The 57671-nt window shown below is 70.0% G+C and carries 53 protein-coding genes, 1 pseudogene and 1 other annotated feature (2 of these 55 running past the window's edge); of the genes and pseudogenes, 13 read left to right on the top strand and 41 right to left on the bottom strand.

The genetic code is table 11. The features are described 5' to 3' along the window. The 11 genes from ACZBH1_RS06770 to ACZBH1_RS06720 all read right to left on the bottom strand — a co-directional run. Positions 1–206, bottom strand: the start of a protein-coding gene (locus ACZBH1_RS06770) for a hypothetical protein (RefSeq protein WP_463645899.1). Its footprint begins 1237 nt before the window's first position; only the first 206 of its 1443 coding nucleotides appear in the window; the start codon lies at positions 204–206; the stop codon falls past the left edge of the window. After that, positions 196–1086, bottom strand: a complete 891-nt coding sequence (locus ACZBH1_RS06765; protein WP_463645898.1) for a TIGR03943 family putative permease subunit — start codon at positions 1084–1086, stop codon at positions 196–198. The genes ACZBH1_RS06770 and ACZBH1_RS06765 overlap by 11 nt, the downstream gene beginning before the upstream one ends. Further along, positions 1079–2110: a permease gene (locus ACZBH1_RS06760; RefSeq protein ID WP_463645897.1), complete on the bottom strand. Its 1032-nt coding sequence runs from the start codon at positions 2108–2110 to the stop codon at positions 1079–1081. Before ACZBH1_RS06760 ends, ACZBH1_RS06765 begins: the two co-directional genes overlap by 8 nt. Before the next feature lie 34 nt (positions 2111–2144). Beyond that, positions 2145–2558, bottom strand: a complete 414-nt coding sequence (locus ACZBH1_RS06755; protein WP_336394097.1) for a Fur family transcriptional regulator — start codon at positions 2556–2558, stop codon at positions 2145–2147. Between the two features lie 45 nt (positions 2559–2603). Continuing rightward, positions 2604–3482 carry a metal ABC transporter permease gene (locus tag ACZBH1_RS06750; protein WP_463645896.1) on the bottom strand — a complete coding sequence of 293 codons (879 nt, stop codon included), beginning with the start codon at positions 3480–3482 and terminating at the stop codon, positions 2604–2606. Then, entirely contained in the window at positions 3479–4309 is an 831-nt protein-coding gene (locus ACZBH1_RS06745) for a metal ABC transporter ATP-binding protein (RefSeq protein WP_463645895.1), read from the bottom strand. Before ACZBH1_RS06745 ends, ACZBH1_RS06750 begins: the two co-directional genes overlap by 4 nt. Next, positions 4306–5322 (bottom strand): metal ABC transporter solute-binding protein, Zn/Mn family, encoded by a 1017-nt coding sequence (locus ACZBH1_RS06740; RefSeq protein ID WP_463645893.1) that lies wholly within the window; start codon positions 5320–5322, stop codon positions 4306–4308. Before ACZBH1_RS06740 ends, ACZBH1_RS06745 begins: the two co-directional genes overlap by 4 nt. A gap of 61 nt (positions 5323–5383) precedes the next feature. Beyond that, positions 5384–6778, bottom strand: a complete 1395-nt coding sequence (locus tag ACZBH1_RS06735; RefSeq protein ID WP_463645892.1) for a dihydrolipoamide acetyltransferase family protein — start codon at positions 6776–6778, stop codon at positions 5384–5386. A 76-nt stretch (positions 6779–6854) separates the two neighbouring features. Beyond that, positions 6855–7820 (bottom strand): alpha-ketoacid dehydrogenase subunit beta, encoded by a 966-nt coding sequence (locus ACZBH1_RS06730; protein ID WP_336395027.1) that lies wholly within the window; start codon positions 7818–7820, stop codon positions 6855–6857. Between the two features lie 62 nt (positions 7821–7882). Then, positions 7883–9049, bottom strand: a complete 1167-nt coding sequence (locus ACZBH1_RS06725) for a thiamine pyrophosphate-dependent enzyme (protein WP_378879146.1) — start codon at positions 9047–9049, stop codon at positions 7883–7885. Further along, the gene (locus tag ACZBH1_RS06720; RefSeq protein ID WP_463645891.1) at positions 9046–10167 is read right to left on the bottom strand and encodes a histidinol-phosphate transaminase; all 1122 of its coding nucleotides are present in this window, start codon (positions 10165–10167) and stop codon (positions 9046–9048) included. Before ACZBH1_RS06720 ends, ACZBH1_RS06725 begins: the two co-directional genes overlap by 4 nt. 100 nt (positions 10168–10267) lie before the next feature. Here ACZBH1_RS06720 and ACZBH1_RS06715 point away from each other — a divergent pair, with 100 nt between their 5' ends. Beyond that, positions 10268–10657 (top strand): phage holin family protein, encoded by a 390-nt coding sequence (locus ACZBH1_RS06715; RefSeq protein ID WP_336394090.1) that lies wholly within the window; start codon positions 10268–10270, stop codon positions 10655–10657. On the opposite strand, the gene ACZBH1_RS06710 is transcribed toward ACZBH1_RS06715, so the two are convergent. From ACZBH1_RS06710 to ACZBH1_RS06700, 3 genes are all read right to left on the bottom strand, one after another. Beyond that, positions 10632–12263, bottom strand: a complete 1632-nt coding sequence (locus ACZBH1_RS06710; RefSeq protein ID WP_463645890.1) for a serine/threonine-protein kinase — start codon at positions 12261–12263, stop codon at positions 10632–10634. The two genes, ACZBH1_RS06715 and ACZBH1_RS06710, sit on opposite strands and share 26 nt — an antisense overlap. Further along, positions 12260–12562, bottom strand: a complete 303-nt coding sequence (locus ACZBH1_RS06705) for a hypothetical protein (RefSeq protein ID WP_378879153.1) — start codon at positions 12560–12562, stop codon at positions 12260–12262. Before ACZBH1_RS06705 ends, ACZBH1_RS06710 begins: the two co-directional genes overlap by 4 nt. A gap of 154 nt (positions 12563–12716) precedes the next feature. After that, entirely contained in the window at positions 12717–15962 is a 3246-nt protein-coding gene (locus tag ACZBH1_RS06700; RefSeq protein ID WP_463645889.1) for an ExeM/NucH family extracellular endonuclease, read from the bottom strand. A gap of 166 nt (positions 15963–16128) precedes the next feature. Here ACZBH1_RS06700 and ACZBH1_RS06695 point away from each other — a divergent pair, with 166 nt between their 5' ends. Next, positions 16129–16635 (top strand): low molecular weight protein-tyrosine-phosphatase, encoded by a 507-nt coding sequence (locus ACZBH1_RS06695; RefSeq protein WP_336394086.1) that lies wholly within the window; start codon positions 16129–16131, stop codon positions 16633–16635. A 44-nt stretch (positions 16636–16679) separates the two neighbouring features. Continuing rightward, positions 16680–18062: an adenylosuccinate lyase gene (gene purB / locus ACZBH1_RS06690; RefSeq protein WP_336394085.1), complete on the top strand. Its 1383-nt coding sequence runs from the start codon at positions 16680–16682 to the stop codon at positions 18060–18062. A 24-nt stretch (positions 18063–18086) separates the two neighbouring features. Here purB and ACZBH1_RS06685 read toward each other — a convergent pair whose 3' ends face one another. The 3 genes from ACZBH1_RS06685 to ACZBH1_RS06675 form a co-directional block, all read right to left on the bottom strand. Then, a complete protein-coding gene (locus tag ACZBH1_RS06685; protein ID WP_336394084.1) occupies positions 18087–18431 on the bottom strand; it encodes an amino acid transporter in 345 nt (114 codons plus the stop codon). After that, the gene (locus tag ACZBH1_RS06680; RefSeq protein WP_463645888.1) at positions 18428–19141 is read right to left on the bottom strand and encodes an acyl-CoA synthetase; all 714 of its coding nucleotides are present in this window, start codon (positions 19139–19141) and stop codon (positions 18428–18430) included. Before ACZBH1_RS06680 ends, ACZBH1_RS06685 begins: the two co-directional genes overlap by 4 nt. 103 nt (positions 19142–19244) lie before the next feature. Further along, positions 19245–20621, bottom strand: a complete 1377-nt coding sequence (locus tag ACZBH1_RS06675) for a pyridoxal phosphate-dependent decarboxylase family protein (RefSeq protein ID WP_463645887.1) — start codon at positions 20619–20621, stop codon at positions 19245–19247. Between the two features lie 165 nt (positions 20622–20786). Here ACZBH1_RS06675 and ACZBH1_RS06670 point away from each other — a divergent pair, with 165 nt between their 5' ends. Further along, entirely contained in the window at positions 20787–21227 is a 441-nt protein-coding gene (locus tag ACZBH1_RS06670) for a hypothetical protein (protein ID WP_336394081.1), read from the top strand. A 25-nt stretch (positions 21228–21252) separates the two neighbouring features. Here the strand turns inward: ACZBH1_RS06670 and ACZBH1_RS06665 are convergent, their stop codons facing one another. Then, entirely contained in the window at positions 21253–22050 is a 798-nt protein-coding gene (locus tag ACZBH1_RS06665) for an alpha/beta fold hydrolase (protein WP_463645886.1), read from the bottom strand. Between the two features lie 127 nt (positions 22051–22177). On the opposite strand from ACZBH1_RS06665, the gene ACZBH1_RS06660 reads away from it, so the two are divergent. After that, positions 22178–22963 (top strand): hypothetical protein, encoded by a 786-nt coding sequence (locus ACZBH1_RS06660; RefSeq protein WP_463645885.1) that lies wholly within the window; start codon positions 22178–22180, stop codon positions 22961–22963. 63 nt (positions 22964–23026) lie between these two features. Further along, on the top strand, positions 23027–23206 hold the full coding sequence (locus ACZBH1_RS06655) for a CsbD family protein (protein ID WP_336394078.1): 180 nt from the start codon (positions 23027–23029) through the stop codon (positions 23204–23206). 99 nt (positions 23207–23305) lie between these two features. Here ACZBH1_RS06655 and ACZBH1_RS06650 read toward each other — a convergent pair whose 3' ends face one another. Beyond that, entirely contained in the window at positions 23306–24241 is a 936-nt protein-coding gene (locus ACZBH1_RS06650; protein WP_336394077.1) for an aldo/keto reductase, read from the bottom strand. A 127-nt stretch (positions 24242–24368) separates the two neighbouring features. On the opposite strand from ACZBH1_RS06650, the gene ACZBH1_RS06645 reads away from it, so the two are divergent. Then, a complete protein-coding gene (locus tag ACZBH1_RS06645; RefSeq protein WP_463645884.1) occupies positions 24369–26651 on the top strand; it encodes an esterase-like activity of phytase family protein in 2283 nt (760 codons plus the stop codon). Between the two features lie 53 nt (positions 26652–26704). Here ACZBH1_RS06645 and ACZBH1_RS06640 read toward each other — a convergent pair whose 3' ends face one another. The 10 genes from ACZBH1_RS06640 to ACZBH1_RS06595 all read right to left on the bottom strand — a co-directional run bounded on the left by ACZBH1_RS06640 (position 26705) and on the right by ACZBH1_RS06595 (position 36306). After that, entirely contained in the window at positions 26705–27955 is a 1251-nt protein-coding gene (locus ACZBH1_RS06640) for an alpha/beta fold hydrolase (RefSeq protein ID WP_463645883.1), read from the bottom strand. Between the two features lie 33 nt (positions 27956–27988). Next, entirely contained in the window at positions 27989–29506 is a 1518-nt protein-coding gene (locus ACZBH1_RS06635; protein ID WP_336394074.1) for an MATE family efflux transporter, read from the bottom strand. Between the two features lie 138 nt (positions 29507–29644). After that, on the bottom strand, positions 29645–30892 hold the full coding sequence (locus ACZBH1_RS06630; protein ID WP_463645882.1) for an MFS transporter: 1248 nt from the start codon (positions 30890–30892) through the stop codon (positions 29645–29647). A gap of 16 nt (positions 30893–30908) precedes the next feature. Further along, on the bottom strand, positions 30909–32147 hold the full coding sequence (locus ACZBH1_RS06625) for an amidohydrolase (RefSeq protein ID WP_336394072.1): 1239 nt from the start codon (positions 32145–32147) through the stop codon (positions 30909–30911). Between the two features lie 76 nt (positions 32148–32223). Then, positions 32224–32976 (bottom strand): SDR family NAD(P)-dependent oxidoreductase, encoded by a 753-nt coding sequence (locus tag ACZBH1_RS06620; protein WP_463645881.1) that lies wholly within the window; start codon positions 32974–32976, stop codon positions 32224–32226. A gap of 126 nt (positions 32977–33102) precedes the next feature. Continuing rightward, entirely contained in the window at positions 33103–33420 is a 318-nt protein-coding gene (locus tag ACZBH1_RS06615) for a hypothetical protein (protein ID WP_463645880.1), read from the bottom strand. Positions 33421–33480: 60 nt separating this feature from the next. After that, positions 33481–33963, bottom strand: coding sequence for a DNA alkylation repair protein (locus tag ACZBH1_RS06610; RefSeq protein ID WP_463645879.1), 483 nt, complete (start codon positions 33961–33963; stop codon positions 33481–33483). Positions 33964–34087: 124 nt separating this feature from the next. Further along, positions 34088–34759 (bottom strand): phosphatase PAP2 family protein, encoded by a 672-nt coding sequence (locus ACZBH1_RS06605; RefSeq protein ID WP_463645878.1) that lies wholly within the window; start codon positions 34757–34759, stop codon positions 34088–34090. A gap of 132 nt (positions 34760–34891) precedes the next feature. Then, positions 34892–35209, bottom strand: a complete 318-nt coding sequence (locus tag ACZBH1_RS06600) for a hypothetical protein (protein WP_463645877.1) — start codon at positions 35207–35209, stop codon at positions 34892–34894. Between the two features lie 332 nt (positions 35210–35541). Beyond that, positions 35542–36306 (bottom strand): hypothetical protein, encoded by a 765-nt coding sequence (locus ACZBH1_RS06595; RefSeq protein WP_463645876.1) that lies wholly within the window; start codon positions 36304–36306, stop codon positions 35542–35544. A gap of 240 nt (positions 36307–36546) precedes the next feature. Here ACZBH1_RS06595 and ACZBH1_RS06590 point away from each other — a divergent pair, with 240 nt between their 5' ends. After that, the gene (locus ACZBH1_RS06590) at positions 36547–36819 is read left to right on the top strand and encodes a DUF1905 domain-containing protein (protein ID WP_463645875.1); all 273 of its coding nucleotides are present in this window, start codon (positions 36547–36549) and stop codon (positions 36817–36819) included. A gap of 51 nt (positions 36820–36870) precedes the next feature. On the opposite strand, the gene ACZBH1_RS06585 is transcribed toward ACZBH1_RS06590, so the two are convergent. Together ACZBH1_RS06585 and ACZBH1_RS06580 are read right to left on the bottom strand one after the other, a co-directional pair. Next, on the bottom strand, positions 36871–37473 hold the full coding sequence (locus ACZBH1_RS06585) for a hypothetical protein (protein ID WP_463645874.1): 603 nt from the start codon (positions 37471–37473) through the stop codon (positions 36871–36873). Between the two features lie 125 nt (positions 37474–37598). Further along, a complete protein-coding gene (locus ACZBH1_RS06580) occupies positions 37599–37907 on the bottom strand; it encodes an immunity protein CdiI family protein (protein WP_463645873.1) in 309 nt (102 codons plus the stop codon). Between the two features lie 1092 nt (positions 37908–38999). Between ACZBH1_RS06580 and istA the strand changes: the two are divergent. Both istA and istB read left to right on the top strand, forming a co-directional pair. Continuing rightward, positions 39000–40662, top strand: a pseudogene (gene istA, locus ACZBH1_RS06575) (IS21 family transposase). Continuing rightward, a complete protein-coding gene (gene istB / locus ACZBH1_RS06570; RefSeq protein WP_463645872.1) occupies positions 40659–41468 on the top strand; it encodes an IS21-like element helper ATPase IstB in 810 nt (269 codons plus the stop codon). Before istA ends, istB begins: the two are co-directional and overlap by 4 nt. Before the next feature lie 162 nt (positions 41469–41630). Here the strand turns inward: istB and ACZBH1_RS06565 are convergent, their stop codons facing one another. After that, positions 41631–42110 (bottom strand): hypothetical protein, encoded by a 480-nt coding sequence (locus ACZBH1_RS06565; protein WP_463645871.1) that lies wholly within the window; start codon positions 42108–42110, stop codon positions 41631–41633. A 783-nt stretch (positions 42111–42893) separates the two neighbouring features. Here ACZBH1_RS06565 and ACZBH1_RS06560 point away from each other — a divergent pair. Then, positions 42894–44173, top strand: a protein-coding gene (locus tag ACZBH1_RS06560) for an IS3 family transposase (protein WP_463646663.1) whose coding sequence is annotated in 2 segments (ribosomal slippage) — positions 42894–43164 and positions 43164–44173 — 1281 coding nt in all. Because the reading frame shifts where the segments join, the coding sequence is not laid out codon by codon here. Beyond that, positions 43151–43303, top strand: a sequence feature (AL1L pseudoknot). Its footprint overlaps the gene before it by 153 nt. Before the next feature lie 49 nt (positions 44174–44222). Here the strand turns inward: ACZBH1_RS06560 and ACZBH1_RS06555 are convergent. After that, on the bottom strand, positions 44223–45191 hold the full coding sequence (locus ACZBH1_RS06555; RefSeq protein WP_463645870.1) for a helix-turn-helix transcriptional regulator: 969 nt from the start codon (positions 45189–45191) through the stop codon (positions 44223–44225). A 63-nt stretch (positions 45192–45254) separates the two neighbouring features. On the opposite strand from ACZBH1_RS06555, the gene ACZBH1_RS06550 reads away from it, so the two are divergent. Continuing rightward, positions 45255–46391 (top strand): epoxide hydrolase family protein, encoded by a 1137-nt coding sequence (locus tag ACZBH1_RS06550; protein WP_463645869.1) that lies wholly within the window; start codon positions 45255–45257, stop codon positions 46389–46391. Positions 46392–46541: 150 nt separating this feature from the next. Here the strand turns inward: ACZBH1_RS06550 and ACZBH1_RS06545 are convergent, their stop codons facing one another. The 4 genes from ACZBH1_RS06545 to ACZBH1_RS06530 all read right to left on the bottom strand — a co-directional run bounded on the left by ACZBH1_RS06545 (position 46542) and on the right by ACZBH1_RS06530 (position 50000). Continuing rightward, positions 46542–47075 (bottom strand): DedA family protein, encoded by a 534-nt coding sequence (locus ACZBH1_RS06545; RefSeq protein WP_463645868.1) that lies wholly within the window; start codon positions 47073–47075, stop codon positions 46542–46544. Positions 47076–47144: 69 nt separating this feature from the next. After that, a complete protein-coding gene (locus ACZBH1_RS06540) occupies positions 47145–47987 on the bottom strand; it encodes a MerR family transcriptional regulator (protein WP_463645867.1) in 843 nt (280 codons plus the stop codon). Between the two features lie 195 nt (positions 47988–48182). After that, on the bottom strand, positions 48183–49457 hold the full coding sequence (locus ACZBH1_RS06535) for an endo-1,4-beta-xylanase (protein ID WP_463645866.1): 1275 nt from the start codon (positions 49455–49457) through the stop codon (positions 48183–48185). Between the two features lie 249 nt (positions 49458–49706). Further along, complete coding sequence (locus ACZBH1_RS06530; protein WP_378879209.1) at positions 49707–50000, bottom strand: hypothetical protein; 294 nt, start codon at positions 49998–50000, stop codon at positions 49707–49709. A gap of 130 nt (positions 50001–50130) precedes the next feature. Between ACZBH1_RS06530 and ACZBH1_RS06525 the strand changes: the two genes are divergently transcribed. Then, positions 50131–50589 (top strand): MmcQ/YjbR family DNA-binding protein, encoded by a 459-nt coding sequence (locus ACZBH1_RS06525; protein WP_463645865.1) that lies wholly within the window; start codon positions 50131–50133, stop codon positions 50587–50589. 317 nt (positions 50590–50906) lie between these two features. On the opposite strand, the gene ACZBH1_RS06520 is transcribed toward ACZBH1_RS06525, so the two are convergent. The 4 genes from ACZBH1_RS06520 to ACZBH1_RS06505 all read right to left on the bottom strand — a co-directional run. Further along, complete coding sequence (locus ACZBH1_RS06520; protein WP_463645864.1) at positions 50907–53420, bottom strand: family 78 glycoside hydrolase catalytic domain; 2514 nt, start codon at positions 53418–53420, stop codon at positions 50907–50909. Between the two features lie 140 nt (positions 53421–53560). Beyond that, complete coding sequence (locus ACZBH1_RS06515) at positions 53561–54445, bottom strand: alpha/beta fold hydrolase (RefSeq protein WP_336394054.1); 885 nt, start codon at positions 54443–54445, stop codon at positions 53561–53563. Positions 54446–54487: 42 nt separating this feature from the next. Further along, complete coding sequence (locus ACZBH1_RS06510; RefSeq protein ID WP_463645863.1) at positions 54488–55321, bottom strand: SDR family NAD(P)-dependent oxidoreductase; 834 nt, start codon at positions 55319–55321, stop codon at positions 54488–54490. A 69-nt stretch (positions 55322–55390) separates the two neighbouring features. Continuing rightward, positions 55391–57671 carry the final stretch of a family 78 glycoside hydrolase catalytic domain gene (locus tag ACZBH1_RS06505; protein ID WP_463645862.1) on the bottom strand. 2762 nt of this gene lie beyond the right edge of the window, so 2281 of the gene's 5043 nt are visible here — the last part of the coding sequence; its start codon lies beyond the right edge, outside the window — the gene reads right to left on this strand; its stop codon occupies positions 55391–55393.

The following is a 57671-nucleotide window of genomic DNA, read 5'->3' as shown; positions in this document are numbered from 1 at the left end:
AGCCGGGATCCGGATGCCGCGGCCGCCGCCTCCGGATCCACCGACACCTGCGTCACGCGGGGACCCTGGGCGACGCTGGCGGCAGCGCCGGCGAGCCCGACGACCGCCAGCGCCGCGACGACGACGGCGAACATCCCGGCGAACGCGCGGCTGCGGCGGTGCCGGGACTGCGAGCGCCGGGTGCGGGGGCCGGGCTCAGTACTCATACGGATCCTCGGGCTCGGGGATCTCCTCGACGGCGGCGGCGTCGACCACGAGCCGGCCGTCGGACGAGGAGCGCACCGTCCCGGTGATCGTGACCCACTGCCCGGTGTCGGGCGAGGATTCGCCGACGACCACCGGGAGGCTGGCCGGCTGGGCGTCGATGACGCAGTGCGTGATGACCAGGCGAGTGAGGTCGAAGGCCCCGTCCTCACCCGGCGTCACGAAGCCGGTGAGCTCGACGGGCTCGCCGTCGAACGTCTCGGGGTTGGTCGCGGTGGCGAACACCGTCGCCCACTCGCCGACGCCGAACGACGCCGTGTCGCCGGTCGACGCCAGCTGCACCGTGTCCGCCCCGCCGAACAGCGGAGTGGCGCCGACGTCGCGCGACATCGCGAGCTCGGCGCTCAACGAGGCCGGGGGCAGCACGAGGGTCAGCACGACGACGCCGGACGCCGCGATACCGCCCACCGCGGTCGCCGCCAACGCCAGCGGATGGCTGCGGTGGACGTGGTCGTCGTGCCCGTGCGCGCCGTGGCGGTCGCCGCGAGTCGTTTCCGGATCGGGCTGGTCGTCCCGATGGCGGAGGATGAGCGTCGAGATCTCCGACTCCGTCGCGGCCGCTCGCTCGCCGGCGGGCGCAGGGCCGGCGTCCGCGGGCGCGTGCTCGTGCCCGTGGTCGGCCTCCGCGCCGAGCGGCAGCGTGAACGACGCGATCGTGCCGACGAGCACGACCACCGCCATCGACACCGCGAACCACGTCGAGTCGGGGTTGATGTACAGCCCGAGGCGTCCGGTGACCGCCAGCGAGATCGTGACCACGGCCAGCACCGCGGCCAGGCCCACACCGAGCCACCGCGTGGCGACCCACTCCGCCTTACGCAAGGAGGTTCACCGCCGTCCCGATCGCGAAGGCGGACAGCACCACCACGACGACGATCCCGCCGAGCGTGCGCCACGTGAAGGTCGTGCGCAGCAGCGCGAGCATCTTCACGTCGACGAGTGGCCCGACCAGCAGGAACGCGACGATCGACCCGGGCGTGAAGGTCGAGGCGAACGACAGCGCGAAGAACGCGTCGACGTTGGAGCAGATCGACACCACCATGGCCAGGGCCATCATCGCCACGATCGACAGCGCGGGGTTGGCCCCGATCGCGAGCAGCGCCTCGCGCGGGATGAGCACCTGCACGGCTCCGGCGAGCGCCGAGCCGATGACGAGCGCCGGCATGACCGCACGCAGCTCGATGACCAACTGCGCCAGGGTGCGCCGCCACTTGCCGCCCGGCTCGTGGAGCACGAGCTCGCACGTGTCGCGGAAGCGGTCGGTGAGCAGAGCGTCGGGAGACGGATGCCGCGAGTACAGCCAGCCGATGAGGTTCGCGATCGCGTACCCGCCCAGCAGGCGCGCCACGAGGATGCCGTCGCTGAAGCCGAACGCCTGATGCGTCGTGATGATCACGATGGGGTTCACGATCGGCGCCGCGATCAGGAACGTGAGGGTCTCCGAGACGGAGAAGCCGCGCATCAGCAGACCGCGGGCGAACGGCACGTTGCCGCATTCGCACACCGGCACGATCATGCCGAGCAGCGACAGCACGGCCCGGCGGGCCCACCCGCGTCGCGGCATCCATCGCTCGATCACACCCGGCGGCACCCACACCTGCACGACGATCGACAGCACCACGCCGAGCGCCACGAACGGCAGCGACTCGATGAGCACGCTGATGGCGAGCGTCAGCCCGTCCTGCGCCCGTGTGGGGAGGGGTGCGGGGAACAGCGCCGGGGCGAGCCAGTCGATGAGGAACAGCCCGGCCACCACGGCGACGCCCACGCCGATCCACAGCAGGGCGCGCGCCTGCGGCGTCGGCTCGAGACGGGCGGTCACCGGAGTGCGCCGCGGGTCCGGCATGCCGGGGGACCGCTGCGCCTGCCGGGACTGAGGCTCAGTCCGCGTCACGCTCTGCGTCCCGGGTCGCGGCGCACGACCCGCAGAGCCCGAAGATGTCGACGACGTGCTCGGCGTCGCGGAATCCGTGGCGCTCGGCGGTGCGCTTGGCCCACTGCTCGACGTCCGTCGCCTCGATCTCGACGGTCAGCCCGCAGGAGCGGCAGATCAGATGATGGTGGTGGCCCGTGCTCGTGCAGGCGCGGTAGAGCGATTCGCCCTCGGGGCTCTGCAGCGAATCGGCCTCGCCCTGGGCGGCGAGGCCGGCCAGCGCGCGGTACACGGTCGCGAGACCGATGCCGGTGTTCTCGCCGCGGAGGGTCGCGTGCAGCGACTGCGCGCTGACGAAGCCTCTGGCGTCGGAGAGGGCTTCGCGCACGCGTTCGCGCTGCCACGTGTTGCGCTGGGCCATGGGGGCGAGTCTACCGGCGGGTCCTGAGCGCGAGCCGGACGCGGGTCACCGGGACCCGGCGCCGACGGCCGCCCGCGTGACGCGGTCGCGGCGGGCGCCGACCACGCGGCACACCACGTAGATGGCGAACGAGATCGTCGTGATGTAGGGGCTGACCGGAAGCGTGCCCATGATCGCGAGGAGGATCCCGCCCACCGCCGACACGAACCCGAACAGCGCCGACAGCAGCGGGACCGACAGCGGTCCGGACGCGACGCGCATGGCCGCGGCCGCCGGGGTCACCAGCAGCGCCATCACCAGCAGCGCGCCGATGATGTGCACGGCGACGGCGACGATGAGGCCGAGCAGCAGCATGAAGGCCAGCGACACGGCCGTGGTGGGCACGCCCCGCGCGGCGGCGGACTGCGGGTCGAGCGAGTCGAACCGCAGGGGGCGCCAGATGAGCAGCAGGCCGAGCAGCACGACGGCGCCGATGCCGATCAGCCAGCCGAGCTGGCCGGTCTGCACCGACACGATCTGGCCGGTGAGCAGGCTGAAGCGGTTGGCGCTGCGGCCGTCGTAGAGCGACAGGAACAGGATGCCGAGGCCCAGCCCGAACGGCATCAGCACGCCGATGATCGAGTTGCGGTCGCGGGCCTTCGCCCCCAGCACGCCGATGAGGGCGGCGGCGACGAGCGACCCGACGATCGACCCCGTCACGACGTCCCACCCGATGAGGAGGGCGGCGGCGGCGCCCGCGAATGACAGCTCGCTGATGCCGTGCACCGCGAACGCCATGTCGCGCTGCATGACGAAGGCGCCGATGAGCCCGCCGACGAGCCCGAGCACGGCGCCCGCCCACACCGAGTTCGCCACCAGCGCGAGGATCTCGCCGTAGAACGGCAGACCCCCGAACATCGCGTCGGCGATGTCGTCCCAGTTCATGCGTGCGCCTCGTGGTGGTGGTGGGATGCCTCGGCGTCCGGTGCGCCCACGACGACGAGCCGGTCGCCCGCGCGCAGCACGAACACGTGCGCGCCGTAGAGCGCGGTCAGCACGTCCGAGCGCAGCACCTCCTGCGGCGTTCCGAGGGTGAATCGGCCGTTGGCGATGTACAGGATGCGGTCGACCTTGCCCAGCAGCGGGTTGATGTCGTGCGTCACCAGCAGGACCGCGGCATCCTTCTCCCGGCGATGCCGGTCGATGAGACCGATCACCGCCTGCTGGTTCGCGAGGTCGAGGCTCGTGAGGGGCTCGTCGCACAGCAGCAGGCGCGGGTCGTCGGCGAGCGCCTGCCCGGCGCGCAGCCGCTGCTGCTCGCCGCCGGAGAGCAGCCCGACGGGCCGGTCGGCGAACCCGCGGGCGCCGACCGCGTCGATCAGGGCGTCGACGCGGGCGCGGTCGCCGCGGCGCGGAAGGGGCAGGCCGAACCGGTGGCCGTCGACGCCGAGCGTGACGAGGTCGCGGCCGAGCAGCGACGTGTCGGGCGGCAGCGGGCGCGCCTGGGGGATGTAGCCGATGCGACGGTTGCCCCGGCGGGTCACCGGCGCGCCCTCGACCGCGATCTCGCCCGACGAGAGGGATTCGAGGCCGAGGATGGCCCGCAGCAGCGTCGTCTTGCCCGAGCCGCTGGGGCCGAGCACCGCGACCAGCTCGCCGGCGTGGACGTCGAGGTCGAGCCCCGACCACAGCTCGCGGTCGCCGCGCTGCAGGGCGGCGTCGCGGATGCTGAGGACGACCGGACGCCCGGCGGCCGGCGAGCCGGGGGTCACGCGTCCAGCGCCGCGCTGAGCGCCTCGCTGTTCGCCTGCATCCACGAGATGTAAGTCTCCCCCTCCGGGAGCGTTTCCGAAAACGCGATCACCGGGATCCCGAGCGTCTCGGCCTCGTCGACCATCTGCTGCGTCTCGGCGCCGCCCGTCTGCGTATTGGTGATGACGACGCGCACGCCGCCGTCGCGCAGGAGCCCGAGGGACTCCAGCAGCGTCGCGGGGGCGACATCCTGCCCCTCCTCGACGGCCTCGCTGAAGGCGTCCGGCGTGGCGTTCTCCAGGCCGGCCGCCTGCACGAGGTACACGGGCACCGGCTCGGTGACGAACACCCGCTCTCCGGCGTGGGCGGCGCCGATGTCCGAGAGCGAGGCCTCGAGCTGCTCGACCTCGGCCCCGAAGGCCTCCGCGTTCGCGGCGAAGGTCTCGGCGTCGTCGGGACTCAGCGCGGCGAGCTCCGCGGCGATCGCCGCCGCGACGTGCGCGACGGTGTGCGGGTCGTACCAGACGTGCTCGTTGAAGCCCTCGACGTGGTCGTGCTCGTGACCGTGGTCGTCGGCCTCGGCGTCGTCGGCGCCCTCGGTCTCCGCGTCGGCGCCCTCGGCCTCGTGGCCCTCGTTCTCGGGCCAGTCGTGCGAGTGCTCGACCGCCGTGACGACCGGCGCCTCACTGCCGCTGGAGTCGATGAGCGCGTCGATGAACGCGTCGTAGCCGCCACCGTTCTCGACGATGAGGTCGGCCTTCGACACGGTGAGCTGGTCGCGGGCGCTGGGCTCGAAGGAGTGGGGGTCCTGCGACGCGTTCGTCACGATCGACGTCACCTCGACCAGGTCGCCGCCGACCTGCGACGCGATCTCGCCGTACACGTCGGTCGACGCGACGACCGAGAGCCGGCCATCCGCGGCCTCGCCTCCCTCGCCGCCGTCCGCGGGCTGCCCGCTCGCGCATCCGGCGAGCACGAGAGCGGATGCCGCCGCCAGGCCGAGCACGGGCAGGGAACGTCGAAGGGAGGTCATGCCCTCCAGCGTAAGGGTAATGAGAATCGTTCTCAAATCGCTCGGGCGAGCGGCGTCATCGTCAGTCGAGCAGCAGCGCGGGCTCCTCGAGGATGGAGGCGACGTCCGCGATGAACCGCGACATCCCGTCGCCGTCGACCACGCGGTGATCGAACGAGCCGGCCACGGTCGTGACCCACCGCGGGCGGACCTCGCCGTCGACGACCCACGGCTTCTGGCGGATGGTGCCGAGGGCGACGATGCCGGCCTCGCCGGGGTTGATGATCGGGGTGCCGGCATCCATGCCGAAGACGCCGATGTTCGTGATCGTGATGGTGCCGCCCTGCTGGTCGGCCGGGGTGGTCTTGCCGTCGCGCGCCGTGAGGGTGAGCTTCTCGAGCGCCCGGGCCAGATCGCGCATCGAAAGGTCCTGCGCGTCCTTGATGTTGGGGACGAGAAGGCCACGCGGCGTGGCGGCGGCGATCCCGAGGTTCACGTACCGGCGCACCCGGATCTCGGCGCCGCCCTCGGCGTCGACCCACGCGGCGTTGACCATCGGCGTGCGGCGGGCCGCCCAGATCACGGCGCGGGCCATGATCAGCAGCGGCGACACCTTGACGTCGGCGAAGTCGGGCGACGCCTTGAGCCGCTTGACGAGCTCCATCGTGCGGGTGGCGTCGACGTCGGTCCACACCGACACGTGCGGCGCCGAGTAGGCCGACTGCACCATCGCCGACGACGTGGCCTTGCGCACGCCCTTGACGGCGATGGTCTCCTCGCGGCTGTCGCCCGAGTCCTGAGCCGGCCGAGCCGCCGGCGCCGGGGCCTGGGGCGCGGCCGGCGCCGTGGCCGCCGCGGGAGCCGGGATCGGGATGGTCTCCTCGCGCACGTCGCCCCACTCGGGCGTCTCGATGTTGCGGAAGACGCTCGCCTGCGACGCGTGCCGCACGACGTCGTCGCGCGTCACCTCGCCGGCCGGGCCGCTGGGCGTGACGGCGCCGAGCTCGACGCCGAGGTCGCGGGCGAGCTTGCGGATCGGGGGCTTCGCGATCACGCCGACGGATGCCGCGACCCGCTGCTCCGCCGGCACCGCGCGCTTCGCGCGCCGCGACTGGACGTGTCCGCCGGTGCCGTAGCCGACCAGCACCGCACCCTCGCCGGCATCGGGCGCCGGCGCGGCGGGGCCGCCGTGCTCGGACTGCCCGACGGTCGCCGGGCCGGAGGCATCCGTCCCCGCGCCGGGGGCGATGGTGATGATGGCGGCGCCGACCTCGACCGTCTCGCCCTCGGCCGCGAGCAGCTCACCCACGGTTCCCGCGAAGGGCGACGGCAGCTCGACGAGGGACTTGGCGGTCTCGATCTCGACGAGGACGTCGTTGACCGCGACCGCGTCGCCGGGGGCGACGCGCCACTGGACGATCTCGGCCTCGGTCAGCCCTTCACCGACATCGGGGAGGACGAACGTCTGGGTGCTCATGCGGTGTCCTTTCGCGGCATCCCGTCACTTCACTCGCAGGGGAGGCCGGCCATCGGGAAGGAGGCGAGGGTGGGGGTCAGTAGGCGAGGGACCGGTCGACGGCCTCGAGGATGCGGTCGGCGTCGGGCAGGTAGGAGCCCTCGAGCTTGGCAGGGGGGAACGGGGCATCGAACCCCGACACGCGCAGCACCGGAGCCTCGAGCGCATAGAACGCGCGCTCCATCACGGTCGCCGCCACCTCTGAGCCGAGCGACGTGAAGCCCGGCGCCTCCTGCGCGTAGATCATGCGGCCGGTGCGCCGCACCGAGTCGAGGATCGGCCCGTAGTCCACGGGCGACAGCGAGCGCAGGTCGACGACCTCGATGCTGGTGCCCTCGGCCTCGGCGAGCACGGCGGCCTGCAGCATCGTCGTCACCATGGCGCCGTGGCCGACGAGCGTGACGTCGGTGCCGCGGCGGACGATGCGCGACGCGTGCAGCGGCAGCGCGCGGGCCGACGTGTCGACCTCGCCCTTCTGCCAGTACTTGCTCTTGGGCTCGAGGAAGATGACGGGGTCGGCCGAGGCGATCGCGTCCTGGATCATCCAGTAGCCGTCGTTCGGCGTCGACGGGCTCACGACGCGCAGGCCCGGGGTGTGCGTGAAGTACGCCTCGGGGCTCTCCTGGTGGTGCTCGATGGCACCGATGTGCCCGCCGTAGGGGATGCGGATCACGACGGGCATCTGCACCGCGCCCTCGAGACGGTTCGTCATCTTCGCCAGCTGCGAGGTGATCTGGTCGAACGCGGGGAAGACGAATCCGTCGAACTGGATCTCGACGACCGGGCGGAAGCCGGCCAGTGCCAGCCCGATCGCGGTGCCGACGAGTCCGGACTCGGCGAGCGGGCTGTCGATCACGCGCCGCTCGCCGAACTCGGCCTGCAGCCCTTCGGTGATGCGGAAGACGCCGCCGAGCTTGCCGATGTCCTCGCCCATCAGGAGCACGCGGTCGCTGCCGGCGAGGGACGCGCGCAGGCCGGCGTTGATGGCCCGGCTGAGCGGCATCGTCTGGACGGCCGGGGCGGCGTCGGCGTCCGTCGCGCTCGTCGTCCGGATGTCGGTGTCGGTCACGATGCGCCTCCTTCGAAGGATGCCTCGTACCCGGCGAGCCACTCGCGCTGCTCGGCCATGAGGGGGTGGGGCTCGGAATACACGTGGGCGAACAGCTGGTCGGGCTCGAGTCCGCCCAGCGCGTTGGTGCGCGTGCGGATGTCGTCGGCGAGAGCCGCACCCTCCGCGTCCACGTCGGCGAAGAACGCCTCCGACGCCCCGCGGGCGAGGAGGAAGGCCCTCATGCGCGCGAGGGGGTCGCGGCGGCGCCATGCCTCCTCCTCGCTCGATGGGCGGTACTTCGTGGGATCGTCGCTCGTCGTGTGCGCGCCCAGGCGGTAGGTCATCGCCTCGATCGCCTGCGGCCCGCCGCCGGCGCGCGCGTCGTCGAGCGCGGCGCGCGTGACCGCCCAGCTCGCCAGCACATCGTTGCCGTCGATCAGCGTGCTCGGCATCCCATAGCCCGCGCCGCGCTTGTACAGCGGCGAGCGCGACTGCGTCGAGACCGGCACCGAGATCGCCCACTGGTTGTTCTGCAGGAAGAAGACCTCGGGCGTCTGATAGCTCGCGGCGAAGACCATGGCCTCGTGCACGTCGCCCTGGCTCGAGGCGCCGTCGCCGTAGTAGACGATGACGGCCTCGTCGCGGTCGGCGTCGCCGGTGCCGCAGCGGCCGTCGAAGACGAGACCCATGCCGAAGCCTGTCGCGTGCAGCGTCTGCGAGCCGAGCACGAGCGTGTAGATGTGGGTGTTGCCGTTCTTGGGGTCGGTCGGGTCCCACCCGCCGTGCGTCAGTCCGCGCATCACGCGGATGATGTCGATCAAATCGACGCCGCGGATCTTGGTGACGACGTGCTCACGGTAGGACGGGAAGATGTGATCCTGCGTCCGCGCCGCCCGAGCGGACCCGACCTGCGCGGCCTCCTGGCCGTAGCTCGGCGGCCAGAGGGCGAGCTGTCCCTGGCGCTGCAGATTGGTCGCCTGCACGTCGAACGCGCGGATGACCGCCATGTCGCGGTAGAACGTCTCGAGGTCGGCGTCGGCGAGGCCGTCGACCGCGTCCCGGTAGGGCTCGGCGGCGGGCGTGGGCGCGAAGGTCCCGTCCGCGCGGAGGAAGCGGACGATGGCGGGATCTTCGGCCGGCGCCGCGGCGTCGGTCGTCACCGAATCTTCAGGCGGGGTCACCGTTCCACGCTAGCCCGCGCCCCCGCGTGCCCTTCCGGGAGGTTCTTCACAACGGATGCCGCGATTCCTAGGACCTTCTCGACAGACTCCTCCTCGCCGACAGAGATCCGGATGCCGTCGCCCGCGAACGGGCGGACGATCAGGCCGCCCTCTTCGAAAGCGGTGGCGAAGGCCGCGGTCTCTTCGCCGGCGGGAAGCCAGACGAAGTTGCCCTGCGCGGCCGGGACCTCCCAGCCCGCGGCGCGCAGCTCCTCGGCGAGGCGGTCGCGGCGCTCGGCGATGACCCGTACGCGCTGGAGGAGCTCGGCCTCGGCGTCGAGGCTCGCCAGCGCCGCCTCCTCGGCGTGGGCGGTCACCGACAGCGGGATGGCGGTCGTCCTGGCGGCGTCGAGGATCCTCGGGTGGCCGACGGCGTAGCCGATGCGCAGGCCGGCCAGGCCGTAGGCCTTGGAGAAGGTGCGGAGCACGACGACGTTGGGGTTCTCGCCCCGGGCCAGGACGGCGGCGCCGTCGACGGCGTCGGGGTCGGTGACGAACTCGGCGTAGGCCTCGTCGAGGATGACCAGCACGTCGCGGGGGACGCGCGCGACGAAGGCGTCGAACTCCGCCTGCGTGACGACCGGCCCGGTGGGGTTGTTCGGGCTGCACACCAGGACGGCGCGGGTGCGATCGGTGATGGCCGCCGCCATCGCGTCGAGGTCGTGACGGGCGCCCGCGGCGAGCGGCACCTGGACGGGCGTCGCGCCGGAGACGACCGCGAGCCACGGGTAGGCCTCGAACGACCGCCACGCGTAGATCACCTCGTCCCCGGGGCCGGAGGTCGCCTGGACCAGCTGCGCGAGGATCGAGACGCTGCCGGCCCCGACGTGCACCGCGTCGGTGCCCACGCCGAACCGCTCGGCCAGGCGCTCCCGCAGGCGTGCGGCCGTGGCATCCGGATACCGGTTGAAGGCCGTCGCCGACTGCACGCGCTGCAGCACGCCCGGCAGTGGATCGAACGGGTTCTCGTTGCTGGAGAGCTTGTACGCCTCGGCGCCCGCCTGCCTGCCCTGCTTGTACGGGGGGAGCGCGGCCACCTCCGGGCGCACGCGGACGGGGATGTCGGAAGCGTCGGTCACGCCCCCGAGTCTACGAGCGGCGACCGCTCCGCGTCTGCCGGAGAGGACCCCGCCGCGAACCGTTGGCCGCCGCGAGGTGTCGTGGAAGACTGGGCGCACTATGGGCTTCCTCATCCGCGTCGTCGTCAACGCGTTCGCGATCTGGGTCGTCACCCTGATCCCCGCGCTCCAGGTCACCGTCATCCCGTTCGCGCCGGGCGACACCCTGCAGGTCGTGCTCACCTACCTCATCGTCGCGGCGATCTTCGCCCTGGTGAACACGATCATCGGCACCGTCATCAAGGTGCTGGCGTTCCCGCTCTACATCCTCACGCTGGGTCTCATCGGCCTCCTCATCAACGCGTTCCTGCTGTGGCTGACGGCGTGGCTCACCAGCTGGTGGAGCTGGGGCCTGCGCGTCGAGGACTTCTGGTGGGGTGTGCTGGCGGCCATCATCATCACCCTCATCAACTGGGTCTTCGGCATCATCCTCCGCCCGAAGAAGGACTGACCCCGCCCGCTGAGCCCCGCGTCGCCGCGTACTCGGTCACCGCCACCGCGTCGGCGCGGCCGAGGTCGGCGAACACCGCGCGCAACGTGTCGACGCGCGGATCGGTGGAGGCGTCCACGAGCGCCGCCGTCTCGGCGTACGCGCTGAGCCGATGCGCCGGGGCGCGCGCATCGTCGAGACCGGCGTCCGGGTCGGCGACGCGCTCGGCGACGAAGCTGCCCGGCGCCCCGACGCCCTCGCCGTGCCCGCCTCCCGCGAGCGCCGCGACGGGGTCGTCGGTGTGGCGCAGCGCGACGCTCAGCGTCCCGTCGCCGACATCGGCCTCCACCGGCGAGCCGAGCGAGACGAGGGTGCGCACGTCGTAGCCGCTCTCGAGCGCCAGGTGCCCGGCGATCATCGCTCCCTGCGAGTGGCCGAACGCGTGCACGACGTCACCCTCCCGCGCCCCGGCCGCCTGAAGCGCCGCTTCGGTGGCCGCGTACGAGTCCGACGTCTGTCCGGCGTAGAGCTGCGCGTTGGACGCGTTGTCCCACGGGTCATCGCCGCCGAGCGCGAGCGACTGGGTGCCGGCGACGTAGACCGCGAACTGCCTGCTGCCGTCCGGCATCGTGTAGCGCTCGACCCGCACGCGGGCGTCGCCGGCTCCCGGCATCCGCTCGGTCACCGCGACGAGGCTCTGCGGAGCGACCACCGGTCCGGCGGGCGGAACGCGCACGGCCCCGGCGGCTCCGTTCCCCGGGGGCGCCGCGACGGTGGGCGCCCCGACGGCGGATGCCCCGGGCGTCGCGGTGGCACCCGCCGCGGGCAGCGGCCCGGCGGCCGGCGCGAGCGGCGGCCCACCGCTCGGCGCTGCGGGGGGCACGGTCCGCAGCGCCACCGGGCCGGCCGTGCCCGTGAGGCGGGCATCCCGCGACAGCCGGCCGGTGCCCGCGAACCCGACGAACGCGGCGCCGCCGAGCGTGAGGAGACCCATGCCCGCGCCGAGCACGGCCGCCCCCGGCTCGCTCACCGTGCCGCCCACCGCGACGCCCCACTGCGTCGCCTGCCGAACCAGCTCGGACGGCCACAGCACGGCCCGCTCGAACTCCGCGCCGAGCGCCGTGCGCCAGGCGCCCGGATGCGCGGCGACCAGCGCGCTCAACCGCGCGTCCAGCCGCTCTGCCCGAAGGGCGTCCCCGGCCAGCACGGCGGCGCGGTGCTCGGCCTGGATCTCGACCATCTCGTAGGCGAGCGCAGCGTCGCGCAGCGCCCCGGCGATCCGCCGCGCCTCCGCCTGTGCGGCCTCGATCCTCGAGGAGAGGACGGATGCCGACAGCTCGGCGTCGCCGGTGTGCGCGGGCTCGCTCCGCAGCTCCCGCCGCAGCCCGGCCAGTGTCGCCGCGATCTCCTCCAGTTCGGCGTCGGCGTGCGCGAACCGCTCGGCGGCGGCACGGAGCGTCGCGGTGTCGACGGCGACGGCGCCCCCCGCCTGGAGCTGCAGGCCCCGGTCGGTGCGGGGCCAGCTCTCGCCCAGCACGCTGATGAGACCCCCGTACGGGTCCATCGAGTCGACCCGCACCGCCCGTTCCGGGTCCCACGGCCCGTCCGCCGACGGCGCGCCGCTCACGGGTGCTCCGCGGTGAGCGGCAGACCCGGCAGGGCCTCCGCGAACGCGGCACGATCCCGTGCACGCAGGACGTCGAGCCGCACCGTCTCGGCCACGCACGCGAGTCCCGAGACATCGCCCGCCCAGACGGTGGCGCGGTCGTGGAACACGCGCGCCGCCCGTGCCTGCCAGTCGACGGCGTCGGCCAGTCCCCGCGCGACGAGAGAGGCATCCGCGATCCGGTCGATGAGGCGGGAGAGCGCACCGGCGACGGACTGCAGACGGGAGGCCGACGAGCCGGCGGCCGGTGGAACTGTCACCCCTCGATCGTCACGGGAGAGGCGGGCCCGCGGAGCGCGCCGCCGGGGATCCGTGCAGAGCGCGGCCCTCTCACCGGATGGGGAGGAGGGGCGCCGTCCCGACGGACGACGCCCCTCCCGGTCGCGCACGCGGGGTGGCATCCCCGCGACGGGGTCACCGCTGCAGAAGGAGGCCCTTCAGGCCCACGACCACGATGGCGGTGTCGGTCGCGGTGTTGCCCGCGGCATCCGTCGCCGTCCAGGTGAACTCGTAGACGGTGCCGTTGACCGCCTTGACCTCGACGGTGCGATCGCCCGTGATCTCCCACTCGGCCCGGTCGGAGCCCGTCGCGGTCACCGCGGTGAGCTCCACCGTGACGTCGCCGCGATCATCGGCGGCGTCGACGTCGAACTCGATGGTGCGCATCTTGTTGTTCGGCGCCAGGATGAACGACGGGTCGGCCTCGACGTCGATGGTGGGCGGCGTCACGTCCGGGGGCGTCAGGGAGAGGCCGACGATCACGGGGTCGTGATCGCTCGACCGGTAGGCGTCCGGCGCGTAGATGGCGTCCTGCGCGTCCGCCTTGAACGTCATGTCGTAGTCGATGAGGCTCGCCTCATCGGCGTTGACGTTCCACGTCGCCGCCCCGGTGACCTCGTCCAGCACGTCCTGACCCGCCAGCGCGTAGTCGAGGTAGCCGAGCTGCCCGTCGAACACGTACGAGTAGGCATCCGTCCCCTGGAACTCCGCCAGCAGGTCGGTGTACCCGGCCTGCGTGAGCACCTGGATGGGGTCCTCCTGGGCGTAGGCGTTCAGGTCGCCGATGATGAGCTCGCGCCCGGCGCCGGCACCCGTCGGGTCGGTCGCGAGCCAGTCGGCGAGCGCCGCCGCCGCCTGGGTGCGCACGCCGTTGCAGTTGCCCTGGCCGTTCGGGTCCGTCGGATCGCCGACGTCGTTGCAGTCGGAGCCCTTGGACTTCAGGTGGTTGACCACGACGGTGACCTTCGCACCCTCGGCGTCCACGAAGGTCTGCGTCAGGCCCGGACGGTTGTACTCGTCCAGCCAGCGCGCGTCGACGGACTGGTCCATCAGCTGGTGCTCGCCGTCGGGCGTGACCGACGCGGGCTTGTAGATGAGCGCCGTGGTGATGACGTCGTCCCCGATCACGCCGGTGTCGACATAGTCGTAGACGTCCTCGCCGATGCGCTCGTTGAGGGCCTCGGTGAGGGTCGCGACCGCCGTGCCGTTGTTCTCGATCTCGATGAGTCCGAAGACGTCGGCGTCGATCTCGGCCAGCGCCGTGACGATCTTCGCCTCCTGCCGCTCGAACTCCACCGGGTCGTTCGCGCCGCGCGCATCGGAGCCCGTGAGCGTCGTGAAGTAGTTGAGCACGTTGAAGCTCGCGATCTTCAGCTCGCCGCCGACCTCCGGCGCCTCGGGACGCGGGTTGCCGACCTCGAAGTCGGCGCCCTGCGTCGCCTGCACGCCCCACGTGTCGAAGCGGTAGTCGAGGACGCCGGTGGTGTTCTCGACGAGGTCGCCGCTGCGGAAGGTGTTCGCCAGGGTGAACTCCTCGCCGTTCGGGTGGATCGCCGGGTCGGGATTCTGGATGCTGCGACCGTCGTCCACGCCGATGCTCTCGGCGGCGTTCTTCGCGGCGAGCGCGATCGCGTCCGCCGAGCCCGCGTCGTAGAGCCCGGTCGGCTGATACTGGCGGCCGAGCGTCAGGCTGATCGTGCCGAAGCGCCCGAAGTCGAAGGTCTCGCCGATCGCCAGCTGCTGCGGCAGGGTCACGTACATGCCCTCGAGCGCCTCGCGCTGCTCCGGGGTCGCCGGCAGCGTCAGCTCGACGGCCTCGGGCAGCGTCTGACCGGTCGCGCAGACCTCCAGGTCGACGGCCTTGATCTGCGTGAGGCCGAAGAACTCGTCGACCTCGCCCGCCACGTTGACCACGTCGCCGACCGAGACCTCGGGCCCGCCGGGGAAGTACACGAAGATCCCGTCCGAAGTGTCGGCGAGGTCGTCGCCCGCGTCCTGGACGTAGAACCCGTCGAAGCCGCCCGTCTGGAAGTCGCCGACGACAGTGCCCGTCACGCGGAGGCTGTCGCCGTCGCGCTCGGAGGCCGCGCCCGCACCCTGGACCGATCCGATGGGGACCAGCTCCAGGTCGCAGCCCGCTTCGATCGGCGGGGGTGGCGGAACGGCTCCGTTGGCGGCACCCGGGGTGTTGAACGCCTCCCCGAAGACGGGGGTGCCGGCCGTGCCCTGGTACCCGGCGAGGTCGAAGTCGTTGCGCACCCAGTCGGCCGGCGCGTTCGTGTCGGTGCCGTCCGGGATGCGGGAGGCCCCGCCCGGATCGAATGCAAGGCCGTCGTACGAGACGCCGAGCACGACGCCGCCGTATGCGAGGTCCGTGTCGGCGTCCTTCACCGCGACGGCGTCCACCACGGTGAAGCCGAGGCCGTCGTCGATGACGCCGTCGTCATCGGTGTCGATGTCGGTCCCGACGGCGGGGAAGGTGCCGATCACCAGCAGGAGGCTGACCGTGCCGTTCTCCAGCGCGCCGCCGGCGAGCGTTGCGAGGCTGCGCCCCGACGCGTCGGCCGCCGGGAACGAGATGACCTCGTCGACCGTGCCGGTCGCCGTCCCGCTGAAGTCGCCCTCGATCTCGAGCACGCGGTACGCCGACAGGTCGGCCGTCGCGGGGCTCGCGAGCAGCTCGACGTACTCGACGTCGGCCGCGCCCGTGGTGTCGGCTGAGAACTCGTTGATCACCACGCGCGCGGCGGGAGGCTCACCGCCGCAGTTCGCGGTGTGGCTGCCGAGACCGTCGAAAGCGTCCTGACCATGGCCGGTCCACCCGGCGGAGGGGTCGAACGCGTCGCCGCCGTCCGGGTCGCCGACGCAGACATCCGCGCTGCGGCGCAGGGTGTTGTTGGTCGTCGCGGTGGATGTTCCCGCGCCCCAGCCCGCGACGCCGGGGTCGAGGCCGATCTGTCCGAAGACGTCGACCGCGGAACCGCCCTTGACCAGCGCCAGCGCGTCGTTGCCGTTGAAGAGGCCCGTCGTGGTGCCGGTGAGCTGGTCGGCGGCGTTGCGGACCGCCTCAGCGGCGGCGCCGTGCGCCAGCACGAACACGTCGCCGGGCGCGACGGTCCCGATCAGGTTGATCGTGAGGCCGGCGGTCGCACCGCCGTTCGAGTACTGCCGAAGCTGGTAGCCGGCGGCCTCGAGATCCACCGCGGCGTCCGACGGGTTGTAGATCTCGATGGCCTTGTTGTTGGACGATCCTTCGACGTATTCGCTGATCAGCAGGTCTCCGTCTGCCGCGGCGGCGGGCGCGGCGAAGGCCACGATGCCTGTCGCTGCCAGCGCGGCGGCCGCGAGCGCGGCGGGGAGTCTGCGGGGTGATGGGGACACGGAACCTCCACGGGCATCGCGCGGTCTGGTGGCCGCGCATGAGAACACGGGCAGGCCGGTCGCCCGCCCGTTGACTGCAAAGCTAGGCGAGGGGCATCCCTCACGGGAAGAGTCCGGAAGGAGAGATCCTTAACGTTCGGTGTCGGCTCGGTCCAGAATGGAACCCATGACCGCGAGCGACGTGGCGCCCTTCCGCGTCGTCTTCGTATGCACCGGCAACATCTGCCGCTCTCCGATGGCGGAGGTGGTCTTCCGGGGATACGCGGATGCCTCGGGCTTCGGGTCCCGGGTGGCCTCGACGAGCGCCGGCACGGGCGACTGGCATGTCGGCGAGCGCGCCGATCAGCGGACGATCGACGCGCTCCACCGCGCGGGCTACGACGGCACGCACCACCGCGCCCGGCAGTTCACCCACGGCGACTTCACGCGCAGCGACCTCATCGTCGCTCTCGACCGCAGCCACGAGCGCATCCTGCGGGGCTGGGCGCGCAGCGAGGCCGACGCCGACAAGATCGCGCTGCTGATGTCGTTCGACGCGGCCGCCCCGACCCTCGACGTGCCGGACCCGTACTATGCCGGGCCCGGAATGTTCGACGAGGTGCTCGGTATGATCGAGAGTGCGAGCCGGGCGCTCTTCCGGCAACTCGAACCCGCGATCCGCCCGGCGCCCTGACGCCGGCGCGAAGGTCGCCTTCGACGTGATCGACGGGAGCCACCGTGACCTCTCTGCCGCCCCAGCCCCTGAGCCCCCTCGACGGCCGATACCGGCCCGCGGTCGGCGAGCTCGGCGAGTACCTTTCCGAGGCGGGACTCAACCGCGCCCGCGTCGAGGTCGAGGTGGAGTGGCTGATCGCCCTCACCGACCGCTCGCTGTTCGGCACCTCTCCGCTCGCCGACGGCGACAAGGCCCGGCTGCGCGCCCTGTACCTCGAGTTCGGCCAGGCCGAGATCGACTGGCTCGCCGAGAAGGAGGCGGTGACCCGCCACGACGTCAAGGCGATCGAGTACCTGGTGCGTGACCGCCTGTCGGCGCTGGGCCTCGACGGCATCGCCGAGCTCACCCACTTCGCGTGCACGAGCGAGGACATCAACTCGACCTCCTACGCGCTCACGGTGCAGCGCGCGGTGCAGCGCGTGTGGCTGCCGAAGCTGCGCGAGGTCATCGCCGCCCTCACCGAGCTCGCCGTGCGGCACCGCGACGCCGCGATGCTCTCGCGCACGCACGGCCAGCCGGCGACCCCCTCGACCATGGGCAAGGAGCTGGGCGTGTTCGCCTGGCGCCTCACCCGCGTCGCCGACCAGATCGACCGCGGCGAGTACCTCGCGAAGTTCTCCGGCGCCACGGGCACCTGGTCCGCCCACCTCTCGGCCGCTCCCGACGTGGACTGGCCGGAGGTCTCCCGGGCCTTCATCGAGGGCCTGGGGCTGGACTTCAACATCCTGACGACCCAGATCGAGTCGCACGACTGGCAGGTCGAGCTGTACGACCGCGTGCGTCACGCGGGCGGCATCCTTCACAACCTCGCCACCGACATCTGGACGTACATCTCGATCGGGTACTTCACCCAGATCCCCGTCGCCGGTGCGACCGGGTCCTCGACGATGCCGCACAAGATCAACCCCATCCGCTTCGAGAACGCCGAGGCGAACCTCGAGATCTCGGGCGGGCTGCTGTCGACCCTCTCCCAGACCCTCGTCACGAGCCGCCTTCAGCGCGATCTCACCGACTCCACGACGCAGCGCAACATCGGCGTCGCCCTCGGGCACTCGCTGCTCGCCCTCGACAACCTGCAGCGCGGCCTCAAGGAGATCTCGCTCGCCGAGGACGTGCTGCGGGCCGACCTCGACGCGAACTGGGAGGTGCTCGCCGAGGCGATCCAGACCGTGGTGCGCGCCGAGATCGCGGCCGGCCGCTCGCAGATCAGCGACCCCTACGCGCTCCTGAAGGACCTCACCCGCGGCCGCCGCGTGGGCGCCCCCGAGCTCGCCGAGTTCGTCCGCGGCCTCGACATCGGCGACGAGGCGAAGGAGCGCCTCCTCGCGCTCACGCCGTCGACCTACGACGGTCTGGCCTCGCGGCTGGTCGACGAGCTGCGCTGACTCCGGGCCCGGGCAGGGGCGGCGTCAGGGCTTCGGATCGCCGGATGCCGCGGCATCCGGTTTCTGCCCCTGCTCGCCGTCGGCGGTGTCGTCGTCGAACAGGACGGGCTTGTCGATCGTCTTCGTGACCTGGGCGGGGTCGACGGCCAGCAGCAGGAGCGAGACGATGAGCAGCACGGCGATGAAGCTCACGCCCGCGATGACGAGCGCCGTCATCACGGCGGCCTGCGCCTCTTCGGCGGTGCGCTGCTGGAAGAAGCCCATCGACACGAGCGTCACGACGCCCGCGAAGAGCGCGGCCGCGAAGGCGAGCCCCAGCAGCTGGAGGGGCTTCATGAGGTCGCGGCGGGTGGGGCTTTCGTGGCTCACGCGGAGTCCTTCTGCGGGGTCGGGGCGGCGGATACGGGCTCATCCGCGATGACGGGTGCTGCGGCGCGCGGGGAGAACCCGGCGATCCCGAGGTAGACGGCGACGATCGCGGCGTAGGCGCCGAAAAGCCCCACTCCGATCGTCACGCCGGTGAGGGTGTACGTCGCGCGGGCCTCTTCGATCGTGTAGTCCAGGGCGTACGCGGGCTGGACGAACAGCATGGCCGCGCCGAGCAGGACGGTGACGGCTCCGACGACGACGGCGTCGCGGCTCTCCGAGCGCGGCCCGACCGGGGCGGCGGGGCGGGCATCGGCGACTCCGGGGGCGATCTCGCGCCGCTCGCCGCGCGCGGTGAGTCCGCGCCAGCCGGCGATGATCTCGAGCGCCCCGCTGACGAGGGCCCAGACGATGACGATGGCGAAGAAGCCCGTCGTGGTGCGCAGCGGATAGAGGCCGGCGGCCATGCCGGCCACGATCGTCGCACCGCCGAGCGCGGCGGCTGGCCAGCGGCGTCCGGCGGGGTAGACGAGCCAGACCGAGACGAGGAGCACCAGGCCGGTGGCGATCGCGAAGCCGCTGAAGACCGCGCCGCCGACGCCGGCGGAGTGGTCGGGCGAGAACGTGATCATGAGCGCCGCGAGCGCCGCGAAGGCGGCACGTGCGAGCTGCACATGCCGCACGGCGAACGTGCGGGAATCGGCTGAGGTCACGGTGATCCTGCGAGGCGGCGGGTTCTCAGAAGTGAGAACGGATGCACCCAGTCTACGTGGCTCCCGGCGGGAGGCATCCGGGGCGCGGGCGGGCGGCCGCGCCTCACGCGAGCGTGTCGAGGATCTCGGTGAGCAGCTCGAACGTCGTCAGCGGCGAGATGATCGCGAAGCGCAGCACCGGCTCGCCGGCGTGGGAGCTCGGCACCACGAAGGCCAGCTGCTCCTCCAGGAGGTGCTCCGACCACGCCGCGTAGTCCGCGAGCGACCATCCGTCCCGACGGAACACCACGACCGACAGCTGCGGATCGCGCACGAGCGAGAGCCCGTCGCGCCCCTCGATCTCGTCGGCGATGCGCCGCGCGAGGTCGATGCCGTACTCGATCGCGGCGCGGTACTGCGCGGTGCCGTGCGTGGCGAGGGAGAACCACAGCGGCAGCCCTCGCGCCCGGCGGGTGAGCTGGACGGCGAGGTCGGACGGGTTCCAGTCCGGCTTGCCGGTGAGCGTGTCGAGGTATTCGGCCTTCTGCGTGTGGGCCGAGAGCGCCAGCGCCGGCTCGCGGTAGATGAGGGCGCACGCGTCGAACGGCGCGAACAGCCACTTGTGCGGATCGACGATGACCGAGTCGGCCAGCTCGACGCCCGCGAACGCCGGCCGCATGCGCTCCACGAGCATGGCTGCGAGACCGTACGCGCCGTCGACGTGGAACCAGACGCCGCGCTCCTTCGCGACCGCGCCGACGCCGGCGATGTCGTCGACGATCCCGAAGTTGGTCGTGCCGGCGGTCGCGACGACCGCGAAGACGGCGTCCCCGTGGGCATCCAGCGCCCGCGCGACCGCGTCGGCGCGCAGGCGTCCGTCCGAGTCGACCGCGGCGGGCGCGATGTCGACGTCCATGACCGCCGCCGCCGAGGCGATCGAGGAGTGCGCCTCGGCGCTGCACACGACGACCCACCTCGTGGGCGCGGGGCGCCCCTCGTCCACGAGTCGCCGGCGCGCGGCATCCCGCGCCGTCACCAGTGCCGAGAGGTTGCCGACGGTGCCGCCCTGCACGAACACGCCGCCCGCGGTCTCGGGGAGCCCGAACTCCCGCGCGAGCCAGTGCAGCACCTCGTTCTCGGCGTAGACGGCTCCGGCGCCCTCCATCCACGAGCCTCCGTAGATGGCGGATGCCGACACCACGAGGTCGAAGGCCAGCGACGCCTTGCTCGGCGCCGACGGGATGAACGAGAGGTAGCCGGGGTGATCCGTGGACACGCACGCCGGCGCCAGGACGTTCTCGAAGAGGGCGATCGCGCGGCGCGCGCCGATCCCGTCGGGGGTGATCGAGCCAGACGCCAGGCGCTGCAGCTCCCGCGGTGTCATGGGCTTGTCCAGCGGAATGTCCTGGTACAGCGCGCGCCGCCGGGCGTAGTCGAGCACGTCGTCGACGGTGCGCGTGGTGTCGGGTGAGATCCGGTGCATGTCGGCGGGCGCGGTCATGGGAGTGCTCCTGGGTTCGGGTCGACACCTCACGGTAGGGGCGCAGCGCCCGCTGTTCAACACTCGGCCGATCGGGCAGGAATGGAGAAGCGCGGGCGGTGGCACCCGTCATAGCGTGAGGATCACGAGCCGCGAAGCGGCCCCACGAACATGAAGGAGAACAAGATGGCCGGGAAGACATCGTCCGACGGACTGACTCAGGAAGAGCGGGAAGCCGTCAAGGACCGCGCGAAGGAGCTGCGCGCCCAGGCGAAGGCCGGAAAGAGCCGGGAAGCGGGCACGAAGCAGGTGCTCGAGGCGATCGGCAAGCTCGAGGGCACCGACAGGGTCCTGGCCGAGGGCTTCTACAAGGTCGTCTCCGAGACTGCGCCCGACCTCGTGCCCAAGACGTTCTACGGGTTCCCCGCCTTCGCCGATGCCGACGGCAAGGTGGTGGTGTTCATCCAGCCGGCGTCGAAGTTCAAGACGCGCTACGCCACGATCAACTTCGACGAGCCGTCTCGCCTGGACGACGGCGACATGTGGCCCGTGGGCTTCGCGGTGCTCGCGTGGACACCGGCCGTGGAGAAGAGGATCACCGACCTCGTGACGCAGGCCGTCGCCTGACTCAGGGCCCGCTGGCGTCCTCCGCTCACGGAGAGAGGAAGGCCAGTGCCGCCTGTCGGAACACCCGGGACCCCGGCGTGTTGAAGTGGTGCCGCCCCGGGATCTCGACGAACGTCCCGTGCGGCGCCGTCGACGCCAGCGCCCGGGAACGCTGCAGGATGGCGTCCTCGGACCCGGTCGCGAACAGCACCTGCTGCTGCGGCGGCCGCTCGGGATCCGGGTCCGCGTCGCCGAATCGCATGCCCTCGGCGAGCGCGATCAGGGCGCGCAGGTCGTTGTCGCGCACCCGCTCGGCCAGCCGCACGTAGTTCTGTGTCACCGGATCCTCGACCGGTATGCCGCGCTCGGCATACGCCCGCGCCTGCTCGATGCGCAGCCGGCCCAGCGGGCGGCCGTCGGGGATGCCGCCGAGCACGGCGCGGCTCACGTGCTCGGGCGCGTCGACGGCGAGCTGCCAGCCGACGCGTGCTCCCAGCGAGTAGCCCACGTAGCGGGCGCCGTCGACGAGGTAGGTGTCGAGCACGGCGACGAGGTCGGCCACGAACGCGGACATCGAGTAGGCGAGCGGGTCGTGCGGCTTGTCGCTCGCGCCGTGCCCGCGCTGGTCCACGCCGACGACCCGGTAGCCCGCGCGGGTGAGCGCGCGCACCCAGCCGGTCTCGACCCAGTTGTCGCGGCAGCTCGACGCGAAGCCGTGGACGCACAGGACGGTCTCGGCATCCGGCTCACCCCAGGTGTACGTCGCGACCCGGTATCCCTCCGCCGACATGACGTACGTGGGCGGCGGCATCTCGGTGCGTGCGAGCGGGGAGGGTGCGTCCATCCGCCCATTCTGCTCCGCACCGACGGCGCCCGGCCACGCCCCTGCGCGAGGGCCGCATAGGCTACGCCTCGCGCGCGCAGTTGGCAACCGGCTGAGTCGCACCGGGTCGGCGGCATACGTTCGCAGCATGAGCACCGACAATCCTCGGGACCCGAACCGGAACACCGTTCCGCCCGGGTCGACCGCAGCAACGCCGCGTGATCCGGGCGACGATCGCACTCGCCCCCTTTACCAGGGGAGCGACGCGAACGGCAACGGCATCCGCGACGATCGGGAGCCGGTACGCGCGCAGGCTGTGGACCGGGACCGCGACGGTGTCGCCGATGCCCGCGAGGGCTCGCTGCACGACACCGTCGTCCAGCGCGAGAAGGAGCGCTTCGGCGGAATGAAGTTCGGCTCCGCGTTCTTCGGGTGGCTCACCGCCCTCGGAGCGCTCGTGCTCCTGACCGCCGTCGTCGCGGCGATCGGCGCTGCGACGGGCCTCACCGCCCCGGAGGTCGTGGAGGACGCGGCCGAAGCGGCGAGCGAGAACCTCGGCGGCGCCACCGTCATCGGCGCCATCGCGATCGCCCTCGTGCTCTTCGTCGCCTACTTCGCCGGCGGATATGTCGCCGGGCGCATGGCGCGCTTCAGCGGTGCCAAGCAGGGTCTCGCCGTCTGGCTGTGGGCGATCGTCATCGCGATCCTCATCGCCCTCATCACCGCGATCGCCGGCAGCCAGTGGGACATCCTCGCGAACGTCGACATCTTCCCGCGCATCCCGGTCAGCGCCGACACCGTCACCCTCACCGGCATCCTCACCGCCGTCGGCGCCGCCGTCATCGCCCTCGCCGGAGCGGTGCTGGGCGGCATGGCCGGCATGCGGTACCACCGTCGCGTCGACCGCGTCGGACTCGCCGGAGAACGCTACTGACGTCGCCGCCGGGCGACGACCTCGACCCGCAAGGGACTGAACCCACAAGGAAAGGAGATGCCCATGGGCGTCGGAGATGACATGAAGCACAACGCAGAAGACCTGAAGGGCAAGGCCAAGGAGGCCGTCGGAGACGCGACGGACAACGAGCGCCTCGAACGCGAAGGCCAGGGCGAGCAGTTCAGCGCCAAGATGAAGAAGGCCGGCGACGACGTGAAGGACGCGTTCACCGGCGATCGGTGACCTGCCCCTCCGGTGCCCCGGGATCCCTTGGATCCCGGGGCATCGTCGTGTCACCCCGGGGGCTCACGACAGGTGGGCTCGCAGCCCAGCGTCGTGGGCTCAGGGCACGCGGTAGCCCGCCGCGCGGAACAGCTCGTACCACTCGGCACGGGTGAGGGCGACGTCGGATCCCTGCGCGGCACCGCTCACGCGCTCGGGCGTCGTCGTGCCGAGCACGACCTGCATCGCCGCCGGGTGACGTGTGATCCAGGCCACCGCGATGGCGATCGGCGGCACGTCGTACGCCGCGGCCAGCCGATCGATCACGGCGTTCAGATCGGCGTAGTCGGGAGAGCCCAGGAAGACGCCGTTGAAGAACCCGGCCTGGAACGGCGACCACGCCTGGATCGCGATGTCGTGCAGCCGGCAGTAGTCGATGATGCCGCCGCTGTCGAGCGTGACCGACTGCTGCTCGCCCTGCATGTTGGCGGCCACGCCCTGCGCGATCGACGGCGCATGGGTGATCGACAGCTGGATCTGGTTGGCGACGAGCTGCTGCCGCACCGACTTCTTGAGCAGGTCGATCTGACGCGGCGTGTGGTTCGAGACGCCGAAGGCGCGCACCTTTCCGGCGGCCTCGAGCTCATCGAAGGCGCGCGCCACCTCGTCCGGCTCGACGAGGGCGTCCGGCCGGTGAAGCAGCAGGATGTCGATGTAGTCGGTCTCGAGCGCACGCAGCGATCCCTCCACGGCCTCGATGAGGTGCTCGTACGAGAAGTCGAAGTACGGCCCCTCGCGGACGATGCCCGCCTTCGTCTGGATCGTGATCTGCTCGCGCTCCGACGGCGAGAGCCGCATCGCCTCGGCGAAGCGGCGTTCGCAGCCGTGCATGTCGCGGCCGTAGACGTCGGCGTGGTCGAAGAAGTCGATGCCCGCATCGCGGGCGGCGCGCACGAGGGTGCGGACGGCGTCGTCGTCGAGGTCCTGGATGCGCATGAGCCCCAGCACCACGTCGGGTGCCGGGCGGTCGATGCCGGTGAGTCGGATGGTCTTCATGGACTCACGCTAGGCACTGCGGAGAGGGATGTCCAAGGCGCCCGATCCCTCCACGTTCACCGATCCGTCCCGGATTCGTCGCCGGCACGTCAGCGGGAGGCCGGGCGGCCGCGATTGCGTCGGCTCCATGAGTCGATTCCCCACACGACGCGTCCTGCCGCGCCTTCTCGCCGCGGCAGCCGCGGCGGCCACCGCCGTCGCGCTCCTTCCCGCCACCGCTGCCTCCGCCCAGCCCGTCGCCGCTGCCCCCGCGGCGTCGCAGTCGCCGTACGTGCAGACGCACGTGCCGACGCTCGTCGCCCGCGCCACTCTGTCGGCCGACCACCTCGAGCCCGGCCCGGTCTCGGGCGCGCTCGCGACTCCGGCCAACGGCCGCACCGGACCCTGGAACGGCCAGGTCATCCCCGGCTTCTCGGCTGCGATCGACAACGGCGACGGCACGTTCTGGGCGCAGCCTGACAACGGCTTCGGCGCTAAGGGCAACTCCGCCGACTTCCTGCTGCGCAACTACCTCGTGCGTCCGGCCTGGCAGACCGCCGAGGGCGGCGCCGGCGAGATCGAGGTCGAGCGGTTCATCTCGTACAACGACCGCAACGGCGTCCTCGACTTCCCGATCGTCAACGACGGCACTGACGAGCGCCTGCTCACCGGCGGCGACTTCGACATCGAGTCGGTCGTGAAGGCCAAGGACGGCACGTTCTGGGTCGGCGAGGAGTTCGGCCCCTTCCTGCTCCACTTCGACGCCGACGGCACGCTGCTCGAGAAGCCGTACGCGCTGGACGGCGCCAAGTCGCCGCAGAACCCCTACCTGCAGCCGGGCGAGACGCCCCGCGTGCGGGCGAGCCGCGGGTTCGAGGCGATGGCTGCCTCGGCCAACGGACGCTACCTGTACCCCGTGGTCGAGGGCTCCTACGCCGACGACGCCGACCTGCGCCGCCGCGAGATCCTGGAGTTCGACACGCGCGCCGGGCAGTACACCGGCCGCACGTGGAGCTACCAGACCGACCAGGAGCCGAACGTCATCGGCGACGCGTTCACCGTGCGGGGCGACGTGCTGATCCTCATCGAGCGCGACGACTTCGAGGGCGAGCAGTCGGTCACCAAGCGCGTGTACGAGGTCGACCTCCGCCGCACCGACGCCGAGGGCTACCTCGAGAAGACGCTCGTGCTCGACGCGCTGCGCATCGCCAACCCGTACGGCATCGGCGCGGGCGACGGCTACGGCACCGGCGAGGTCTTCTCGCTGCCCGTGCAGTCGTTCGAGACCGTCGTGCAGCTGAAGGACGGCAGCCTGCTGATCGGCAACGACAACAACTACCCCGGCAACGACGCGCGCATCCCCGGCACGCCGGACGACACCGAGTTCGCCGTCATCGACCTCGACAAGACCAAGATCGAGCCGTCGACGGTGAGCCTCATCGGCCACCGCGGTGCGAGCGGGTCGCGTCCCGAGCACACCCTGGCCGCATACGAGACGGCGATCGTGCAGTGCGCGGACTACATCGAGCCCGACGTCGTGTCGACGAAGGACGGCGTGCTCGTCGCGCGCCACGAGAACGAGATCAGCGGGACGACGGATGTCTCCACCCGGCCGGAGTTCGCCGCGCGCAAGGCGACGAAGGTCATCGACGGATCCGCCGTCACCGGCTGGTTCACCGAGGACTTCACCTTCGCCGAGCTGCGGACGCTGCGCGCCAAGGAGCGCCTGCCCCAGACCCGCCCGGCGAACACGGCGTTCGACGGCCTGTACGTCATCCCGACGCTCGACGAGGTCATCGACCTCGCCCGCCACTCGATCAGCTGCGACGGCCGCACGGTCGGCGTGTACCCCGAGACGAAGCATCCGTCGTACTTCGACTCGATCGGGCTGTCGATGGAGGAGCCGCTCGTCGAGGCGCTGCGCGCGAACGGCCTGGACCGGGCCGACGCGCCGGTGATCGTGCAGAGCTTCGAGACCGCCAATCTCCGCGACCTCGACGCGCTCACCGACGTCACGCTCGCGCAGCTCATCAGCGGCTCGGGCCGGCCGTACGACTTCACGGTCTCGGGCGACCCGCGCACGTACGAGGACCTCGTCACGCCGTCCGGCCTCGCCGAGATCGCAATCTACGCCGACGGGGTCGGACTGGAGAAGTCCGTGATGATCCCGCGCAACGCCGACGGCCGCCTGGGCACGCCCACGCCGGTCATCGCCGACGCGCACGCGGCGGGGCTCTCGGTGCACGGCTGGACGTTCCGCGCCGAGAACCAGTTCCTCCCCGTCGACTTCCGCTCCAGCGCCGACCCGAGCGCATACGGCGACCTCGACGGCGAGCTGAAGGCGTTCGTCGGCGCCGGCATGGACGGGGTCTTCAGCGACCACCCCGGCATCGCGGCGGTGACGATCGACACCGTCACGCTCGCCGGCTGACCGTCGCGGAGGGGCGGAGGATGCCGGCGGCGTCCTCCGCCCCTTCGCGCGTGTCAGCGCACGGCGCGATCGTGGGCGAGGTCGATCAGCCGCGACAGGACCCCGCCGCCTGAGCGCAGCCCGTTGTGCTCGTGCTCGCTCGTCACCCACGTGGCGACGCCCGGCAGCAGCCGGGCGGTCTGCATCGAGAACTCCAGCGGCACGAAGAGATCGTTGACGTAGACGGCGGCCGCACCGCGAGCGCCGGACGCGGCGATCGCCGCGGCGTCGTAGAGCTGAGGCCATTCGAACTCCGCGAGCTCGAGCGTCACGTCGCGCCACGGCTGAAGGCCGGGCACGGTGTCGGCCCACTCCCTCCGCACGTGCTCGCCGGTGAGCAGCGTCGGATCGTCGCGGAAGTCATCGGGCTCGGTGCGCTCGGCCGACCATCGCGTGGCGTGGCCGTCGGCGTAGCTGGACTCGTGGAAGACGTAGTACAGCGGGTTGCGCGGGCCGAACGGCAGGGCGGCGAGGAGATCGTGCCGGAACGCGTTGGTGTGCGGATCCAGCTCGAGGAGGGACCAGAGCGTCTGCCAGCCGTCGTTGGATCCCAGCAGCGAGCCGACGGACCGCACCCGTGACACCGATGCGACCTCGCCGCCCGGGAGCACGAGCTCACCGCGGTCCGCGAGGTCGACCACCCGCCGCATCGCGTCCCGATGCCCGGGGAAGCGCCGGTAGTACCGCTCCGACGCGTCGCGCAGCTTGTCGTACGCGAGCGCGTAGATGTCGTCGGGGTGGCGGCCCACCGCGCTGAGCCCGCCGGTGATGTAGACCTCCGCGAGGGAGGCGGCATCCGTCGACAGGTATGCCAACGTGGTGAACCCGCCGAACGACTGGCCCAGCACGCTCCACGTCGGCGCGCCGAGGTGCTCGCGAAGGGCCTCGGCGTCGCGCACGATCGAGTCCGCGCGGAGGTGGGTGATGTACTCGGCGAGATCGGCCGTGCCGCGCTCGAGGTCGCGGTCGCCGACGGGTGTCGATCGACCGGTGCCGCGCTGGTCGAGGAGCACGACACGGTAGTGCTCGAGGGCCTCGTCGAGCCACGACGGCCCCGACGGCGAGTGGAAGGGACGGGGTGCCTCGTGCCCCGGTCCCCCCTGGAGGAACACCAGGTAGGGCAGGCTCTCGCCGCCCTCCCGCGCGACGACGGCCGCGTGGATGTCGATCGTGCGGACGTCGGCCGCGTCGTCCCACACCAGCGGAACGGTGAGCGTGTGGTCGTGGATGGTCAGGTCCTGCATGCGGCGCATCGTCACGGGCATGCGGTCGAGCCTAAGGGCACCCGCCGACGGCGGTCAGCCCCGGGTGCGACGCCGGTCGCGCGCGGAGAGCACCGGGAACCGCCGCCGGTGCCGGCCCGGCTGCCGCGCCGCCGCCGGCAGCACGATCGGCTGCGTGACGACCGCGTCCACGACCATCGAGCCGTCGGTGGGGCCGATGACCGGGATGGGCGTGGTGGGGGTGGCGACCATCGGCGTGACCGGCGCGTGCGCGAGCTGCCGGTGCGCGTGGATGTACGCCGGCACGAGGACGAGCACCGCACCCAGCCACGCGAGAGGATTGCTCGCTGCGACCCCGATGAAGCCGAAGATGCCGCCGAGCACGACCGCCGCCCCCACGCGCATCACGAGCTCGATCACACCGGTGACGGTCGGGATCAGCGTGTGGCCCAGCCCCTGCAGCGCGCCGCGCAGCACGAACAGGATGCCGAGGATCCAGTACGTCGCGCCGTTGATCGCCAGCATCTGCGCGGCCATGCCGACGACCTCGACGGCACCCTCGCCCACGAACAGCCGCACGAGCGCCGCACCGAAGGCGATGAGGAGCACGCCGAGGACGATCGAGGCGGCCACCGCGATCCACGTCGCCTGCGTGACGCCGCGCCGGATGCGGTCGGGGCGGCCGCCGCCGTGGTTCTGGGCGACGAACATCGACACCGCGAGGCCCAGCGACTGCAGCAGCGCGACGGCGAGGCCGTCGACCCGGGACGCGGCGGTGTATGCCGCGACGGCGTCCGCGCCCAGGGTGTTCAGCGCGACCTGCACCGACAGCGTCCCGATCGCGATGATCGACGCCTGGAAGCCCATCGGCAGTCCGAGGCGCAGGTGGTCGGCGAGCTCTGCGCGGCTGACCCGCCAGTCCTCGCGGCGGACGTGGAGCACCGGCATCCGTCGCCGCATGAACTCCAGGCACAGGAGCACCGAGATCGCCTGCGACACGACGGTCGCCAGCGCCGCCCCGGCGACGCCCCAGGCCAGCGGGCCGACCATGAGGATGACGAGCCCGACGTTGAGCCCGCACGCCAGCGACAGGAAGAGCAGCGGGGTGCGCGAGTCGCCGATCGCCCGGATGATCGCCGAAAGGTAGTTGAAGAACATCATCGCGCCCGCGCCGAGGAAGCTGATCTGCGCGAAGACGACGGCGTCGTCCATCAGCTCGGGGGGCGTCTGCAGCATCACGAGGAGCGGCTCGCTCAAGAGCGGCGCGCCGACGGTCAGCACGACCGTGCAGGCTGCGGTGAGGATCGTGCCGGCCGCGACCGAGCGCCGCACCGCCGCGAAGTCGCGGGCGCCGAACGCCTGCGCGGTGGGGATGGCGAAGCCGGACGTCAGACCCCAGGCGAACCCGAGCAGCAGGAACAGCATGCTTCCCGTGGCCCCGACCGCGGCGAGCGCGTCGACGCCCAGGTGGCGGCCGACGACGATCGCATCGATCACGTGGTACAGCTGCTGCACCACGTTGCCGATGAGGAGCGGGACGGAGAACAGGACGATGACGTGCCAGGGGCGGCCCGTCGTCAGGGCGGTAGGCATGGGGCGGCTCTTGAACGAGAGTGCGGAAAGAGGGCGGATGCCGCGACCGCGGCTGCGAAAGACCGTGCGGCGACAGACCTCCCATACTATCGAATCGATTCGGATCCTTCACGCCCGAATACCGGCGATGACCGTGACTCAGTCCGATTCGGGGAAAGACTTCATCGCCCTAAGCGGCGGCGACAGCACCGCGACGATCGCGGCGACGGCGAAGACGATCGCCACGACGACGAGCGTCCACGCGTCACCGACGAGACCTGCCGCCGCGCCGCCGGCGAGGGCGCCGAGCGCCGCCGCGGTCCGGTTGGCGGAGCGGATGTTCGCGTTCACGCGTCCGAGCAGGGAGTCGGGCGTGACCGCCTGCCGCAGGCCCATCTCGTTGGCGTTCTCGACGCCGGCGGCGAGCCCGTGGATCGCGAGCGCTATATAGAGGAGCACGGGTTCCGCCCACAGCCACGCCGTCGCCCCCACCACCAGCCACGCGATCGGATAGGCCGCACGGGCGACGATGATCGCCGGCCCGGTGCCCAGCCACGACCTGAATCCCGACGCGAAGGTCGCGCCGAGCAGAGCCGCCGATCCCGAGACCGCCAGCAGCAGCCCGAACGTGAAGGCGGTGAAGCCGAGGGATCGCAGCGCCAGCAGCGAGAGCACCGTGAACGCGATCCCGTTGGCGAAGAACCAGACATGCGTCGACACCGCGAGCGGTCCGAGCGTCCGGTGGGCGTATGCCCAGCGCAGCCCCTCGAGGATCTCGCGGCGGAGGTTGCGCTCGGGGCGGCGCTCCCGCCGCTCATCGACGCGGATGCTCGCGTTCAGCAGCGCGTCGACGAGATAGCTGACCGCGTCCACGGCCAGCGCGATCGGCGCTCCCAGCAACGCGACGAGTCCGCCACCCAGCGCCGGGCCGACTGTCTGGGCCGCGGCATCCGTCTGATCCAGTCGCGCATTGGCCACCACCAGTGAAGACCGAGGCACGAGCCGGGGGAGGAAGGACTGCGTGGCCGCGAACCCGAACACCGAGAAGGAGCCGAACAGCAGCAGAAGCACCACGAGCATCCAGATCTCGAGCACGCCGGCCAGCCAGAGCACCGGGATCGCGCCGAGCGAGAGTGCTCGGCCGATGCTCGACCAGACCAGGATCGGCCTGCGGCGCCAGCGATCCGTGTAGGCGCCGGCGATCAGCCCGAGCAGGGCGTACGGCACGAACTGCGCGGCATTGACGATGCCCACCTCGAACGGGGTCGCGCTCAGCAGCTGCACCACGAGCACCGGCATGGCGACCGCCGTGACGGCTGTGCCGAACGAGCTGATCGCCGCCGCCGTCCAGTACCGTCCGAACGAGCCGCGCGGCGGCGGCGCGGCGTCAGCGGGGTGCGCGCTCACGACGGTCGTGTCGGGGTCACGCCATCCACGCTGTGCGGCCGAAGCGCTCCCACCGCTCGACGACGCGCGTGTCCGCCGCGCCGTCCGCCGGCTCGAGCACCGCGCGCCCCTCGATGAACACCCGCTGCACGCGCGACTCGACCGCGAGCGGGTCGCCCGACCACACGACCACATCGCCGTCGCGCCCGACCTCGAGGGCGCCGACACGATCGTGCAGACGCAGGATCTCAGCCGGATTGACCGTGAGCGCGGCGAGAGCCGTCTCGGCGGGCAGGCCGTCGCGCATCGCGAGGATCGCCTGCAGGCGGATCTGGTCGATGGGGACCACCGGGTGGTCGGTCGTGATGGCCACCTTGACGCCCGCCTGCGCGACGAGCGCGAGGTGGCCGATGCCACGATCGCGCAGCTCGACCTTCGATCGCGAGGTGAGCATCGGGCCGAAGATGACGGGGATCTGCTTCTCGGCGAGGACATCAGCGATCTTGTGCGCCTCGGTCCCGTGGTTGACGACCAGCGTGTAGCCGAACTCCTCCGCGAGCCGGATCGCCGTCGCGATGTCGTCGTGACGGTGGCAGTGCTGATCCCAGAGGAGGTCCCCCGCCAGCACCGCGGCAAGCGTCTCCTTGCCGAGGTCCCGCTCGAACGGCTCGTCCTTGGCGAGGGCGGCGTCACGCTTGTCGGCATAGTGCTGTGCCGCCGTGAACGCGCTGCGGATGACGGATGCCACGCCCAGGCGTGTCGACGGCGTCTGCTTGAGCTCGCCGTAGACCCGCTTCGGGTTCTCGCCCAGCGCCGCCTTCACCGATACGTCGGCGGCGAGGATCTGCTCATCGACCGTCCGGCCGCCCCAGGTCTTGATGGCGACGGTGCGGCCGCCGATGGGGTTGCCCGATCCCGGCTTGATGACCGCGGTCGTCACACCGCCGCGCAGCGCGTCGCGGAAGCCCATCTCCTCGATGTCGATGCCGTCGAGGGCGCGCAGCCGCGACCCGTTCGGATCCGTCATCTCGTTGGTGTCGTTGCCGGACCACCCTTCGCCCTCCTCGTGCACCCCGAGGTGACCGTGGGACTCCACGAACCCCGGAAGCACCCAGCTGCCGGACGCGTCGACCACCTCCGCGCCGTCGGGGACCTCGGTGTCGGGTCCGCCGACGGCCGACACGACGCCGTCCGTGACGATCACCGTGCCGTTCGGAATGGGATCGGCGCTGACAGGGACGACGTAGCCGCCGGTGACGGCGAGAATGCGAGCCATGCCCTCCAACCTACGCGGGGATCTCAGACACCCCAGCGAGTGATGCTGAGCTTCTCGTGGAACCACCGCGTCTTGCTCAGCGGATGGTCCACCCGCCGTCGACGACCAGCGTGTGGCCGGTGATCAGCGACGCCGCGGGAGAGCAGAGAAACACGACGGCTCCCGCCACCTCGGTGGGTTTGCCGATCCGATGCAGCGCCGCGATCCGGTCGATGACGTCAGCGTGGAACTCGGGGTCGGACAGCGCCTCGGCCGTGCCGTCGGTTTCGATGAACGTGGGGGCGACCGCATTGACGCGGATGCCCCGGTCGCCCCACTCCACCGCATGACAGCGAGTCATGTGCAGCATCGCCGCCTTTGCGATGCAGTACGACGACTCGCCGGGCAGCGCCACGATGCCTGCTTGCGACGCGATGTTCACGATCGCGCCACCGGCCGGCATCGAGCGCGCGACATGCTGTGAGAGGAACAGTGCCGAACGCACGTTCAGCGACCACACCGCGTCGAAATCGGCCTCCGTGACGTCGATCGCCGGCGCGTTCACCCCACCGCCGGCGTTGTTCACGAGGATGTCGAACACGCCATCATCGGATGCCGCGTCGATCGCCGCTCTGGCCTCATCGAGCTGCGTGACATCGAGCGCGATCGAGGATGCGGAACCGCCCTCAGCCCGGATCGCCCGGAGTGGTTGTTCCGCGCCGTCCGGATCGCGGACGCCCAGGACCACGTGAGCGCCGGCGGCTGCGAGCGCGTGCGCGATCGCAAGACCGAGACCGCGGTTGCCTCCGGTGACCAGAGCTCGCCGGCCGGTCAGATCGAAGTAGTCCATGTCGCTCCTCAGTCACTCACTCCGAAGGGCGCCGCCTCGCGCCCTTCCTTCGGTCATTCCGCCCGACACTAATGGCCGCTCGAAGGACGGCGCGCATGTCGGACCGCGGGCGCGCGAATTCATGCGCTACGACACCTGGGTCCAGTGGCGAACCACGTCGTCGCGCTCCACGAGGAACCGGTCGTCCTCGGGGTAGTAGACGGCGGTCTCGATGTCCGCGCCGGCGAAGCCCTTGATCGCCTCGAGGCTCTGCCAGCGCGACACCGTCACGATCTCGGTCGTGCCGTCGCCGAGGTCGCGTGTCAGCATCCACGCGTCGAGGTTCCCGGGCGTCTCGCGATACTCCCTCATACCGGTGCGTTCGATGTACGCGACGTACTCGTCGGTGTCTTCACTCCGCACACTGCCTCGCCACATCCGCACGATGGCCTTCTGCGCTGTCATGCCGCCATTGTGCGCGGATGTCGGATGCTGCGCACCCGGGTGCGCGGACACCCTTCGCGCCTATCCCGCCAGGAGGGCGGCAGCAGCACGCAGGCCCGCGGCATCCGCCGAAGCCCAGCGGGTCACGATGCGTCGGGCGCGATCGGCCTCGGTGCCCGTCAGGCGGGCGAGCAGCGGGCGCACCACATCGAGGGCCAGCGGCTCGATGAGATCGGGGACGCGGGCGTCGCGGAGGAACCCCTCCATGCGAGTGAGGTCGTTGCCGCCGAGCGCGTCCACCTGCCCCTGCAGCAGCACGATCGCCGCGAAGCGGCGCTCGAAGACGGGCGCCGCCCACAGCTCCGACGCAAGTGCGGTGATGTCGTCATGCTCGAGTCCGCGATGTCGCCGGAGCGCGTCGCGGACGGTGCCGCGGATCGCGCCGACCGAGGCGCCGTAGACCCGCAGCCCGCCGACCGACGCATCGCCGTCCGCCCAGGTTCGCCACTCCGACGCCTCGGCCCGCAGCGTGCGGTCGATGAAGGCGGCGGCGGGTGATTCCACATCACCATCCTCGTCGACGACGATCTACCGATGATCAGTGATCGCGTGCGGCTTGCCGATCCGTGAACGGGAGACCTGCGAGGCCTGCGCGCCCGTCGGGCGGCGGCATCCCGCCCGCCTGCGATCAGATCAGCTCCCGCCGCACCACAGCGGCGCTCCATCGTCCCAGCACGGCGCCTACGACGGTGTCCGAGATGTGATGCTGGCCGCGGTAGACCCGCGAGAACGCGATCGCGCCGGGAATGCCGTACCGAAGGAGGGGGCGGAGGAGCCGCGCGCCGCGGGCGCCGTGGCTATCGAGCAGGTCGGCGAGCGTGCCGTGGAGCGCGAAGGCTGCCGCGGTGTGCCCGGAGGGGAACGACGACGTCGCGTGTGGCTGCTCGGGGCGCCACACCCCCTGGGGTCGTGGCCGCCCCACGAGCGCCGCGGACGCGACGAAGCACGCGGTCTCGAGGGCGAGCGCCGCCGCTGGCGCGACCGCTGAGCGCCGGTCCCGCGTCAACCACCAGGTGATTCCGCACCACATCGCACCGTTCGCGATGGTCTGCGGCACGCCGGAGTACCACGAGAGCAGCTCGGTGACCCGGTCGATCGGCTCGCGTAGCCCAGTCGGGACGGCGGGGTCAGCCGCGACGGCGCCATCGTCCGACCGGTGGCCGAACGCTTCCTGGAGCGCACGCACGGCCCGATCCTCGCGTGGGTCGTCGCCGCCGAGAAGCCGCATCGCCCGCCCAGCCGCGGTCAACACCGCGACCGCGCCGAGCCCCGACAGGACGACGGCTCGGAGCAACGGCATGCCCGCATCGTAATGGCGCTGCGGGCGACGGGAGTACGTCGGAGCTTCCCACCGCTCCATAGAGATACGCCACCACGGTCGGCCCGCCGCGACACTCCGGTCATCTCCGCCTGCGGTGTGCCAGGCGGGTTGTCAGCCTTCGGCCACGAGGGTCGACCATGCGACGTCGATCACGCAGAGGCCCTCGTCGGTCTCGCGGTAGAACACATCACCCGGGAACGCTGAGCCGGGTGCCAGACCCTCCGGCAGGCCTTCGAGGTTGATGTTCCATTGAGGATCGAGCGGAACCTGCTCTTCCCAATAGTCTGCGAAGAAGTGCTCCGGCTCGCCGGCCGACAGGCCCAGCCAATCGCTCGGGCCTCCGAGCTCCGCCTCTGAGTCGGCGCAGACGAGATCGGTCGGATTCCCACCCGCCATGGCGTCGATGAGCTCCTCGGTCGTCTGGATCACGCGCGCGCCGTCCGTTCCCCAGATGACCGAATCGAGCGAACAGCCGGTGAGCCCGACTGACAGCGCGAGCGCAACGAGCCCGCACGATGCGCGACGAAGATGAGTCACCACGCGAATCTAGCGAAGGGTTGCGGCAGTCGGGCCTTCGCCGGCGGGGCGCCACCGCGTTTGCTCGGCTCATTCAGTCCGGCGCGGACGCCGGATCGACGGCTATGGCCTCAAGCGCCGTGATACGAGCCTGTGGTGACGATGCTGAGAGACCCCGCCATTGACTCCGGCTTGGCCGCGTTCTTCGAGCCCCTTCTCGCCAGGCTGCAGTCGCTCGGTGGGTGCTACGCGAACATCTGGCGCAGCACGTCGAGGTCGCCCGCGGCGAGCGCCTGCGCGATGACGTCAGCCTCGGCCGGGTCGGGATACAACGCGCGTAACTCGTTCGTGAAGATGGCACGCATCTGGTCGACCTCGCCCGCCCAAGCGGCGGCGCTCATCGCTTCGACCGCGAGCTGGTATGGAATCTGCTGATAGCCGCCCTCGGCGCTCCGCGGGTTGAAGTACTCCACCCACGGGATCGAACTGTCAGGCGCAAGCAGCAGCACCTCGCCAGGCTGGATCGTGCGCGTGTGATTGAGGGTCGCGATGGTCAGCGCGTTTGCGATGCAGAACCTGTCGCCGATGGCGTACAACGCGTCACCGGGCTCGACCGTGTAGGTCTTCACTTCGCCGTCAGCGTCGAGGCCCACCGTGCCCCGTGCGAGGTCGTTCACTCCACGGTCGATCAGGTCGCCGTTGATGCTGGCGCGTCCGCCACCCACGTGCAGCCAGCGCGGCTCCGCGCAGCCTGCGGGACTGTTCTCTGGGATCGCCGTGCCGTTGCCGACGTATACGTACCCGTCGCCCAACTCGTCCATCATCTTCTGCTCGATGCCCGCGTCACTGTCCTCCACCGGATCCGGATCGGACGGGGCCGCAGTCGGCTCGGAGTTTGCCCACGACGAGATCACGCCGGTCGCCGCGGCGACAGCGGGGACGGCGAGGATGACCAGGCCGCCGACGACGAGTACGGCGGCTCCCAGGGTGATCTTGCCGGCGAGGTGCATGTCGACACCATATTGGGACTGGCAGTCACGGAGCCACCGCTGCTGAGCCGCAGCTCAGGCTGTGAGGACCTCACGCGCATGTGTCGCGCGTGGGTCGGACGACTTGGGGGGAGGCAGCGCCAATCCGGATGCCTGTCACTCACCGGACCGATTGTCTGAGCGACTTGAGGCAACTGCCGACTGCTTCCCATGGTCGCCACGGCCGTAGCGCCGCATCCCGACATCGGTAGAGTGAGCCTCATGTCACAGCCTGCCCTGCGATTCGAAGCTCCGATCGGAGTCGACATCAAAGGTGAGATGTGGTCCTGCGTCGAGATTCCCGGTTCGGTCGATTTCCTCGGAACCGGGAAGTCAGTCCGGGTCGACGCACTCGTCGATGAGGTGCGACTGGAAAACGTCGGTGCGATGGTCACGGGCACAGGTGGCCACATGATCTCGCTCAGCGCGAAGGTCCGCAAACAGCTGGGCAAGGACATCGGCGACATCGTGCGAGTCGAGGTAGCGGCCCGCTGACCTGTCCATCACGGCGCATCGCAGGCCGGCGGATGATCTTCGTGTCTTGGGTTAGTCTCCTACGCTCCCAGGTAGGAGGTCATCCGTCCGAACCGACGCTGAGTCCAGTCGCGGGTCGTTGCGTAGCTGCCGGAAGATCGGTAGCTCTGCGGCCACGATGAGCGAATCCGGGTAGAGCCGGCCGCCCCATGCCAGCCGGTTCTCGGCGTCGCAGGCGAACTCGGGCAGCCGACGCCCGGCTTCGACGTCAGCTGGAACAAGATCGGCTGCGAAGTAGTCCTCCCCGAGCACGCGGACGGGGGAGTCGGTAGGCACCTCGCCGTACCCCACCCAGCGGAGGCATCGCAGCTTCAGGTCGCCGATGGCATCGCGCAGCGCTTCCGCGGTCGAGTTGTCGGGCTGGCCCATGCACGAGACCAGTTCTCGGACCTGGGGCTGGGTCGCGGCAAGGTGCTCCGTCGCGTCGAACCAGTTCAGTGATGCCGGATACTCGTCGACGTCGACGTAACGAGACCAACGCACCGAGTTCCCGTCGCGGTCGATGAATGGCAGATAGACGCGCAGCATCGGCAGATGGCGGTGTGACGCTGGGACGAAATCATGAGCGGAGGTGTGCCATCCCGACTGATCCAACTCACCTGTCGTCTGCGCCATGCATTTGACGGTAGTGAAGGTCGCCGCCTGCCGAGTGCGTCCGCCCGGCGGCGAATAACGGGATGCGAAGCTTCACTGCCCCACCCGACCGTATGGCAGTCGGTTACCGGGCATCGGCGCCGCGCCTATTCGAAGACGACGTCCGCGAACGCGGCAACCTCGCTTCGAAGCCTTTCCGCCACCCACTGACGGTCGCGCAGCCACCGCTGACGATTCTCGTCAGTGTCCCAGCCGTCGAAAGGGTCACAATGCTGCTCCCAGAAGGCATACCAGCCCGCCAGGTCTTCCGCGAGCACGTCCGATAGCCCATAGGTCTCGGGCGTCGTGGTGTATCCCACATCCCAGGTCAGCGTGGAGTCCTCCCAGAGTGGCCAGTGGTGCCCGTGATCCGGGAACAGCCGGATCACCCGGCGTGCGGGAGGTATCTGCTCCATAGGCAGAAGCTACCGCGCCGCCGCCCGGTCACGTGTCGCCCAACGGGCGCTACCCGTGGCGCGCGTGAGTGGGGCATGCTCGAAGTTATGGCGGGTGCTCCGAGTGGATTCGAGTTCACGGTGCAGGGCGACCGTATAGAGATACGCCACCACGGTCGCCCAGCCGCGACGCTCCGGAAGTCGGCTGCGGTCAAGTTCCTCGACGATGTCCACCGCGGCGACCCTCAGAAACTGATGGCACGAGTCACCGGCAACTACAGGCGCGGCAACGAACGATCAGGCAACCACCGGCCGTAGCTCCGCATAACGCGATGATCCGTCGTCGACCGCACAGCTATGGGGAGTTTGATCGCGTCGCGGAATGGGACGGATAACCCGGCTTCTCGCGTAGGCACGGGCTGGTTGTCCGCCAGGCATTCGGGATGCGGTCCCGTTCGCCGTGATTGAAGGGAGACTTCCCTCTACCTCGGAAAGTCGTTGAGTACGCGGGAGCACTCGAGGGTGCGGAGTCCGCGTTCGAGGCACCCGGAATCGAACGCGTCGGCTTGGAGCGGTTGGGCGAACTTCCGCACCTAGAACGGTTTCGCTGGAGTCTTGCCAGGACCTCACTCGGCTGGACAGCCTGCTTTCGCTGGAGGCTGTGCGCATCCACGTCCGGGGACGGGGGAGATTCGCCATGAAGATCCAGGAGCTCGCGGGCGACGCGCCCAACTGGGAGTTTCACTGACAAGGCAAAGTGCGGTCGCTCTGCCGGCGAGGCGCACATCGGGCCGGCGCTACTTCCGCCGCGACCACTCGCGATCAACGACGGCAGCATCCACAGACCACGGGATTGAAGCGCCCCTGGTGTGATGGAGGCTCTCAAACCTGTGAAGGATGAGAGTCATGGCAGCACCACGGAAGTACAGCGAAGAGCTGAAGGATCGGGCGACGCGGCTCGCTCTGTCTGTGACAGCGTGAGTTGGGACCAGGGTGACGGTCTGATTCGGACCCACCTGATGGGCTGTCGGTGTGTTGTGACGGTCTGATCCGGGACCACCTGGACGGTTGACCCGAGCCCTCGCCTGGGGGCCGGGAGGCCGGTGGTCGGGGATGAGGAACAGAGTGGAGTTGTTCGCGGACATTCGCCGTGACGCTCGGGTGGAGGAGCTCGGCATCCGAGCCCTGGCCCGCAAGTACGGAGTGGGTCGTGGCACGGTGCGGCAGGCGTTGGCATCCGCGTCACCGCCGGAACGGAAGACGCCGGTGCGCTCCGCGCCGAAGCTGGATCCGTTCAAACCCACGATCGACGACATGCTGCGGCTGGATCTGGACGCGCCGCGCAAGCAGCGGCATACCGCCACCCGGATCCATCACCGGCTCCTCGACGAACACGGCGCCGACGTGTCCTACGGGTCCGTGCGGGACTATGTGCGGGCCCCGGAGGGTGCAGATCGGGATCGAGGCTGGCAGAAGGTCGGTGCAGGCGTTCGTGCCGCAACTGCATGCCCCGGGCGCGGAGGCGGAGGTCGACTTCGGCGAGGTGTGGGTGATCCTGGCCGGGGTGAAGACGAAGTGTCACATGTTCACGTTCCGGCTCTCCCACTCCGGGAGGGCGGTGCACCGGGTGTATTCGACGCAGTCGCAGGAAGCGTTCCTCGAGGGCCATATCGCGGCGTTCGAAGAGCTCGGCGGGGTGCCGCGGTTGCAGATCAAGTACGACAACCTCACCGCCGCCGTGAAACGCGTGCTGATCGGCGAGGGCCGGGGTCGGGTGGAGAACGACCGGTGGGTGCTGTTCCGCTCCCACTACGGCTTCGACCCGTTCTACTGCCTCCCCGGCGTCGACGGCGCCCACGAGAAGGGCGGTGTCGAAGGCGACGTCGGCCGGTTCCGCCGCACCTGGCTGTCCCCGATGCCGGTCACCGATTCCCTCGACGAGCTCAACGACCGCCTCCGCAGTTGGGACGCCCGCGACGAGAACCGCCGCATCACCGGGAAGACCACCACCGTCGCGGCCGACTTCGCGGCCGACCAGGCGGCGCTGGCGCCGCTGTCGGCGGACCGGTTCGACCCGGGCCTGGTACTGCACCCCAGGGTGGACCGGTCGAGCATGATCACAATCCGGATGGCCCGCTACTCCGTCCCCTCCCGCCTCATCGGTCGGCAAGTCCGCGTCTCCCTCCGCGCCTCCGAACTGATCGTGTTCGACGGCAGGATCGCAGTGGCGAGGCATGAGCGGGTCGTCGCCCGTGGTGGTGAGTCGATCCAGCTGGATCACTACCTTGAAGTCCTCCGCCACAAGCCTGGCGCGTTGAAGGGCTCCACCGCGCTGGCCGCCGCACGCGACGCCGGCGTGTTCACCGCCGCGCACGAGGCGTTCTGGGCCGAAGCCCGCAAGGTCAACGGCGACAGCGCCGGCACCCGGGAACTCATCGGCGTGCTGCTGCTGCACCGCACCATGGCCACCCAGGCGGTCACCGCGGGGATCCACGCCGCACTCACCGTCGGCGCGGTGACCGCGGATGTCGTCGCCGTCGAAGCCCGCCTGGCCGCCAACACTGGTGGGTCCGGATCGGGCCGTCATCCTGTTGCCGAAGACCGCGGGGACGAGCGACGGGTTGTCAGCCTCACCCAGCGCCGTCTCCGCGACCCGGACGCGGTGATCGCCGGGCTGCCTCCCGACCGTCGCCCCATGCCGGACCTGGCTCGATACGACGAGCTGCTGCAACGTCGCACGTCCGCCGCCCTGCGGCCTGAAGGGATGAACGGATGAGCCCGACCGTGACCAGCATCACCACCACGCTGCGCCGGCAACGCGGCATGACCGCCGAAGCGGCGGCCGCGGCCGTCGACCAAGCCTGTCGCCGGCTCCGGCTCCCCACTATCCGGGCAGTCCTCGAGGAAGCGACCCGTGCCGCGGAGCAGGAGCAACTCACCTACCAAGGGTTCCTCGCGGAGCTGCTGCTCGCCGAATGCGATGACCGGGACCGGCGGTCCACGATCCGCCGCGTCGCCGGTGCCGGATTCCCCCGCCAGAAATGGTTGGGCGACTTCGACTACGACCAGAACCCGAACGTGAACCCCGCCACTATCCACACCCTCGCCACCGGGGACTGGATCCGCCGCGGCGACCCACTCTGCCTGATCGGCGACTCCGGCACCGGCAAGAGCCACCTCCTCATCGGCCTTGGCACCGCGGCCGCGGAGAACGGGTTCCGCGTCAAGTTCACCCTCGCCACCAAACTCGTCAACGAGCTCGTCGAAGCCGCCGACGAGAAGCAACTCGCCCGCACCATCGCCCGCTACGGCCGCGTCGACCTGCTCTGCATCGACGAACTCGGCTACATGGAACTCGACCGCCGCGGCGCCGAACTCCTCTTCCAGGTCCTCACCGAACGGGAAGAGAAAGCCTCCGTCGCGATCGCGTCCAACGAATCCTTCTCCGGATGGACGAAGACCTTCACCGACCCGCGACTCTGCGCCGCGATCGTGGACCGGCTCACCTTCCACGGCACCATCATCGAAACCGGCACCACCAGCTACCGCCTCGGACACACCCGAACGGAGCCGACCGCGTAGCCGCCGACCAGTTGGGCCATGTGCGCGGAGGTCGAGGAGAGCTGCCAACTCGCCTCCGCTGCGAAGATGTCCTCCCTGACTGGTGCCCCTGCGGAATCTTGATCGGCGTATTCGAATGTGCTGTCCTGTCGCCCGTGGGCTGAGCGACAGGACAGCGTGGTGTCAGTCCGCCGGCTGGTAGGTCCCTTCCTCGAAGCACTTCCGGACGTCAAGGTGCTTCTCGACCTGTGCCAGAACCGTGTCGGCGTCCTTGCCTGGTTCGATGCCCAGGTCAGTCAGGCACTGGCGGTACCGGATGAATGTTTCGGACTCGTACGAATGGGCGATCTGCCACTGGAAGTCGACCGGTGCGAAGTCGACATAGCACTTTTCGTAGACCGGCTCGTACTGGGCCGGGATGGCGTAGTCGTACACACTGCCGACGACGCGCTTGCCAGCGAGCTCGGCGCCGCCTTCGTTCATGCAGGCTTCCAACTTCGCGAAGGCGTCGTCGTACACCTGCTGTGTGACGACGGTGACACCCTCGGGCAGAGGACCCGCCTCAGGGTTGGTGAATGCTCCACCGGCCGCAGCCAGACCGCCGACTGCCACCATGCCGGCCGCGGCTACGAAAGCGCCTACGATGATCGTTCGCTTCTTCACGTCTCGCTCCTTACGAATTCGTCGAGCCGACTAGGACGCCGCTGCCGTTGTAGGCCTTGTGGCGCCCGTTCCAGGTTCCGCTCTGAGTCAAAGCGACCTGCGACCCCTGAACCAGCTTCGTAGGCGTCCAGTAGTAGGGGCCACCGGGGTACGCCTGGTAGTAGAGTTGGATGCTAGTGGAAGCGCCTCCAGCGCAGCCATTATCCGCGTAAGTGTTTCCGCCGGCATTGGAGAAGGTGACCTGATACGAGCGCCCGGACAGCTGCCCGCCTCCTGAGCAGTTCACCACCGGGCTCCAGCCCAGGGCTGTAGCGGCGTGTGCGCCGGTCAACAGGCTCACCAACACAAGAGCGGTGGCCGCAACGGTGCGGGAGAAACGACGTCTTGCGCGAGATTTCGTCAACTCGAACCCCTTCGTTCGTAACGGGTTGCTAGCCTCGCCGCTTGGTCGCGAACGTATCAGCGCTAGCGCTCCCCCCTTGGCCGTAAAGGTACTACGAGTCCCAAGCCGACGTCTGTCCGCCGAAAGGGGCACACGCGAGGTCATCCCCTCGGGCGTGGTGTGGCGGTGTTCGTGGTCGCGTGGATGGCGGCCCTGTATGCGGTCACGCCGAGGATCACGACGCCAGCGATGGCGCAGGCGATCTTCGCCGGCACGCCAATGTCGGTGACGCCTGGGCGTGGCGGTGATGTTCCGGAATGCGTGTGCCGCAGTGATCGGCGAGAGCTTCCGGGCATACTCCGCCGCCGGACAAGACCTGGGTGGTCTTGGTTCAGACCGTCATGGTGGGTCCGAATGGACTTGACATGGCCATCGCTCTGGATGCACGGCAAGATCCGGCGAGCAAGGTCGGGGCGATCAAGCGGATCGCGGACCAGCTCGGCATCCACCCCGAGGCGCTGCGCACGTGGGTGCGGCAGGCCGAGGTCGATGACGGCCTCGCGCCCGGGACGACCACCGCGGATGCGCAGCGGATCGCGGACCTCGAGCGTGAGGTGCGGGAGTTGCGGCGGGCGAACGAGATTCTGAAGACGGCGTCCGCGTTTTTCGCGGCGGCGGAGCTCGACCGCAAGCTGAAGTAGCCCAGGTGCCCACCGCGGTGCTCGTCGAGTACATCGACGGGCACCGCGACCGGTTCGGGGTCGAGCCGATCTGCCGCATCCTGCGCGAGAGCGGGCTGCAGATCGCCCCGAGCACCTACTATGCCGCGAAGACCCGCGAGCCGTCGGCACGGGCGGTCAGGGACGCGGCATTGATCGTGGACATCAAGACCGCGCACAAGGCGAACCTCGGCGTCTACGGGGCGCGGAAGATCCACGCCGAGCTGAACCGCAGCGGGGTGACGGTCGCCCGGTGCACGGTGGAGCGGCTGATGCGGCAGGAAGGCATCCAGGGCATCCGCCGCGACAAGACCCGCCGCACCACGTTCGGCGACGGCGCGGAGACCGAACGACCGCTGGACCTCGTCGAGCGCCGGTTCGAGGCGACCGCGCCGAATCAGCTCTGGGTCGCGGACCTCACCTACATCCGCACCCACGCCGGCTGGGTCTACGCGGCGTTCGTGATCGACGTGTTCAGACGGCGCGTGGTCGGCTGGCAGACCTCCACGAACATGCGCACCGACCTCGCCCTGGACGCCCTCGACATGGGGCTCTGGCAGCGCCAGCGCACCGGCCAGGATGTCACCGGGCTCATCCATCACAGCGACCGCGGAGTCCAATATCGAGCGATCCGCTACACCGAGCGTCTCGCGGAAGCCGACGCCGTCGCCTCCGTCGGATCCAAGGGCGACAGCTACGATAACGCCCTCGCCGAGGCGTTCAACTCGCTGTTCAAGGCCGAGTGCATCCGCAACCCCGTCATGCGCCCGAAAGGCGGATGGGCGTCGATCCGAGACGTCGAGATCGCCGTCGCCGAATACATCGACTGGTTCAACCACAGACGCCTGCACGGCGAGATCGGCATGATCCCGCCCGCCGAAGCCGAGGCTGCCTATTGGGCATCCCAGCCACCGGTCGAATACGCTCGAGAACATGTCCCCGCCGGGGCCGGAACCAACTAACCGAGCCTCCACGAAACCCGGGGCGCTTCAGGATCGATCTGCGTACCGGTTACCTGGCCGAACGACCGTCGTGGCCCGCTGCGCGGCTGAATCTCGTTGCCAGGCGCTCAAATGCCACCTTCAGCTCGTCGCCCTCGATGACCTCGATGTCCGCGCCGAGTTGCGCCATGCGCAGTGCGAGGGCGTCGGGGTCATCCGAACCGAGCTCGACTCGAGATGTGGAGTCATCGACCGGCTCCACCTCGACCGGGATGCCCAGCGCAGCGGCGACTCTGACGGCGGGAGCGTGAACCACGACCCGTGCGCGGTACTTCCAGCTCGCCTGGACGATGCGTCTGACGACGTGTTGGACAAGGTCGTCCTCCGCGATCACGCGGGGACGGAATCGCGCCCCCGTCGGCTGATGCGGAACGATGCGATCGACACGGAAGACCCGCCAGTCCTCACGGTCGAGGTCCCATGCGAACAGATACCAGACGGGTCCCCAGCTCACGAGCCGTTGCGGCTCGGTGTGGCGCGCCCCTTCACGGCCGTCGTGCGTGGTGTAGCCGAACCGCAGCCGTTCATGGCCGCGGATGGCCGAGGCCACCGCATTCAGCACCGACAGGTCGGGACGCGGTTCCGCCCCCGGAACGACGCTGGTCGACGTCTGTATCGCATCCACCCGCCGTCGCAGGCGCGGAGGCATCACCTGCTCGAGTTTCGCGAGCGCGGTGAGCGAAGTCTCCTCGACGCCAAGCCGCCAGGTCGCGACCGCACCCAGTCCGACTGCGACGGCGACGGCCTCATCATCGTCGAGCAACAGCGGCGGCATGGCTGTGCCGGCGGCCAGGCGATAGCCGCCGGCGACGCCGGGACGAGCATCCACGGGGTAACCGAGCGATCGCAGCTTTCCGATGTCGGAACGCACCGTTCGCGTGCTCACCTCGAGCCGGGCGGCGAGCTCCGAACTCGTCCAGTCGCGTTTGAGCTGCAACAGCGACAGCAATTCCAGCAGGCGGGCTGACGTCTCCAGCATGTGCTCGACCTTTCCGGAGATTGCGGAAGCTATCCTGCCGCATCCCCTGGAAGCGTCGATGGCATGGTCACATCCACCGAACTGACACCCTTCCGCATCGACATCTCGCAGGCTCACCTCGACGACCTGCGCGACCGACTTGCCCGCACGCGCTGGCCTATCGCCACGCCAGACCGAAACGACCCGATGGACTTCAGCCGCGGCGTCCCCCTGCCGTATCTTCAGGAGCTCGCCGATTACTGGCGTGACGGATTCGACTGGCGTGCGCAAGAGACGACGCTCAACAGGTACGACCAGTTCACCACCGTCGTCGACGGCCAGACCATCCATGTCGTGCACGTGCGATCAGCGAACCCGGCCGCCACTTCGCTGCTGCTCAACCACGGCTGGCCGGGCTCGTTCGTCGAGTACCAGCGGCTGATCCCGCTGCTGACCGACGAGTTCCATGTGGTCATCCCCTCGCCGCCCGGGTTCGGCTTCTCCACTCCGCTGTCGTCGGGCGGCTGGGAACTGGCACGGACGACGGATGCCTACGCCGAGGTGATGACACGGCTCGGGTACGAGCGATACGCGGTGCATGGCACCGACATCGGCTCCGGCATCGCGGGCCGCCTCGCCGCTCTCCACCCGGAGCGGGTGATCGGCACGCACCTCGGCTTCGACCGCGCCGTGCTCGGTTTGGTCGGTGTCGTCTTCCCCACGCCCGAAGGCCTGACAGCCGACGAGGCCGACGAGCTCGCGACGCTGCAGGCTGTCAGCGCGGCCGAACGCGGCTATCTCGAGATGCACAACCACCGGCCCGACACGATCGGACCGGCCCTCACCGATTCACCGGCCGGCCTGCTCGCGTGGATCGGCGAGAAGTTCAAAACCAGGACCAGCGACGGCTACCAAGCGCCGGTCGTCGACCGCGATCAGCTGCTCACCACCATCAGCCTCTACTGGTTCACGCGAAGCGGCGCCTCGAGCGCCCAGTTCTACTACGAGTCCGAACACTCCGAACGGTCGTTCGCCTTCGCCCCCGGGGTGCCGTCGGCAATGGTGGCGTTCGACACCCACCCCCTCATCCGCCGCACGATGGATCCCTGGAACGCCGTCGACCGCTGGACCGACCACGTCGAGGGCGGCCACTTCCCCGCGATGGAGGCGCCTCAGCTGCTCGCGGACGACATCCGAGGCTTCTTCCACGGCATGTCCTGACTCCGCGAGAGGGCCGGCGGGCTGCACCCGCCGGGCCCGTCCGCGCGGAATGTCGTCACGGGCGGCCGGTCGCCGCGAAGCCTGAGATCAACGCCCCACGGCCTCACTCGACGCCGGGCGTCGTGCTCCTGAACCCGCCACACACCAGCATCACGAGGCGCCGCGCGGAGCTGCGGCCGGGGCGACCTGCTCACCGTCGACGGGTACCGGCTCGACCCCGGCCACACCCGTCGCACGGTTGAGGATGCGCCGGATGACGGCATCCACCACCACACCGATCAGCGCGGCGATCACGATCGCCAGCGCGATGGCCAGCAGCGGCTGGTCGTGCAGCCACTGCCCCGCCACGATGCCGAAGATCGCCGAGTAGGCGGCCCAGGTGATGCCGGCCGCGATCGACAGCGGCAGGAATCGACGAAGCGGGTAACCCGTCGCGCCGGCCGTCATGTTCACCGCGATCCGGCCCACCGGGATATAGCGCGCGGTGAAGATGAGGAGGGCACCGTGGCGGCCCAGCCCGCGGCGGGCCCAGTCGACCGCGCCGGCGACACGCTTGGCCCGCATCCACCGGAAGTGCTCCGTGCCCAGCACGCGGCCGAGCTGATACGCGATGTTGTCGCCGATGATGGCTCCTGTGGCAGCGACGCCGATGAGTAGCAGCAGGTTCGGCTGGCCCGTGACCACGCCGAGTCAGTGTCGCCGTGTCTGCGCGCTTGACCGTCGTTGAGCGCACGGAGACGTGTGCCGGTTCGGTTACGTTGTCGCGGGGATGCCGATGATCGGCTGCTGGAGCTGGGTGAGCCACTGCGACTGCGGCAGCGGTTCTGACTCCAGGTAGACCTCGCGTCCTGGGCCGGCCATCGTCACCCCAGCTCGAGCAAGGCCTGTCATGAACTCGTGCCAGGCGTCGCCGATTCCGGGCATGTCGCCGCGGTAGTCGAAGACGGCAGCGTGCGGGACCTCGGGAAGTGTGACGACCTCCCATGCCGGATTCTCGACGGGATCGCCACCGGCGATCCACGAAACCCACACGCGCATGTCGTCACTGCCGTCGACCGGTTCGTACCAGAAGATTCCTGGCTCCTTGAAGTCGACGCCCGATTCCTGCAGCGCGCGAAGGAGCGGGGGCAGGATGCGATCGACAACGGGCGAGACGTTCTCGGGCCCGCTACCGGGAGCAATCTCGCTTGTCGCATATACGGTGACGGCGGGCAGGGACGTGTAGGTGATTCCGCTCACGGTGCGAGCTCCTTCCAAGCGGGAGAGTCGCGCATCAATCCGGGCGACGCGTGCGGCATCTGCCGCGATCGAATCCGTGAGCTCCTCGCGTCGGCGAGCCAGGATCCCGCGAGTGGCGGCATCCCGATCATTCGACGAGAGCACCTCGGCGGCATCGTCCAGCGAGCACCCGAATCCGCGGAGGTCGACGATCCGGAGGAGGTCCGACAGCTGCAAGGAGTCGTAGCGCCGGTATCCCGTGGACGGATCGACCCGAGCGGGCTTGAGCAGCCCGACGGCGTCGTAGTGCCGCAGCATTCGCGCGCTCACACGCCCGTATGCCGCGAACTCTCCGATGGTGTACATGATGGAGACCACGATCGACCCTGACACAGTGAGAAGGTCAAGCGGAACCGCGAGAAGGCCGAGCGGATGGCGGTCCGCATGCGCCGCGGGCGCTATTGCCCTCAGCGAGCCGGCCTCCCGCTCGCAGGGTTGTGGCTGACTCCGACGATGCTGGACGGCGATGCAGCCAACGACATCTTCATCACCGGATCGAATGCGCCGCTTGCATCAGCCGCGCAGGCGAGTCTCCACCGTGGAGCCGTCGGCCGCGCTCGGAACCGAGAAGTGCGCGGAGCCCTGGGGTGCCGTCACGCGATAGTCTCCAGCGAAGCCGCGCACCCGGACGCGCCCGTCCGCGTCGGGACGCAACGCCTGGGGAGCGTGCCACCACTCCCCGCGAATGAGGCCGCGCAGGGCACCATAGGCGGGCTTGGGTGAGGCGTCGGAACGGAGAAGCCCCGACGGTGCGCCCAGCCATGACCCCTCGTCGGTCAGCCCCCAATAGGTGAGCGACTCCACCGCGGGGTGCGCCACAACCGTGCGGTAGTGCCGCACGAGCTCGTCGGCCTGTCGGGCCTCACCCTCGGGCGTGGAGGGCCAGGAGTCGATGACATAGTCGTTCAAGTCGACGATCTCCGCCGGCATGAGGTCGCCCGAGAGCAATGTCGTCTCGGTGAGCTGGAGCGGCAGGCCGAAGCGTGCGAATCGCTCGAGGATGTTCCAGATGTTCTCCTCGCCTCGGAAGCCCTGGTGCATATGAGTCTGCAGGCCGAGGGCGTCGATCCGCACCCCCGCGTCGAGGCATTCCTCGATCAGCCGCTCGCAGTCCGTGCTGAGGTCGAAGTCGTTCAACACGAGCCGGGCGGACGGATTCGCCTCGCGCGCCGTCTCGAACGCCAGACGCACCATCGCCACGCGACCCTTCGCCTGAGCGAGCCGGGTGACCGCGTTGTCCTCCGCCGTGAAGACCGGCAGTATCACCGCCTCGTTGATTGCGTCCCACAGGTCGATGACCCCCGTGAAGGCGGTGACCTCTCGGACGATGCGGTCGCGGATCGTGGCCTCGACCTCCGCATCGGTCCGCTCCTGGAGCCAGCGCGGGGCGAGCGTGTGCCAGACGAGCGGATGCCCCTTGACCCGCACGCCTCGGTCCGCGAACCAGCGAGCCGTCGTGAGGAGCCGAGCGGTGTCGGGACGCCCCGGCTGCGGCTCGAAGCCGCGCCAGTAGAACGGGAGGGTGACGCTGTCGAACAGATCGAGCCAGGCGTCCAGGAGCGGCACCGCCCGGTCGGTGTCTGCGCCGCCGAAGACCCGTGAAGCGCCGCGGTCACTTTGAGGCGGCCCACCGAGCAGCTCGACGAAGTCGAAGCCGATGTTCCCGAAGCCGAACGCGTGCCGTGTCTGCTCCACTGTGACGGGCCCGTCCGTGAGGGGGGTGCCGTCGGGGGCGATCAGCTTGAGGGAGATCTCCCGGAACCGATGCGAGAGGTCGGGCGCCGACATCCGCTCTCCTTCAGATTAGGGCGAGGTGTTTTGTTTCTCTTCCCGACATATTCGCATGTCTTGTCACACCGGCCAGCGACGCTCAGGGTGTCTATCAACAGGTGTTGGACCACGGGATCGATCCGACGAACTGCCAGCCACCCGCACGCAATCCCTACAGCCAACCCCAGGAGTAGTCCCTTCTTCGATGCGGATCTCGATCCCCTTTCGAACAATGAGCGTTCGACGGACCGTCTCGGCGGCCAGCTGTCAGTCCGCGGAATCCGGGTGAAGTCGATTGGGGCGCGCTCGCGCCGCATGCCGGCCGGCGAGGAAGGCGACCGTCAGGAGACCGATCGTGAGAACCACCCAGCCGGCGATCGTCGTGCGGGACAGGAAGACGCCGCCGCCACCGGGCACGAATGTCGCATCGGCGATTGGCTGATAGGCGAACCAGCCGAACGTCATCGGAGTCAGCACCCCGATGAGCAGCACGATGCAGCCGATGCCGACGATGACACCGGCGATCACCCACGCCAGGGTCGATCTCTTCCGTTCGCTCACGCGTCGACACTATCGACGCGTGAGCGCCGGGATCCGTGTTCGCGCGATGCGCGTATACGGCTGCCTCGAAAGCACTCGTCTGCTCGCTAGAAGCGGCATCGATGTCGTGTGGGCGGCGTAGGATCGCGCCGTGGCCACCCTCGACGACGTGCGCAGGATCGCCAATGGCCTGCCCGGCAGCGAGGAGCGCGCGACGACGGGTGGCACCGCGTGGTTCGTCCGGAGAAAGCTGTATGCGTGGGAGTGCCACCCATGGCCCAGCATCCCCGACGACATTCGTGCGATTCTCGCAACCGAGCTCGTCGTCGCCGTCAAGGTCGCGGACCGGATGGATGGATTCGCTCTGGTCCAGATGGAGCCCGACTTGTTCCTGCGGACGACCACGCCCTGGGGTGAGCCGAAAGTGGCTTTCCGGCTGGCCGCGATCACGGCGGACCATCTGGCCGAGCTGGTGACCGACGCCTGGCGCGTTCAGGCCCCGAAGTATCTTCGCCACGAACTCGATGCCGTCGCTCTCGGCGCACAGGCGACCGAGCCCAATACCAGTCACGATGAGTATGCGGACGGGGGCGAAAGCCTCGAGCTCTAATGCCACGAGCCGAACTGCCCGAGTCTGGCCCATCACACCCCGTCGGAGAGGCACGTCCGATCCTCTTGCGTGCAGCGAACGAAAGCGGGACCGCCGGCGTGCGTTAAACGTTGCGGACCGAGGAGGGACCAAACTCTGCGGCTCTGTAAGCCCGACCATTTCGTCCGCATGACGCCTGGTGGGGGCCAAGCCGTGCGCTGTGCCCGAAGCCAGCTGAACCATGGATGCCCGAGCAACCTGCGGCGGCGCCTCAAGCAGAGGCAGTCGCCCCAGTCGCGAAACTCGGCCAAGCTGGCGGCGACGGGACGTGGGGGGCGTCACAGCTTGGAGAGCTGCACGCGGAGCTTTCGGATGTCGTCTGATGGGATGAATTCTGCCGCGGCCGCCAGGAACGTGTTCAATGGAATCGGTCTCGCCATCGCGATCATCGGGCTATCAGCGACATCGGGCGCGACCTGGTCAAACACCTCGCGTGACGCCGGGTCGTCCAGGAGTTCGCCGAGGGTCGTGACGTCCGGGTCGATCCGACCCCAGTGAAGGGATTCCTTCGATTCCTCCGAGGACGCGAGAGTCGTCGGACGGTTGAAGGCGCGCACATCGTTGTACGGCGTGCGCGCGGGTCGCACCGGCACGCTGAAGCTCCACGTGCTGCTGCTCGCGGTGATTTCCTGCGACTTGCCATCGGGGAGATGCACTGTCCCGGTTACGCCGTCCGGGATGCTGACAGTGAGGGTGGCGTTGCGTCCGTCGCGCTGCCAGCGGCTCCTGATGGGGCCGTGCCTGGTCTCGACCGTCCCTTCCGCCCATGTCAGACGCTCCTCGAGGTGGGGGCGGATCTTCACCTTCGTGTAGCCGGGTTCAGCCGGGGTGATCCCGGCGACGTACTCGTGCAGGAAGGTGATGACGGCACCTTTGGAGTAGTGATTGAGCGACTCGTGCGGATTCCCGTCCGCGTCGATGCCCGACCACGACTCCCAGACGGTTGTCGCGCCGCGTTCGAGCATGACGAGCCACCCAGGTTCGTCGGTCCGGAACAGCAGGTTGTAGGCCACGTCGGCATAGCCGTGGTCTGCGAGGACAGGGAGCAGCATCCCGGTGGAGAGGAATCCAGTTGCGAGGTGCGTGCCGTTCTCTTCAATCAGCCGCACGAGGTGATTCGCTGCGGCCGCCGTAAGGTCGGTGGGGATGAGATCGAAGGCGAGGCCGCGGGCATAGTTCGCCTGGGTGGGAACGGTGAGGGTCCCGTCGGTGTTGAGGAATTCGGCCCGCCACGCGTCGGCGACGTTCTGCGCGAGCGCGGCGTAGTGTTCGGCCGCCTCGTGGTCGCCGATCCCCTGGGCGGCGTCACCGGTGAGCTGTGCGGAGCGGGCTAAGTACGCGGTGGCGACGATGGCGGGGTCGCCTTGGGGGTTGAAGGGGACGTCTGGTTCCAGCCATTCGCCCCAGTGCCATCCGGTGTCCCAGAGGAATCGCTCATGCGGTGCAGGGTCCGGCCGGTTGGCGATGCGGCTGGGGTGGCGGTCGCCGGCTGCGGTTCTGGCGGCGTAGTCCACCCAGCGACGCATCATGGGTGCGGTCTCGGTGAGAATGCTCGGGTCTCCGTAGGCGCGGTACAGCTCCGACGGGACGATCGTCGCGGCGTCACCCCAGCCGGCGGAGCCGTCGAAGGAGATGGGGATGACGGGGACGGGTTCGATGCCGCAGTCGGGTGCGACATTGGTGATCTTGCCGTCTGCGTGCTGGTCGTCCGCCAGCGAGGTCAGCCATTTGCGGGCGAACCCGGCGATGTCGTCGAGGAACGCGGCGCTGCGGGCGAAGATCTGGAAGTCGCCGGTGTAGCCCCATCGTTCCCGCTGCGGGCAGTCGGTCGGGATGTCGAGCGTATTCGCTCGCCAGCTGGCGACGGCGATGCGGTGCAGTTCGTTGAGCCGAGGGTCGCTGCAGGCGAACGTGCCGGTGTGGCGGAGGTCGGTTCGCACTTGGTACGCGGTGATGTCATCCGCAGTCAGGTCCTCGTCGAGTCCGTCGACGGCGACGTAGCGGAAGCCGTGGCTGGTGTGCCGGGGCTCGAAGACGTCGGTCTGTTCTCCGCGGGAGATGACGGTGTCCCGCTGTCCGACCGGAAGCTTGGGCAGGCCGGGCGCGACGGTGATATCGAGGTGTCGAAGGGTGAGGTCACCGTCGTGGTCGAGCGCTTCCCCATGCGTGAGGTGGACGGTGGTGCCCGAAGGGCCGAGCAGGGAGAGCCGGACCCAGCCGTTGAGGATCTGTCCGAAGTCGACGATCTGCCGGCCAGACGGCAGACGCTCGATCGAGATGGGAGTGAAGGATTCGGCTTTGCGCACCGGTGGGGCCACCGACCACACCAACCGGTCCTCATCGAGTGTCAGCGGATCATCAGCGGTCACAACGGGTCGCCACTCGGTAGCGCCGAGGCGGCGCAGATCGCTGGTCTGTCCGTCCATCAGGTCAGCCTGGATGATCGCCCCAATGCCCGTCTCCCACGTACCGTCAGTAACGACCTCCGGGCTGCCTTCTGTCGTCTCGATGGAAAGCGCGGCGACGAAGGCGGTTTGGGTGCCGAAGCTGTCGGGCACCCGGTGCGCGCCGACGCGGCCGCGGAACCAGCCGTCGCTGAGGACGATGAGCAGCTCGTTGTCGCCTTCGACGGTCGACGCGGTCACGTCGTACTGCTGCACCTGGAGCGTCTTGCGGTAGCTGGTGATCCCGGGCGTGAGCTCAAGGTCGCCGACGCGTTCTCCGTTGAGGAATGCCTCGTAGACGCCGTGCGCGGTGACTGTCAAGGTCGCCCTTCTCGCGGCGCCGGTCACGGTGAAGCTCCGTCGGAACTCGTACGCGGGGCGCTGCCCGGCCGGCGGCGCGGGCTCCGGCGTGGTGATCCAAGTCGCCCCGGCGAGATGGGCGGCCGGTGACGTTCTCTCAAGTGTCGACATGGTGAGCTTCTTCCTGATCAGGATCGCAGGACACGGACGACTTCGTCGCGCACGCGCTTTGCTTCCGGCGTAGCCGAGCCGCTGAGGCCCACGGCGTGATTGGCGTCGGGAGAGTAGGTGAGGCTGCCGGCGTTACCGGCCTTTCGCAGCCTGCCGTAGGCGTCAAGCGCCTGCGGCAGCAGGAGATCGCGACCTCCGGAGACCAGGTGCACCGGCGGCAGCCCCACCAGTCGGCCGTGGATCGGGCTGACCGCCGGGTCGGACGTCGGCAGGTCGGCTGCCCATGCCGAACCCCACTGCCGCAGCTCGACAGGATCGAGAATGGCGTCCCATCTTTCGAGCACGTCCGCTGCGGGGTGTTCGAGTTCGACGTCCAGCCACGGACTCAGGAGGATGGCGGCGCGGATGCCCTCCGGGTGCCGCTGCAGAACGCTCAGCGCCAGGCCTCCGCCGGCGGAATCGCCGGCGAGGTACAGCTCGCCCGCGCCGCGCTGCGCGATCTGATCTTCGAGGACCCGGGCGACGAACCTGTGGGCGCGCGACGCGTCACCGAAGGGAGCGACCTCGTAAAGCGGAACGACGGCGTCGATCTCGGCATCGGTTGCATACTGGGCGACGGCTTGCCAGTGCGCCGACGAGATGGGATGCGCGTACCCGCCTCCGGCGAGAAAGATGACGGCGCGTCCGCGCGACGCGTCACGGCGACGGAGGGTGACGACCGGCGAACCGGCAACTCGCTCTTCGCTGACGTGGAAGCGCTTCTGAACCGAGGGCGGTACCGCGGCGGGGGCGGGCGGTCCCTGGGCGTAGCGACGGGCGATCTCTGCGGAGACGTCCGCGTTGCCGGATCGCGCGATGAGGCGCTTGACGATGGCATCCATCGCCAGTGCGCGAATCGACATGAGATACCTGGTTCTGTGTGTCGGTGGAGCGGCTTGACGCCGTCACATGTGGGCGCCGCCGTCGACCCGAATCTCGGTGCCGGTGATGAAGGCGCCGTCGTCGGAGACGAGGGTAGCGATGATGGCCGCGACGTCGGCCGGTTTGCCGAACTCTCCCGCCGGTTTGAGTGCGGAGGACAATTTGGACAGCAGTGTCCAGTCCGCGTCGGCGGGAAGGAGTCCCGGGGTGCTGGCGGTGATGCCGCTCTCGATGCCCCCAGGGACGATGTTGACCGCGCGCAGCCCCTGCTTGGCGTACTCCAACGCGATGCTGTGTGTGAAGGAGGCGATCGCACCCTTGCTGGCGGAGTACGCAGCCATGTAGGGGTGGGCGTAGAACGCGGACGTGGAGCTGAAGTTGATCACCCGGCCGCCATGTGCGGAGCGCAACAGTGCAGGAAGAGCTTCCCGCACCATCAGGAAGGTGCCGGTGAGGTTGACCTGAAGGATCCGGTTCCAGGTGTCGAGGCTGGTTTCGTGGGTGTGTCCAGCGGTGAGGATTCCCGCAGCGTTCACGAGCGCGTCCAGCCGGCCGGCCTCTTCCACGACCGCCGCGACGCCTGCGGCGACGGATGCCTCGTCACCGATGTCGATGGGCCGGATGCGCAGTCGCGCGCGGGTGTGATCATCCGTGACGGATCCCGTCAGCGCGGTGAGGGAGTCGTGGTTGATATCGGCGGCGTAGACGTCGGCACCTTCTGCGAGGAGCCGCAGGGCCGTGCCGCGGCCGATGCCGGAGGCGGCGCCGGTGACGAGGGCAACCCGGTCGTGCAGTCTTTTCATCTCTGCTTCTTTCGATCGGCAGCGGCACCCGAAGGGGCGCGACCTGGGCTGCAAGGTCGCTGCTCCCGCGCATGGGACACCTCCGGAGGGAGCCGGGGACAATGCGCGCGGGTGGCGGCGCGCTTAGCGGGTGAGGCTGAGGGCGACAAGTTCGTTGAGCGCGTCGTCGGAGATCTCGACGCCGGGGAATCGGGCGAACTGTCCCATCGGCATGGACTCGACCATCTTCAGCATGTTGCCGTTGGCCTCCGCGGCGGCCAGCTGCTCCGGCGTGGCGTTGGCCATCATCGCGTGCATCAGCGCCGGCCCGACGGTCGGGTGGCCGAACCACTCTCCGACGGTCGAGTCCAGGCTCAGCGGCTCCGGTCGATCGGTGTCGCCTTCCAGGTCGAGTGGTGCGGAGGCGGTGATGTGGGCGGAGGATCGGCCGAGCTCGACGCCGTACGTCCCCGGCTGGACGCGCCAGCGGTCCTTCACAGTGTCCCAGTAGGCGAAAGCACGCCGCTCCAAGCTCAGCTCCAGGGTGCGGGCTTCACCGGGCTCGAGCAGCACCTTCTGGAACGCGGCGAGCTCGCGGACCGGGCGATGCACGGGTGAGTCAGCAGGAGAGACATATACCTGGACGACATCGGCCCCCGCGACGGCGCCGGTGTTGCGGACGGTGACCCGGACGAGCGCGCTGTCGGGTCCGGTGGCGACCACCTCGACCTGTTCGTGGGCGAAGGTGGTGTAGGACAGTCCGTGACCGAACGGGTATCGCACCGGCTGCTCGGCGGTGGTGTAGTACCGGTACCCCACGAAGACCCCTTCGCCGTATCGGACGACCTCGTTCTCGCCCGGGAAGTTCAGGAATGAGGGGGTGTCCTGCAGGCGGTGCGGGATGGACTCGGCGAGCCGCCCGGAGGGGTTCACCGCGCCGGTGAGGATGTCGGCAAGTGCTCCGCCGACGGCCTGTCCGAGCGCCCATCCTTCGACGATCGCGTCGACGGAGTCGTGCCACGGCTCCAGCGTCACGACGCCACCGTTGGAGAGGACGACGACGGTGCGTCCGGCGCGGCCGGCCACTGCATCGATGAGAGCGACGTGCTCGGCGGGGAGGTCGATGCTGGTACGGTCGAACCCCTCGGACTGGTCCTTCTCGTAGAGGCCGACGAACACCACGGCCACATCCGCCGCCGCGGCAGCGCGAGCGGCATCCACACGCAGTTGCACGGCATCCCCCTCGCCATAGCCGGGAGCGTAGGAGATGTTCTTGTCGCCGAGGGCTGCGCGCAGTTCGTCGAGCGGGATGTCTAGCCGGGTCGGGTTGACATGCGAGCTGCCGCCACCCTGGTACTGCGGCTCGGCGGCGAGGGCGCCGAGCACGGCGACCTTCTGCCCTGCCCGCAGCGGCAGCGCCTGGTTCTCGTTTCGGAGCAGCACCACTCCGGCGGCCGCCGCTCGGCGCGCCAGCGCATGGTGCGCGTCCACATCGAACTTGGAAGTTCCCTGGGGCATCCGGGTACGGTCGACCAGCGCCGCGACCCTGGCGGCGGCCTGCTCGACGACGGCGCGGTCGAGTCGGCCGTCGCGGACCGCCTGCAGGATCGCATCGGTGCCCTCGTCACCGGTCCCCGGCATCTCGAGGTCGAGACCCGCCTGCAGCGCTTCGACGCGGTCTTTGATGGCGCCCCAGTCCGAGACGACGAGACCGCCGAAGCCCCACTCGTCGCGGAGAAGTTCGGTGAGCAGCCAGCGGTTCTCCGAGGCGAAGACGCCGTTGATCGCGTTGTAGGCGCTCATCACCGACGTCGGTGCCGCGTCCTTGACGACCCGCTCGAACGCGGGCAGGTAGATCTCGCGCAGTGCTCGCGGGTCGACCTCGGCGCTCACGCGCATGCGGTCGGTCTCCTGGTTGTTGACGGCGAAGTGCTTCACCGACGTTCCCACACCAGTGAACTGCACGCCGCGCACGTACTCCGTCGCGAGGATGCCGGTGAGCAGAGGGTCCTCGGAGAGATACTCGAAGGTGCGACCGCCTAGGGGGGATCGCTTGATGTTGATCGCCGGTCCCAGGATCATGTTGACGTTCAGCGCGCGCGCCTCCTCCCCGAGCGCGACCCCGACCTCGCGCATCAGCGCGGGATCCCAGCTGGAGCCCATCGCCACGCCTGGCGGGAAGCAGGTGGAGGGCAGCGAGTCGTTGAAGCCGAGGTTGTCGGCGGTGCCGTCCTGACGTCGCACGCCGTGCGGACCGTCGACCATCACCATCGATGCCACCCCGGCGCTGTCGCGGGTGGACCAGAAGTCGCGGCCTGAGAGCAGCGCTGCCTTCTGCTGCAACTCCGCGTCGTCCGCCGGCGGCTCGGTGACGGTGTAGATGTCGGCGGGGATGTCGTCGCCGGCGTTGAGGGCGGCGAAGCCG

This window comes from Microbacterium sp. ZXT2-5 (genome assembly GCF_055329545.1).
This window is presented reverse-complemented; position numbering and strand designations above follow the sequence as displayed.

What these genes read in the sequence shown, in the direction of transcription:
- ACZBH1_RS06730 (WP_336395027.1), bottom strand. Translation starts at nt 7,820, where the DNA reads ATGCCGCTCAGCCGGGCCATCAACGCCGGCCTGCGCGCGTCCCTCGCC.
- ACZBH1_RS06650 (WP_336394077.1), bottom strand. Translation starts at nt 24,241, where the DNA reads ATGAAGACCATCCGACTCACCGGCATCGACCGCCCGGCACCCGACGTG.
- ACZBH1_RS06605 (WP_463645878.1), bottom strand. Translation starts at nt 34,759, where the DNA reads ATGCCGTTGCTCCGAGCCGTCGTCCTGTCGGGGCTCGGCGCGGTCGCG.
- ACZBH1_RS06670 (WP_336394081.1), top strand. Translation starts at nt 20,787, where the DNA reads ATGGCCGGGAAGACATCGTCCGACGGACTGACTCAGGAAGAGCGGGAA.
- ACZBH1_RS06660 (WP_463645885.1), top strand. Translation starts at nt 22,178, where the DNA reads ATGAGCACCGACAATCCTCGGGACCCGAACCGGAACACCGTTCCGCCC.
- ACZBH1_RS06550 (WP_463645869.1), top strand. Translation starts at nt 45,255, where the DNA reads ATGGTCACATCCACCGAACTGACACCCTTCCGCATCGACATCTCGCAG.
- ACZBH1_RS06735 (WP_463645892.1), bottom strand. Translation starts at nt 6,778, where the DNA reads ATGAGCACCCAGACGTTCGTCCTCCCCGATGTCGGTGAAGGGCTGACC.
- ACZBH1_RS06515 (WP_336394054.1), bottom strand. Translation starts at nt 54,445, where the DNA reads ATGTCGATTCGCGCACTGGCGATGGATGCCATCGTCAAGCGCCTCATC.
- ACZBH1_RS06635 (WP_336394074.1), bottom strand. Translation starts at nt 29,506, where the DNA reads ATGCCTACCGCCCTGACGACGGGCCGCCCCTGGCACGTCATCGTCCTG.
- ACZBH1_RS06755 (WP_336394097.1), bottom strand. Translation starts at nt 2,558, where the DNA reads ATGGCCCAGCGCAACACGTGGCAGCGCGAACGCGTGCGCGAAGCCCTC.
- ACZBH1_RS06695 (WP_336394086.1), top strand. Translation starts at nt 16,129, where the DNA reads ATGACCGCGAGCGACGTGGCGCCCTTCCGCGTCGTCTTCGTATGCACC.
- ACZBH1_RS06645 (WP_463645884.1), top strand. Translation starts at nt 24,369, where the DNA reads ATGAGTCGATTCCCCACACGACGCGTCCTGCCGCGCCTTCTCGCCGCG.
- ACZBH1_RS06740 (WP_463645893.1), bottom strand. Translation starts at nt 5,322, where the DNA reads ATGACCTCCCTTCGACGTTCCCTGCCCGTGCTCGGCCTGGCGGCGGCA.
- ACZBH1_RS06615 (WP_463645880.1), bottom strand. Translation starts at nt 33,420, where the DNA reads ATGACAGCGCAGAAGGCCATCGTGCGGATGTGGCGAGGCAGTGTGCGG.
- ACZBH1_RS06580 (WP_463645873.1), bottom strand. Translation starts at nt 37,907, where the DNA reads ATGGAGCAGATACCTCCCGCACGCCGGGTGATCCGGCTGTTCCCGGAT.
- ACZBH1_RS06665 (WP_463645886.1), bottom strand. Translation starts at nt 22,050, where the DNA reads ATGGACGCACCCTCCCCGCTCGCACGCACCGAGATGCCGCCGCCCACG.
- ACZBH1_RS06535 (WP_463645866.1), bottom strand. Translation starts at nt 49,457, where the DNA reads ATGTCGGCGCCCGACCTCTCGCATCGGTTCCGGGAGATCTCCCTCAAG.
- ACZBH1_RS06760 (WP_463645897.1), bottom strand. Translation starts at nt 2,110, where the DNA reads ATGCCGGACCCGCGGCGCACTCCGGTGACCGCCCGTCTCGAGCCGACG.
- ACZBH1_RS06750 (WP_463645896.1), bottom strand. Translation starts at nt 3,482, where the DNA reads ATGAACTGGGACGACATCGCCGACGCGATGTTCGGGGGTCTGCCGTTC.
- ACZBH1_RS06625 (WP_336394072.1), bottom strand. Translation starts at nt 32,147, where the DNA reads ATGGCTCGCATTCTCGCCGTCACCGGCGGCTACGTCGTCCCTGTCAGC.
- ACZBH1_RS06595 (WP_463645876.1), bottom strand. Translation starts at nt 36,306, where the DNA reads ATGCACCTCGCCGGCAAGATCACCCTGGGAGCCGCCGTACTCGTCGTC.
- ACZBH1_RS06590 (WP_463645875.1), top strand. Translation starts at nt 36,547, where the DNA reads ATGTCACAGCCTGCCCTGCGATTCGAAGCTCCGATCGGAGTCGACATC.
- istB (WP_463645872.1), top strand. Translation starts at nt 40,659, where the DNA reads ATGAGCCCGACCGTGACCAGCATCACCACCACGCTGCGCCGGCAACGC.
- ACZBH1_RS06715 (WP_336394090.1), top strand. Translation starts at nt 10,268, where the DNA reads ATGGGCTTCCTCATCCGCGTCGTCGTCAACGCGTTCGCGATCTGGGTC.
- ACZBH1_RS06585 (WP_463645874.1), bottom strand. Translation starts at nt 37,473, where the DNA reads ATGGCGCAGACGACAGGTGAGTTGGATCAGTCGGGATGGCACACCTCC.
- ACZBH1_RS06675 (WP_463645887.1), bottom strand. Translation starts at nt 20,621, where the DNA reads ATGACCGCGCCCGCCGACATGCACCGGATCTCACCCGACACCACGCGC.
- ACZBH1_RS06555 (WP_463645870.1), bottom strand. Translation starts at nt 45,191, where the DNA reads ATGCTGGAGACGTCAGCCCGCCTGCTGGAATTGCTGTCGCTGTTGCAG.
- ACZBH1_RS06640 (WP_463645883.1), bottom strand. Translation starts at nt 27,955, where the DNA reads ATGCCCGTGACGATGCGCCGCATGCAGGACCTGACCATCCACGACCAC.
- ACZBH1_RS06620 (WP_463645881.1), bottom strand. Translation starts at nt 32,976, where the DNA reads ATGGACTACTTCGATCTGACCGGCCGGCGAGCTCTGGTCACCGGAGGC.
- ACZBH1_RS06655 (WP_336394078.1), top strand. Translation starts at nt 23,027, where the DNA reads ATGGGCGTCGGAGATGACATGAAGCACAACGCAGAAGACCTGAAGGGC.